Genomic DNA, 57,671 nt, shown 5'->3' on the forward strand with positions numbered 1-57,671 from the left:
TCTGTTCCACTGAAGAAACAACTATCGTTGCTCAAACAGCCACGAATTGGTTTAGCACTGCTCGTGACATTTTTCTGGTTAGGTGGTTATTCCATTGCTTACACGTATATTTCACCTTATCTCGTAACCGTTGCAGGAATGAGCGAAGCACTACTCAGTTCAGCTTTACTCGCATTCGGCATAGCTAGTCTGATTGGTTCAAAAGTAGGAGGATTCAGTGCTGACAGATGGGGTGTCAAACGGACGTTGATCACAGGCATGACACTGCATATCGTGAGTCTGGTCCTGCTGAATATAACGGCAAGCTCTCATCTCACTGTCTTGCTTGTTCTGATTTTGTGGTCTTTTGCCGCATGGTCTTCGGGTCCAACTCAGCAATATAACCTCGTGACAATGGCTCCCGAATCCTCAGGTATTATGCTTAGTCTGAATAGTTCGGTCATGCAATTAGCCATGGCCGCTGGAGCAGGTATTGGTGGCATCGCGGTCAGCAGTGTATCATTGTCATCCATTACCTGGATTGGGGCTGTCGGGGTCGTTGTGGCCATCATCATTGTTATTGGCTCGTATCGTTCATCATCTAATAAAAGTACACAAACTGATGCATCACACAACGTTTCCTGATATGGATTCGCAGTATAAAAGAGGAATCAAAAAGAGAGGCACTGTACACATACAGTGACCTCTCTTTGACCATCTTAACAACTATTTTATTGCCAATAAGCTTAACGCTTATTGGGCTGTAACTGCACCATCGATCGGATATACTGCACCATTGATATATGGTGCTTCATCTCCCAGAAGGAAGGAAACCAGATTCGCGATCTCTTCCGGTCTGCCAAGACGTCCAGATGGAATGCTGTCCACCGTTGCTTTGAACACTTCAGGATTATCTTTACCAAACTGAACAACCATCGGTGTCTCAATCGTGCCTGGCGCAATCGCGTTCACACGAATATTGTCCTTGCCATATTCAATTGCAGCTGTGCGGGTCAAGCCGACCACGCCATGTTTGGTTGCTGCGTAAGGTGCAACCGCGGGTACACCAACAATACCGGCTGTAGATGCTGTATTCAGAATGGAACCCCCACCTGTCTTGAGCATTTCCGTAATCACATACTTCAATCCGTAGAACACACTTCTCAGGTTAACATCAATAATCTGGTCAAACTGCTCGATCGTATGTTCAATCAGCTTGATCCCAGGACCCGCAATCCCTGCATTATTAAAGAACATGTCGATTCGTCCGAACTCTTCGATTGCTTTTTTTACATAATTCTCAACTTCAGGTGCTTTACTCACATCTGCTTGTACAAAAATAGCTTTACTTCCCAGCTTCTCAATCTGCTTAACCGTTTCACGACCTGTCTCTTCGACAAGATCTACAACGACAATGGATGCGCCCTTCTCAGCCAGCTTTAGCGCTGCTGCTTGGCCCAATCCACTTCCTGCTCCAGTGATAATGGCTACTTTTCCTGCGTGACTCATGTTGATCTCCTCCATGTGTGTGTGTCATCTTGTGATTGGATCGACGAATACGATATGAAACGTACGTACGTGCAATGATGCAATATGTAGGTCAAAAATGGCATGAAACCTTCCTGACTTTACCTATTCTAATAGACTTTCGACATAAAAACAAATCATATAATATGTATCCATACTATATGACATGTCACATTTTCATCATTTCATGGAAGGAGCACGCAACTAGAATGTCTTGTTGCATGCTCTCTTTATTACATAAATAACCCTATTAAAATTAGTGGTTCAACACCTTCAAACGTGCATATCCACTTTAACGTAACGCTTATCTCAGCAAATTGGTTTTTGCCAATTCAATGATCTCGTCACCGCGTCCGTTCAGCACGGCTTTCATCATCCATAAGGTGAATCCTTCTGCCTGTTTGAACTCAATTTTCGGAGGTAAGGACAATTCCTGACGATTCACCACGACATCAATCAGTACAGGACCATCATGCTGAAATGCACGCTGTACAGCCCCTTCCAGTTCAGCCGGATCTTCAACGCGAATGCCTTCCATGCCCATCGCCTGGGCAACCATCGCAAAGTTCGGATTGACAAGCTCTGTTCCCGACTCCAGGAATCCGGCAGCCTTCATCTCTAGCTCAACAAAACCAAGTGCTCCATTATTAAACACCACAACCTTGATCGGCAGATTATGCTGTTTCAATGTCAACAGATCACCCATCAGCATCGTAATACCACCATCACCCGACAACGAGATGACTTGTCTGCCGGGATCAGCGACCTGGGCACCAATCGCTTGTGGCAGCGCATTGGCCATCGTACCGTGACTAAATGAACCGAGCAGTCTGCGGTTGCGGCTCATCTCAATATAACGGGCTGCCCATACTGTCGGTGTACCGACATCACATGTGAAGATGGCATTCTCTGCGGCGGCATCACTAATGACCTTGGTCAAGTACTGCGGATGGATGGGCTTTTTACCCGGTTTTCCAACAGCCAGCTCGTCCAGTTCTTTACGTACTTTCACATAACGATCCACACTTTTACGCAAATGTTTGTCACTGTGTTCTTCGGTTAGATATGGAAGCAAAGTTTCAATCGTCGATTTTACATCCCCACACACGCCGTAATTCAGCTTCGTACGACGACCGAGATGGGAAGATTGTATGTCGACCTGAAGTACTTTTGCATCTTCGGGATAGAATTGACGATATGGGAAATCCGTTCCCAGCATCAATAATACATCACAGTCCATCATGGCATGATAACCGGATGAATACCCGATCAGGCCGGTAAGGCCGACGGAATAGGGATTGTCATACTCCAAATATTCCTTGCCTCTTAACGCAATAACCATGGGGGATTTCAACCGATCACAGAGCTGCATCAGGGGTTCCCGAGCGCCCGCGCAGCCTGCACCGCACAACAATGTAATTTTTTTGCCTTGATTCAGATATTCCGCCAATTTCACGAGTTCCGGCTCAGAAGGATGGACCACAGGATGGGTCGCGTGATATACATGCTCTGGCACAGGCAGGTCCGCCGCATCCAGTCCAGCTACATCCCCCGGCAATACAACAACAGATACACCTGAACGTGCAACTGCTGTCTGGATGGCCATCGTAAGGGAGCGAGGCATCTGTTTTGCTGTTGTAATCACTTCACAATAATCACTGCATTCCTGGAACAGATACTCCGGATGAGTCGCCTGAAAATATTCGCTACCAATCTCGTCACTTGGGATATGTGCAGCGATGGCGAGTACAGGCACACGATTGCGATGACAATCGTACAGACCGTTAATCAGATGCATGTTACCAGGACCGCTGCTACCTGCGCAGACAGCGATACTTCCACTGACCTCAGCGTCTGCCCCGGCAGCAAAAGCAGCCACTTCCTCATGCCGCACATGAATCCACTCGATCTTGCCTGAACGACGGATGGAGTCAAGCACCGCATTCAAAGAGTCTCCAACAATGCCATATATTCGTTTGATGCCAGCGTTCAATAAGGATTCAACCAGAACGTCCGCGACTGTTTTTTTCATAAGTGATGGGTCTCCTTTAATAGCTCATTTTGATTATGTTTCCACTCAGGTAATATACCTATTCTTATACCCCAATCTGCTGAAAACCGAACCAAATCATATGTATATCTGGATATATGAATAATTAAGCACCTTATAACGGTTGTTTCATTGTTAGCAAATTTCCAAAAAATTAGGCTTTTCAAAAAGAATACCGCTTCTCTCCAATGACTAACGAACGCTAACGAACCTACCGCACCTTAAAAGGAAGATTATCATCAGTTGCAAGATTTAACGAACCCCAGCAACGCTATATAGTCATAAACGGGCTTCTACACCTAAAAAATCAAGTGAATCGACGAAATAACGTCTCTGTGATTCGTTAGATCTCAGATCTCGGCAAATGGGGGCGAATAACGTGTGTCAGGTTCATTACAACAAAAAAACACAGCAAAGAGGATGCCCCGTCATATTCATGACTTATGGGACACCCTCATTAAGGTTGAACTCTTATTTGTATTTAGATGGCAGGCATCACATTTCCACCAGTTACCGGGATATAGGCACCTGTGATAAATGAGGACAGATCCGAAGCGAGAAAAGCAACTGCATTGGCAATTTCCTGATCTTCACCCCTGCGCTTCAGTGGCACGGTACGCGTGTATGCTTCATCGTGTCCAGGCTCACTGGAGCGATCACGTTCACTGATTGTCCATCCAGGTGCAACCTGGTTTACGGTAATCTGATACTCGCCAACCTCCTTGGCCAGCACGCGATATACGCCATCCATTCCACGCTTACCAGCGGTGTAGGCCGATTGGTGAGCGAAGTTTTGCATCGCACATTCGGTATTAATGCCAATAAAGCGACCTGCTTTGACGTTTTGCATATGTGGAATGAAAGCTTTGGCAAGATACACACTCTGCATAACACAGGACTCGAACTGACTCAAATAATCTTCAGGAGACTGTTCCAACACCGTTGTCCATTCATATTGAATGACCGCATTGGCAACGACGATATCCACTCCGCCGAGGACAGGCTGAATTTCATCACGAATCCGAAATGCCGTATCCTGCTTCGTAATATCTCCCTGTACAATTACAGCCTTACGACCAAGTGCTTCAATCTCACCCTGGAGCTCTCGAGCTTTGGTATCATTGTTGATGTAATGTAAAGCCAGATTGGCGCCACAGTTGGCCAACGTGCGTGCGATGACTCTCCCCAGTTGTCCGGTTGCGCCTGTAACAAGAGCCGTTTTTCCTGTGAGATCCAATTGCATAACAGCGAAAACCTCCTTTAATTTATTTTTATAGAAAACGGTTTCGGGAAGTATTGTACAATGCTGTATATGGTAAGTCAGCTTGCTTCCCTATATGTAGAGAATATTAATGATTATGCTGGATCAGATCAATTTCCTGGAAGCGACTGACTTCCTTTTCCCAACGCTCTTCTACATACTGACGGTGAACCGGGTGATTGTTGTATGCATCATACGCAGCCTGATCCGCGAAGACCATCGAGAAGCTGTAGTCAAACTCATTCTTCTCACTTACCTGTCTCAGAACCCGAAATTGCTCTACCCCAGGAATGGCTGCCAGTGCATCCGAACTTTCCTTCAAAAAGGCTTCTGCCTCCGGTGTATCTTTACCTGCGTATAGTGTAAACGTTACCATATGTGTGATGCTGCTCATCTCTATTTCCTCCTTCATATGTTCTTGCTCTGTTTTCTAGTGTACATCCGAATGTGTTGTAAGCGCAATAATTGGTTGAATTAATTTTTATTAATACACAAAAAAACCTCAGGACGAATCCCGAGGTTTTCTTGTAATGTATGGACAAACTTATTTGTTGATGTTGTATTTACGGTTAAATTTATCAACACGACCACCGATATCCACGTTTCTTTGTTTACCAGTGAAGAACGGGTGGGATGCGGAGCTAGTGTCCACACGGATTACCGGGTAAGAGTTACCATCTTCCCATTCCATAGTTTCGTTAGAGGACTTCGTGGAAGAACTCAGGAATTTGTAATCAGCACTTGCATCGTAAAAAATTACGATTTGTGTCTTTGGATGGATGTCAACTTTTGGCATAATCTATTTACACTCCTTTAATATGGGTACTTCTTTAGAATCAAACTAAATTTTATTATACTCTTTTTTTGGACAAAGTACCAGCAGGATTTGAGGAATAGCCAAAAAAAATATGATATCTGTGATTTTGCACCTAATCAGGTGTTACGCCGTCCCTTTCTCCAGTACATTCAGCATGTACTCCAAAGCCTCCAGTTCATCCCTGCCCCTTGTCTGTAATCTGACAACACTACCATATCGAATGGGTAGTAACGCCATTCCAAGCAGGCTTTTGACATCTACACGATGCTCATGCTCAGACTCCATATACGACAAAATAATATCCGAGGAAAAACGTGACGCTTGAGAAGATACCGACATCAGATCATCCCGATGAAAATCAGCGTGAATCATAAATTCATGTACTCTCACAACTTTCATTTCCTTTCGCTAGGTACTTATTCAAGGTACTTATTCACCATGATGGTGTGTATCCTTTTATATATTAAAATCTTCATGAATTATACCATGTTATGGGAGCTTGTCTATCCCTTAATTTTGTGAAAAAAACAAAAAAAGAGTCCTGAACTGCCGGACTCTCTCAAGTTGTGCCTATCTGCCGTTCGGATATACCATGACCTTCAGACTACCGCTCTTATTGTGTAATGCACGTTCCATCGCCTGCTGTGTCTCTTCGAGTGAATAACGATCTGTAATCAGGGACATTACGTCATGCTGGCCGGAGCTCAGGAACTCGATCCCTGCCGGATACGTGTTGGCATAACGGAATATGCCATAGATATCAACTTCATTGTCCGCAATAAATGGAACATTGAGTGCAATCTCATCCTGTGCAGGCAGACCCACAATCGCAAGTTTACCTCCACGTCGAAGGGAATACAGAGCAGATTGTAGCGCCTTTGGATTGCCCGCTGTTTCCCATGCGGTATCGACACCCACACCACCTGTTAACTCGCGAATCACAGCCAGCGCATCTTCATTCCGCACATTAATGGCATGAGTGGCACCCATGCGGCGTGCCGCTTCTAGCCTAACTTCTTCCAGATCCGTTACAATGATCTTCTCTACACCGAAAGATTTGGCAGCAGCCACAGCCATGAGTCCAACTGGACCCATGCCCATAATCGCCAGGGTTGTACCCGGAGCCAATTTGCTCCGGCGTGCAGCGTGAATCCCAACGGAGAATGGCTCGTTCATTGCTGCTTCTTCATAAGACAGATGATCTGGAATCGGGAATACCATATCTTCACGCATCACCATGTATTGTACAAATGCGCCATCCACGGGAGGGGTCGCCAGAAATTGTACATCCGGACACAGGTTATAGCGACCTTCCTTGCATGCCGTGCAACGTCCGCAAGTCACCCCAGGCTCAATAGCAACCCGATCCCCTGTTTTCAAACGTGATACGTTCGAGCCCACAGCAGCAATGATCCCCGCACACTCATGACCCAGAATAATCGGTTTTTCCACGACAAATCTGCCTATGCGCCCATGTTCGAAATAATGCACATCCGAGCCGCACACCCCGACAGCCATCACCTGGATTAACACCTCATCCGCTTCTGGTTGGGGAACGGGTTGTTCCTCAATAATAATATGTCCTGGCTTTGTCATGACTGCGGCCTTCATGTTCTCGGGCAGTTGATGTTGTCCCATACGTATCTCCTCCTCAGGTATGTCCATGCTGTCTATTCTACATCAAAGAAAACAAGGTATCTTCCCTCTTTACATCACCAATCAATAGATTGTTCGACCTTGTTCATCCGCAATACCGCTCTTGCGATAGAAATACGTATTGATCATGTCCCGCCATTCCTTGGCATGTTCGGCCTGGTTATCCTGTAATGAAGCAACTTTGCTGAAAATAACCGGGTCGATATGGCCCTCAAGCTGTCTCCATGTCTCAGCTAATGCCTCTGCCTGTGCAACACCTTCAAAATGTGTATCATAAATATGCTGAATGACTGTCTTGCCCGAATGCAGAACATGGGTGTATGGCACGTGATGGAAAAATAAGATCAGCTCATCAGGACAGGTGTCCAAGGACTCATAGCGATCCGCATTCTCAGGGTGATACTGTGAGGTGTATCCTGTACCGCTCTTCACGGTTCGATCTACACCAATGCCATGACAATCGGCAAAGTGATACGTCCCCCATTTGGAATACTCGTATCCATCTACATTCGGTCCATAATGATGTTCGGGATTAACCATCCAACCCACACCGAGAGGCGCCGTATAATTCTCATAGATATCTAGTGAAGTCAAAAGCATATCCGTAACCTTCCGCACGACTTCGTCTTCATGTCCAAATGTGAGTCTCACCCACTCATCGGCAATCTCTTCTGCCGACAGCTCCGGATTCCACGCAAGTCTCCCGTATCCATACAGATTCGCCTGAGCGAGTGGGTGTCCTGTCCAACAGGCATCAGCACCAATGTTGGAGACTGCCGCGAAGCCACTGTGAGGTCGTTTATACAGAGAACCATCCGCGATTCTCTTGATCTCTGAACCTTTGCCTTTGGCGTAGGTGTCAAAGTCCAATACTTCTTTCCACTGGGGAACCAGATAACAGAGATGACGCTGTTGCCCGGTATACTCCTGTGTAATCTGGAATTCAATCACCTGATTCGTATGTTCCATGGCTCCGAACAGTGGGGATACCGCCTCCCTCACCTGAAAGTCCATCGGCCCGTTCTTGATCTGCAAAATGACATTTTCGGCAAAACGCCCGTCCAACGGCGTAAAGTGGTCATATGCTGCACGTGCACGGTCAGTGGAACGATCCCGCCAGTCCTGCTTGCAGTTATAGACGAAGCAACGCCAGATCACCAATCCACCGAATGGCCGAAGGGCTTCAGCCAGCATGTTTGCACCATCAGCATGATCACGGTTATACGTGAACGGTCCCGGCCGATTCTCGGAGTCTGCCTTAATCAGGTAACCGCCAAAATCCGGAATGGCTGCGTACACCTTGGCCGTTTGAATGTTCCACCATTCCCGTACCTGCGCATCCAGCGGATCTGCTGTACGTAACCCACCAATCTCGATTGGACTCGCGTAGTTGGCGCTCAGGAACAATCGAATACCATACGCTCTGAATTCAGCAGCAACCTTCACCACATCGCTAAGATAACGTTCCGTCAAAAACAAGCTCTCACGGCGGTGTACATTGACATTATTGATCGATATGGCATTGATGCCTGTCGAAGCGAGTAAACGTGCGTAGTCCCTGATGCGGTCCAAGTCCAGTGTGAATTCCCCGTTATCATAGAAAATGGAGTCTCCTGCGTATCCACGTTCAATGCTGCCGTCCACGTTATCCCACTGGTTAATCATCCGTAGCGCATTGGTAGGCTGCTCTGTAATGAAGCTCCATTTACTCACAGCGCCATCCGCCTCACTTGCACCACCTTGATCCATTGTCAGTTCCCGAAGCAGATGGAATGCACCATACAATAATCCTTGGGGAGTCTCTGAACCAATGACCAGCACACCCTCGCTTTCACGAATGATGTACCCTTCTCCTTGAACAGCAGAACGCTCTGTCTCACTGAACGACGCAGCCACCGAATCGCTCCCTGTCCAAGTACCGATTCGTATGGCGGGATCGGAATCGTGATTGTGCCGCTCACTTTGCTGAGCATCAGACAGCTGACTGACTGTCGGTTTCACGCCATACAGCTTCTCCAGTCCCCGTGAAAGTTCGGTCAGTGCTGTTGTGATTACTCCATGCTTCTCTTCCGCCAGTATCAGCTTGCTCCACGCAGGAGCCTTCTTACGGGCAATTCCATTCGCTTTTGGCAATTCGGAGTGATACCCCAGCCATGCATCATACTGTGGACCTGACAAAGCAGATTGAACGATAGATTGGTTCATTGTACCGCCTCCTTGGTAGCATAGATCTGTGCAAGGTGATTCCCTTTTCCTTCGAGTAGCCATAGAATCGACGTCACACCACGCGGATAGTACTTGCTGCCAACCGCTACGCCAGACAGGATCTGGTCACTCCAGCACCAGTACGATTCCTCCGGATGCAACAGCCAGTTGACATGAGCCGCGTCTGCTGCCTTGCCTGTCTCATTCCATTCCACATCCAGCAGCTCTCTAGCGATGAACTGGGACAGATAGATTTTGCTCAGCCACGAGTTATTGCTTGTTGAGGACAGTTTCCAGCCTCCATCTTCGAACAGGCATGTTCCTGGTACAAGAACCGTCTTCAGATGAGTTTGGAGTGCTTTCAGATAAGGTCCAAAACGACCATTGATATCCAATGCTGCTTCACAGCCTGTAAAGTAAGGGAATACCAGACCTTCAATCGCCGGAATGATTCGGGAATCATTATTTTCTGCAATAACAGCTGGAATGTAGCCGCCATCCGTCAACTGTGCAGCAATACTGGCTGCGCAGCGATCCGCCTGAAGCCCTGCTTGATGTGACAGATCCGCCAACTTCTCCGTTGCGAACAGCTTCTCCAATGCAACATAGACCGCCCAACATTTACCCGCCAGATAGATATTATTGCGCGACTGACCCAGTGACACATCCAGGCTGTCATAAGTTGTAATTTCCGCTCCACCTTGGGTACGGCTGCTATCTAGGCCCATCAGACCGTTACGCTGCTCCGCGATAGGATGGTCACGATTAAGCATACTTTCGAAGCAATTTTGGATAACAGGCAGCATGTTTTTCACAAATGCTTGATCCTGTGTCTGTTCAATGTATACGGTCGCGCAGCAGAGCCAGTTCACCAGTTCCTCGTGGCTCATCTGTGAAAAGCAGTCGTCAATGCCAACCAGTTCATATGCCGAGTGTCCAGGGCGTGAGAACACGTTGGCAACACCCATATCATGGGTAAAGGTAATTCCGCCCGGATGTAACTTTTCTTCCCCCGGGAAACGAACCTGATCGGTATAACTGTATCGTTTGACAAACCACTCCAGCTCATTACGCACCGTCCATGGATTCAAGGCAAGCTCGAAGTACAACTGATCGGCCGTCAGATCAAGTGTGTTCATCATCCGATACTCCCCTTCGTTCACCACCCAGAGTGGCTCGCCATCGGCATCCAGCAATTGAGTACTGGCATAATAACTGTGAATGGAATGAGCAAGCATGAATGATTGATCTTCGGTCAAAGCAGCCGTTCCAAGGCGCTGTTCAACCTCTCCACAGGATGCGGTCAACTCACTGAATCGTTGGAGTGCATACGCTCCTGTTGCCTGAATATCGGAGAAGTAGCGCGTATACCAATACGTTGTGTCCATTCCAGTTGTCACAATGCCCCCGCGATAGAAACATACGGCGAATTGATACGTACGTTTCTCTCCAGCCGGCACCTCCATCAGTAGTGCAGCGGTTGAGCCAAGTCCAAATGCCAGATTATCCCGATGTTTCTCCTGCAAGAGCTTCTCCAGCGTGAATCCGCGTGCTGGCCACAGTCCGTCATCTGCCGACATAATCGCTGTAAGTCGACCTTGTCCCACACCTGTGATGGAGCCGCCCTCAGGTCCCCCAATTAGACGCATTGCAGAGTACGGATCATTGCCCTGATAGCCAAAATAGGCTTTACGTGCTTGTTGACCTTGCGTATTGTCAATCGTCATCTCGACCAATACGGCAGGTACGAGTGCATCCATTAAGGCTTCACGATCTCCACTCGTTGGATCAGGTACTGGACGTACAGGCGAGTAGATGCGAAATGTCAGATCTCCTGCAGTCCATGTATCTGTACCTGAGGTGAATTCACGGGTAATCTCTTCATCACGAAAAGCCGCAATCAGAGGTTGCGGAACTTTGGACGCTGTGGTCAGAGCCGTGTCCCCATTTTCCAACTTCTCTACATCATAACGGCTGCTCTCATCCTCGGAAGCTTCATAAAAAGGAAGCGCCTGATAATTCTCTCCATCGCGAGATTGTAATCCAATATATACATTCTGGTCTGCCGGTTTGCCGAGCTCAAGACCCAGCCCGCCTTTGGCTCCTTTATATCCCAGTGTAAAACTCGCAAAAGCACCAATCGGTGCGTGATGTGCGTTATAAAAGATGGATTTCGATGTGCTCACGAATCATAACCCCTCTCAAAATAGTTTGCATACGTTTTCATTAGCCCCATCCTAACATGTGGTTCCACCTCAGACCATGATCAAATCAATCTGATATTTACCCAAATCAAGCTGATAGACTATAATGGATTAAAGCGGTTACACAAAAGCATTCCATTTGAAATAAGTATGTAATCAAAAGCGCTTTTTTGAACAATCTCTATAAAAGGGGGATCTTCCATGTCGTCAACGTTCTTGCCTCCTGCTTTGGGAGAAAGTGTCCATGAAGTTTTTTATCCAGATGTGCAAACAACGGTCAATCTGTTCGCCATTCATTTACGAAGAGTTGGTACGGACTGGGATTATCCGGCGCATGAGCACCCTCAATATGAACTGAATTATGTTACCGAAGGCGAGCAAAGGATGATGGTGAACGGTACCCTGTATATTCAAAAGGCTGGCGAACTGCTCCTGATTCCACCGGGAAGCATTCATTCCAGTCAGAGCCATAACGGCAAGGGATTCACGTATTTTTGTATGCACTTTGATATTGACGATCAGTTGTTCCTATCGTTGTTGGCACGCATCAAGCAAATACGATTCAGCGCGGATAGTCCGGTTACACAGCAGATTGAGCCGGTTTTACACAAATTGATGTCATCTGCGGATGATGAAACTGCTAATACGATGGTGCAGCGTATGCAGTTGCAATCTGCGGTATTCGAATTATTTGGTCATCTGTGGGAGGCGGTCTCGCAAGAGGCAGCACAATGGTTTACCGACGGACATGAAAAGATCGAACTCGCCCACCAGATTCGCAATCGACTGCAGGGCCTGATGAGTCAGCAATTCAAACAGGGACACGAATCGAGTGGTCACTATGGCATTGATGATATTGCAGCCGAGCTGGGTATCAGTTCTTCTCACTGTAATCGCGTGTTCAAGCAGGTATTTGGTCAGTCTCCCCGTGCTGTATTGTCCCAGTTGGTTTTGCATGAAGCGAAGCTACTTCTGGGCAATCCGAAGCTATCCGTTCAAAATATTGCCGTCATGCTTGGTTACAAGGATATTGCCCATTTCAGTCGTCAATTCAAGCGCTGGTCCGGCATGTCACCATCCCGTTACCGACAGGAAAAGCCTGCTCTGGAATAAGGTCCAGTAGCAGGCTTTCGTCTTTCTTATTTATTTCAACAAACGTTTAATCAGCTTCAGCTTGTTATCATACGGGGGATACAGAATCGGCAGATTCAGTTTGGTGCTTTTTTTCAGTACACTTTTGAGATGGGAGAACGTTTCGAAGCTGTACTTTCCATGATATGAACCAACACCGGAATGACCAACACCGCCAAATGGCAAACGCGGATTCGCAACATGTGTGATGGTATCGTTAATGCAGCCGCCTCCAAAAGAAACTTCACGCAGCACCTTGTCCTGAATCTGTGTGTCGGAAGTAAATAGATACAAGGCGAGTGGTTTCGGCCGCTTTACGATCTCTACAATGGCCTCATCTACGTTACGGTAGCTAATGATCGGCAGAATCGGTCCAAAGATTTCATCTTCCATCGTAGCTGCATCCCAAGATTCAGCATCAATTAATGTAGGTTCAATGAAACGGTCTTCCTCATCCGATGCGCCACCATATATCACTTTATCCTGATCCCGTTCAATCAACGTCGTCAGACGTTTAAAATGACCCTTGTTCACGATTCGTCCATAGTCCTTGTTGTGCTGGATATCCGATCCAAAGAAGGACACGATCGCTGCTTTCATCTCTGTAATTAACGGTTCCTTCACGCGCTCATGCACGAGCAAATAATCGGGTGCGATACAGGTCTGTCCTGTATTGAGCAGTTTGCCCCATATAATGCGTTGCGCAGCTACTTTGATATCCGCCTGTTCATCAACGATGACCGGACTCTTGCCTCCCAGTTCTAACGTAACGGGAACGAGATTTTTGGCAGCTGCCTCCATCACAATCTTGCCTACCGGTACACTGCCTGTAAAAAAAATATAGTCAAATGGCGCATTAATCAGCGCTGTCGTTGTGTCTTTGGCACCTTCAAGCACTTGTACGTATGCCGGTTCGAACACACTCGCAATCATTTCACGTACAACCGCGGACACTGCCGGTGTATTCTCTGACGCTTTGAGCACGGCTGTGTTACCTGCTGCAATCGCCCCTACCAATGGTTCGATTAAGAGTTGAAATGGATAATTGAATGGTCCAATGATCAGAACAGACCCATAGGGTTCAGGTATAATAACACTTTTGGACCCCAAGAGTGCCATTTGCGTTTTCACTTTAACGGGTTTCACCCATTTTTTCACTTTACGAATGGTGTGTGTAATGCTGTCCATCATAAATCCAATCTCGGTCGTGTAGGATTCGAACTCACTTTTACCCAAATCCTGATATAGAGCTTCTGTCAGTCTGGTCTCATACTTTTGAATCGCCTGCTTGAGTTGGGTCAGACGAGCAATTCGAGCTTCTGCTGATCGTGTGGCCCCGGAATGAAAGAATTGTCGTTGCTGCTCCAAAATCAGTTCAACTTCCTGGCTGGTTACTTCCTGTATCGTCGTTGTCATATATACATACTCCTCAGTTTAGTTTTGATTAAGCGTTTAAACTTACGAACCTATTAGGTACATGCAAAAGCATGTTACAGCACTATTCCTCTACAGGCACTCTTCTTCCAAAGCAGCTACCAGTTCCTTCAGCAGTTCCACCGATGCATTCAATGAAGCCGAATAATATCGCTGTGTGCCCTTCTGTTCCACGGATATGAGTCCCTTCTCTAACAAAAGCTTGAGATGATGAGATATGGCTGGCCGGGATAGACTGGATTGCTCAGTAATTTCATTCACGGTCATTCTGCCCTTCTCGGTGAGTGTCAGCAAAATGGCTTGACGGTGATTGTCACTTAACACCTGAAATAACGGGATACAGGTTTGAAAAACGCTGATTGCTTTTTGTCCCATGGTTTCACCTCTATACGATTTCTTTATATTTCTTTATCAATATTCCAACGTGTAATTTCTCCGTTATTTGCGTCTGTTGGTTTAAACATTCGAACCTAATAAACTGAATTGTACTCTGCATTTCCTTGAACTGCAAGTGAATCATCAACTAAATTTAATATAATGCCGATAAAGCGCTTCCATACTACCATACAAGTATGGTAGTATGTCAATGAAGGAGTTGAAGTTGTGGAATATACCCCGAAGTTATCATCCAAAGCCGGTTTGTTACCTGTTGCGAGCAGCATGTCCTCCATGAATAAACAATCTTATTCAACGCGAGATGTCGTTTACTTCACGCTGAAACAACTCATTTTAAGTCTGAAAATGCCTCCAGGAACAGCTATTTCTGAGAAGGAAATTTCAATGGAGTTTCAGGTAAGCCGGACACCTGTTCGAGAGAGTTTTGTAAGACTTGCTCAGGAAGGTCTGCTGGAAGTGTATCCACAGCGTGGCACATACGTCTCTCTGATTCAGGTCGATCTCGTTGAGGAAGCACGGTTCATGCGTGAACAGCTCGAACGAGCCGTAATCAGGCTCGCCTGCGAGAACTTTCCAAACGAACAAATGGTAGCTCTTGAACAGAACCTTGCGTGGCAGCAGGAATGCAGGATCAAACCGGATGATGAACGAATGTTTCAATTGGATGAGGAATTCCATAGCACTCTTTTTGCAGGCTGCAATAAAAGCAACATCTGGACTGTTATCCAGCAGATGAATGTACATTTGAATCGAAGTCGCATGTTACGCCTGTCCTCGGATCATCAGTGGGATCATTTAATTGAACAACACCTGTCGATGGTCAAGGCCATTCAACAGCATGATGCCGACACAGCAGAGCGACTGATGCAGGAACACTTGCATTTAACTGTTACCGATTTGGCTGTCCTGCAGGATACATATCCTTCCTATTTTCAATGACTGCATTTTTCTTACTACTATTCATGATGAGGTGAACGTGATGAGAATGGTTTTTCGCTGGTTCGGCGAAGGCAATGATACGGTAACGCTGGATCATATCCGGCAGATTCCGGGTGTTGAAGGTATTGTGTGGGCACTGCACGATGTTCCTGCTGGCGAGGAATGGCCAATGGACAAGATACTCGCTGTCAAAACGGCAGCGGATAAGGCCGGGTTACATCTGGATGTCGTTGAGAGTGTGAACATCCACGAAGATATCAAGTTGGGTCTGCCATCAAGGGATAAATACATTGCGAACTATATTAAAACGATGGAGAAACTGGCTCAGGTGGGTGTGAAGGTCATCTGTTACAACTTCATGCCGATCTTCGACTGGCTTCGCACGGATATGCACAAGGAAATGGAGGATGGTTCAACTGCCCTCTTCTATGAGCACAGTAAACTCGCAGATATAGAACCTCTAGAACTCGTTCGACGCATTACGGAAAACTCCGCACTCACCATGCCAGGTTGGGAACCGGAACGATTGCAGTATTTAACAGGTCTGTTCGAAGCCTACAAGGATGTAACCGAGGATCATATGTGGGAGCACGCACGTTATTTCCTACAAGAGATTATGCCTACAGCCGAGCGGCTGGGGATTCGAATGGCCATCCATCCTGATGACCCGCCTTGGCCAATCTTTGGATTGCCGAAGATTATTATAAGTCAGGAGAATGTTCGGAAATATTTGAATCTTTATGATAGCCCTTACAACAGCGTGACACTATGCAGTGGCTCTTTGGGAGCAAATGCGGATAATGACATTATCGGCATGATACACGAGTTCAAGGATCGGATTCCATTTGCCCACATTCGTAATGTCAAAATCTACGAAAACGGCGACTTTATCGAAACTTCACATCGCAGTCAGGATGGTAGTGTTGATATTGCGGGGGTTGTTGAGGCTTATCACGATATCGGTTATGAAGGTTATGCAAGACCCGACCACGGTCGTCATCTCTGGGGAGAACAGTGCCGACCTGGCTATGGACTCTATGACCGGGCTTTGGGAATCATGTATCTCTGGGGCGTCTGGGATTCCCTGCAAAGGAGGGCAAAAGCATGAGTGAACACCAATATGAACGCTCAACTCGTCTCGAAGGCAGAACAGTTGTAATCACCGGAGGTGCTGGGGTATTATGCCGCTCCATGGCGGAAGAACTCGCTCGACATGGTGCAAGCGTAGCCATTCTGAACCGTACCGTGTCCAAGGGACAAGAAGTTGTAGCTGCAATTGAAGCTGCGGGTGGCAGAGCGATTGCTGTTGCCTGTGACGTAACCCAGGCAGAGAGCGTACAAGCGGCGGCAGATGCTGTGCTGGAGCAACTTGGACCCTGTGATATTCTTATTAATGGCGCCGGTGGCAATAACGCCAGTGCCAACACCACGAATGAAATTTTCAGATTGGAAGATCTGGCGCAGAATGATGTCACTACGTTTTTCGATGTATCTGTAGAGGGTTTTCGTCAGGTGATGGATCTGAATTTTGTCGGTTCTCTCATCCCCACTCAGATCTTTGCAAAACATATGATAGAGCGCGATGTTCCTGCCACTGTCATTAATATTTCTTCCATGAGCGCCCCATCGCCCATGACGAAAGTTCCAGCGTATAGTGCTGCGAAGGCCGCAATTAACAACTTCACGCAGTGGCTTGCCGTTCATCTGGCCGAATCCGGTATTCGTGTCAATGCTATTGCACCCGGGTTTTTCCTGACCGAGCAGAACCGTAATCTATTACTGCAACCAGATGGCTCACCTACGGAGCGTTCCAGTAAAATTATTGCACATACACCCATGCGCCGCTTTGGCAAACCGGAAGACCTGCTTGGCACATTGATGTGGCTTGCGGATGAAAGACAGTCCGGCTTTGTCACTGGCACAGTCATTCCGGTAGATGGTGGATTTATGGCGTACTCGGGTGTATAACAATAACAGCGAATGCTTCCTTTTCATAGTTTTTTCTTTTATCTTCGTTACAAGTAAATGATTCAGTTCAACTCATATAGGTCATTATTGAAACCGATACTTGGAATACTTATCCATGTGTCGGTTTTTTGCGTTCAAGCATAAGATCACCCAGCCTAGGAAATGCTTGTCATAGAGAATTGGAGAAGTGAAGTAAAGGAAGGTGATACATATATGATGGAAGAAACATGGGTTGTTGCAGTAAGGTCTATTATCGCCTTCCTGACCCTCATCATCTACACAAGGGTGCTGGGCAAACAGCAAATGGGTAACTTAACGTATTTTGATTACATCAACGGCATCACAATTGGTTCCATTGCGGGAACGTTTGCAACTGATCTTTCCTCCAAAGCGTGGATTCATTTTGTGGCCTTGACCATTTTCACAATCATTACGATCATCTTTCAGTATATTACACTGAAGAATCGTACCATCTCCAAACTAATGGACTCTGACCCCACATTGATCATCCAGAACGGTAAAATTCTCGAACAGAACCTGAGCAAAATGCGAGTTAAATTTGACGAGTTGACCATGATGCTTAGGCAAAAAGATGTATTTGATATCACGACGCTAGACTATGCCATTCTTGAACCGGATGGAAGCCTCTCCGTTGTTTTGAAACCTGAGAATCAGCCTGTAACCGCAAAAGACATGCATATGCACCCGCCCAAGAGCAAGCTGATGACAGAAATCATCATTGACGGCCTTCTGATTAAGCAGAATCTGGAGGAACGAAACAAGGATATCAATTGGCTCAGCGAGCAGCTGAAAAAGCAAAAGATCACGATACAGGATATTGCTTTTGCCGCGATATTGCCCAATGACAAATTGTATGTTGATCTGTTCAAGGACAAGATCACCGATAAAATCGATATGGGCGATTATGAGGGGCCTTTCTAAACTCTTTACATCAAGGAGGCGGTTGAATGAAAACGCGTTTCTGGCTGTTATATGTGCTTCCGATCTGCCTCATTCTTGTGTTCGTTGCAATTATGGCTAGCGGAGCCTTTCTTAAAAAGCCATTTGGCACCGATGATCGCTTGCTTGAATCTATACAAACATTAGAGAAACAAGTTGAGGGTAAAAAATGGACTGAAGCCAAGTCTCAAGTTAATTACGCCATGAAGGCCTGGGATAAAATTGTCAACCGCATTCAGTTCAGTGTGGAACGTGAAACCATATATGATATTCTGGGCACCCTTGCGCGGATCAAGGGCGGCGTTGCGGCAGAGGATGATAAGGCGATTATGGAAGAGATTTATTACTTTTATGTGCTATGGGAAAATCTCGGAGATTAAATTCCGTGTAATCTATATCCGATGTAAGTCCAACAGCAAAAGGCACTCTCCCTTCAGGCAGAAAGGAGGTGCCTTCTTTGCTTGGTATATCTTCATATTCGTTACGCTCTTCGTAATCCCCGAGAACGTGATGAACGCGAAGTACTTTCTTTGCGGAAAAAGAGTGTCAGCGCACCTTTGGCGCACCACAGTGCAAATAAAGCAAACAGTGTTCCCCAGAATAACGCCGGAAGGAATGTCTGCTGAGCGAGATTCGCCGCATCGCCTGCCCGAGAAGGTTGAGTCCAGGACATCAGTCCAACGTATACGGCACTAACGACAGACTCTTCCAGTGTAAGAAACGCCAGTAGTAGATAATAGTACTTCACAATCTTGGCACCGAAAATCATAATGACAACGTTAAGTACGATGAACCCGGTCAGCCATAACATGCCGAACTCTCCTCTTACATATAACAGGAGCGACACCAGAGCGACAGCCGTCATAATCCCGAGTCCCCACATATGCAAGCCTTTGCGGTATAAGTAAAACAACAGCCAGGCGAACAAGGATGCACTGATATATCCTGCGAGAGAAACCAATATAGATCTGCCTGGCGTCAGCATGGATGAATACGTTACACCGCTATGATCAGCGTACAATTCAATCCGCAGCACTTTACCCGACAATATTAACGTCATGAGTGCATGGCCGAATTCGTGAATCATCGTATCCAGGTTGCGGAACAGGGACGAGAATGGGATGAATCGTGTGAGAAAGACGGAGCCTAATAGAAAAAGTATCGTTTTGACCCACTTATTCAATCGTGTCATACCTCCTTTACCTTCAAATAAACAAGCCTATCCTTTATACTACGCTTTTTTCACTCGATTCGTTTCGGCTTCCGAACTGTAATGCGCATTGCTCCATCCACCAGCAGAAGCTCCGATTGTGTCCAATGAAAAAAGAAGATAGATCATAGCGGCCTTTTTCGGCCTCTAGCGTAACGAGCAATCGATTCCGCATCCGATGGAGCGCGTAGTGCACGAATTGATCGGCAACTTCACTTTGTACCAGAGTAACATAAGCATAGAGGGAATGATCGACAGGTTCATCAAGCGGACTCACCCCTGCACATGAAAATTCCGTCGTTACCCCCTGTTTCTGAAGGATGGACAATGCGTTCACGAGCTCGGCATCAACTTCAACACCGTTCCACATCTCCGTTTTCTTCGCGGAAACCGTATGTTTGTCGCGTTCCGTCCAGTGCATCAGCTCCAGCTTGCGCCGTCTCCACAGATGGACAGGCTGTTCACTTAGCAGCACTTCATGTTCTTCATTTAAATTCATCCAATGCGTCCTCCTGTTCTCCTTGATCCGGTCACCTCATCAACAAAGAGAGAGCACATCCCTGTGCTCTCTGCTTCGCAAAAAGGCAAAGGAATGACACTCCCATTCCTCAGCATGTTGTATTATTGTACCTTTTTCAGTGAAAGGCATCAAACTGATCTTTAATTATTCGTTCAGTGCCAGTTTCAGAGCCTCCAGATTCTGTCTCATCACACTAATGTAGTCCATTCCCGACGCGATCTCTTTCTCGGTGAGTCCCTCAATCGGGTTCAGTACTGCCGTCTTGGCTCCCACTTCACTTGCAATCGTCTCAGACACTTTGGAGGACACCAGTGTTTCGAAGAAAATCGTTTTCACCTGATGCTCTTTTGCAAAGTCAATGACGGATGCCATCTGCGCTGCCGAAGGTTCTTGTTCCGGAGACAATCCTGCGATGGGCACCTGTTGCAATCCATATTCCTGTGCAAGGTAGCCAAATGCAGCGTGTTGTGTGATGAAATCCTTGCGTTTGCTATCCGCCACAGCCGACTTGAAGTCTTGATCCAGTGACTCCAGCTGAGCAACGTAGGCATCTGCATTCTTCTTGAACTGTTCAGCATGTTCCGGGGCAGCCTGTGCCAATCCCGCTTCAATATTACGTACTTCTTTGACAGCCAGTGCAGGTGACAGCCATACGTGGGGATCCAGTCCACCGTGATCGTGATCATGTCCTTCTTCCGCCTCAGCGTCATGATCATGGTCGTGTTCTTCCGTAGTCACTTCAACCGCATGATCGTGGTCGTGTTCATCTGTAGTCGCTCCATTCGCATGGTCATGATCGTGTTCTGTTGCCTCAGAATCTCCATGATGGTGATCATGTTCTCCACCTTCAAGCAGGTTGATGCCTTTGCTTGCCTCCACCTGAATGAGCGAAGCATTGCTCAAACTTCCAGTGACCTGATCCATCCATGTTTCCATACCCGCACCGTTGTATACAAGTACATCCGCTTTTTCAATGCTGGCAATGTCCTGTGGAGTGGGCTCCCAATCATGAGGCTCCATCCCTGCTGGAACGAGCGTATGCACCTCTGCCAGATCCCCTGCCACATTTTTGGTGAACTCGTACATCGGGTAGAAGCTGACCTGTACGTTTAGTTTGGCAGCTTCACTCTCTGTGGAGATTGCATTATTGGTACCTGTAGAGCTTGCATTCGTATCTGAAGCGGATTTTTGTCCGCATCCTGCAACGATAAGTGTAAGACTGAACAATAATCCGAGCGTAGCTTTTTTACTGAATTTCATGGTGATGTTTTCCTCCTTGAATGGTTGACCCGAATGACGTGCTGTGATTTTGTTTCTCTGCGGTGACGCTTGCGATTGTATCGTGCAATCAGCTTTTGCGCTGATATTCCAGTCAATAGAAAGACCAGCAGGATAAGAGCAATTGTTCCTCCTGGAGGTGTATTTAGATGGTAAGATGTTGTGAGTCCGCTAAAAATACCGATTAATCCTGTAATTACCGCGACAATAATCGCTGCTGTAAAACTTCGAGACACTCTCAGTGCCAAGGCAGCGGGCAGTACTATGAGAGCTGATACCAACAACACACCGACAATGGGCATGGCTGAAGCTACAGTCATTCCTGTCAGAATGGCAAAGGCAAACGATAATCCTTTCACCTGAACACCCCCTATGGAAGCTGTCTCTTCATCAAAGGTAAAGCTGTACAAAGGTCTGCGTAACAGAATGAAAAAAAGTAAACCAAACACACATACACTTGCCATCATCCACAACTGTATATCGCTAACTGCGACAATTGATCCGAATAAGTATGAGCTGAATGCCTTCGACAGATTAGTTTGGAGACTCATTAACACTACAGCAAGGGCCAGCCCCGAAGTCATGATGATCGCTACTGGTACCTCACTGTAGGTTCGGTAACTTCGCCGCAGTTGTTCAACCAATAATGCACCGATCAATGCGACAGCGAATCCACAGATGACCGGGTTAAGATTCATGACTGAACCGAGCGCAACCCCTGCGAGTGAGACGTGGGATAACGTGTCTGCCATTAGTACCTGCCGCCTGAGCATCAGATAGACTCCGAGAATTGGAGCGATGACTCCAATCAGTCCCCCTGCCCAGAAGGCACGTTGCATGAATTCGTACTCAAACACTGCCATTCCTCACTTTCTTGCCGCTCCAGAGTTATCGTTCGGTCCAATCGATCTCCCATTTCTTCCAGCCCGTGAGTAACCATAATAATGGTGATCCCATGTTCATCAGCATAGTGGCGCATCAGATTGTAGAATCCTTCACGACTGTGGCGGTCCATTCCTGTTGTAGGCTCATCCAGTACCAGAACCTGCGGTTGCCCAGCCATCGCTCTCGCGATACAGATCCTCTGCTTCTGTCCACCGGACAGTTCACCAACTCGTGTATTCCGATACTCCCACATGCCAACTTCACGCAAACTGCGTTCAACGATGGCATCCTGCTCTGCTGTGAATCTGCGGAATAGTCCCAGCTTGGTGTAACACCCTGACCGAACCAGTTCAATTACGGTGCTGGGGAATCCACTATTAAACGATGCCACCTGCTGGGGCACATAACCGATATTGGAGTTGTTCCCACGTTTCAACTGTGGATTCATATGTATCGTGCCGCTCCAGGGCTTGAGCAGCCCCAGCAGCAGCTTTAACAGGGTCGTTTTGGCAGAGCCATTGGGACCTGTAATGCCTATGAACTCTCCCACATGGATATCCAGCGACAGTTGATCAATGACTGGCTCTTTGCCATATCCAAATACAACATCACGCATGGAAGATAGGATCATGCCGCTCCCTCTTTTCGTAAATTTTACGATTTAAAAATATCAAAAAAATTTATCTGGTTTCCCGGTGGATCGTCATTTTCTTCAAACGTGGGGAATACTTTTTCATCTCAAGTCTCTCCGGATGGTTACGCTTATTTTTGGTTGTTGTGTAGTTGCGATCGCCGCACTCGGTGCAGGCTAAGGTTACAATGACTCTCATGGTTGTTGCCTCCTCTTATTTAATCGTAATAATTACTATTTAATGATATTAGCCTATGCCTTTTCTTTTGTCAACTCCACGCCGGAAAAGGATCTTTCAATTCACGCCAGTTCAATTGCATCTCCTCCTCCGTAAGAAGAGTCTCATCCAAAGTACGTTCAATCTCCGCCCTGTTCATGTCAATACCGATGAATACCAATTTCGTTACCCGGTCACCCCACTCATCATCCCAATCCGGTATGTTTGGTAATGTATCGCCAAAGTGAAGTTGCCTTTCCTCCTCACTCATCGCACCTACCCATATTCCTGCTGGCGCAAGTTGCTTCGATGTCCCTGCATGACTGAACGAAATCGCCATATGGTTCCTTGTCGCCAGCCACATCAGACCCTTGGATCGCACGATGCTATCTGGATATTTGGCAATCCAACGCAGCAAGCGTTCCGGGTGGAATGGACGTTTACGATGATAGACAAATGAATGTATTCCATATTCTTCGGTCTCGGGTGTATGCTCCTCTTTCATTAATTCGCGGATCCAACCCGCGGACTGGCTTGCTTTTTCAAAATCAAAACGTCCTGTATTCAATATTTCTCTCGGATCAATCTGCCCATGTGTGGTGCGAATCAGCCTGGCTTCCGGTTGCATGGCGTGTAGTGCCTTCTCAAGCTTCGTCAGTTCTTCCTCCGACACCAGATCACATTTATTCAAAATCAGCACATCACAGAATTCCACTTGGTCCGTCAACAGATGAACAATTCCTCGAACATCGTCCTCGCCGGCTTCCTGTCCGCGGTCCTTCAATGTTTCTTTGGAATAAAAATCACGCCAGAACTGGGCAGCATCAACAACCGTAACCATCGTGTCCAGACGAGTGAATTTCGTCAAATCAATGCCGAGTTCCTCATCAATATACGTAAACGTCTGTGCAACAGGCACCGGCTCTCCAATACCCGTGGATTCAATCAATATGTAGTCAAAAGAACCATCCAGCGCCAGCCGCTCAACTTCTTTCAGCAGATCCTCCCGCAACGTGCAGCAGATGCAACCATTCGACATCTCTACCAGCTTTTCATCAATACGTGATAATCCTCCACCATCTCGTATTAAGCCTGCATCGATGTTAACCTCACTAAGATCATTCACGATGACAGCAACCCGCATTCCCTCGCGATTATGAAGCACATGATTGAGCAGTGTCGTTTTGCCTGCACCCAAATATCCACTAAGTACGGTTACTGGAACCCGATGTTGAACCTGTTGATCTGACATTTCTACTTCCTCCACTCTGTTTAAGTTGTAGCCTTAATCGTAATTATTACCATTAATCATGATCAATCCGAACTATACCTCAGTTTTCTTTAGATTGTCAACTCTACTATGATAAAGAATCTTGATTAATCGTAAAAATGTTGATTAGAACACAGAAATGATGTATGTTGCTGCACGTACAAGCATATATTTTAGCAAAGTCCTAGTTGTGGAGGTCTGTTTCATGAAAATGGCAGCCAATCTGAAGCTCCTGTCCTTCCTGATCCCTTGTGCATTTCTTGTTCCCGTGTTGATCACGATGGCTCCAGATCTGAAGGAAGCATGGAACAGTGAAGCTTTGCAAAATATGAAAACCGTATTCATAGGTATTTTCCTTGAAGCCGCACCGTTTCTGCTCATGGGTGTGCTATTATCTTCGCTCATGCAGTGGTTCGTATCCGAAGAAATGGTCCGCAGACTTACGCCTAAGAACCCGATCGGCGGTGTGCTGGTTGCGGGGCTGCTTGGTATTATTTTTCCTATCTGTGAATGTGGCATGATCCCGGTCGTAAGAAGGTTGATGCACAAAGGCATGCCTGCCTATATCGCAGTTACGTTCATCTTGAGTGGGCCTGTAGTGAATCCCATCGTATTTACCGCAACCTTGCTCGCCTTTCCCTCCCATCCTGAGATTACCATTGCCCGCATGGGACTGGCCTTTGCCGTGGCAGCTTCCATAGGTGGATTGGTATATGTGTTCGTTCGTCGAAATCCCCTTCGATTGCCAAAAGTTGCAGTGACAGAGGTCAAGACGCATCCTGGATTTAAAATGGCTCAACCTCATGCTCATGCAAATGCTCATGAACACAACCATGTGAAAAACTGGCGCAGCTTCTTCATTCATGCCGGAGATGAATTTATCGATATGAGCAAATATCTGGTGATCGGTGCCCTGATTACAGCCTGCATCCAGACATTCATTAGCCGCAGCGATCTCATCTCACTTGGCAATGGTCCTGTCGCCTCCTATGTGTTTATGATGGCCTTTGCTTATGTACTGTCTCTCTGCTCCACTTCGGATGCTTTTGTGGCTTCTGCGTTCTCACATACGTTTGCACTGGGGCCGCTGGTATCCTTCCTTGTGTTAGGTCCGATGCTGGATTTCAAAAGCACGCTTATGCTACTCTCGACCTTCCGTACCCGGTTTGTTATCGGTCTAAGTCTGGCGATTATCACACTCGTCTTTGTCGGCTCTTGGTTGATTAACCTGCTGGTATAAACGTTGAGCAACATACTTCATGACCTGAATGGTTAACCCCATGAACTTTCATCCTAACTATGATATAGAAATGAGGTGATGATATGAACCACACTGTTTATACGATAACCAAATCTCCTGTTCCAAGATCACACTTCATCCAATGGCATAACCTGATCCGTGCAGGATGGATCGGCGGGTTAGCAGTATACATTATTCACTTGAATTCGAGTGATTCTCTTCATTATTATTTGGCACCAACGATGCAAAAACTGCTGTTATGCTGCCCTGTTCCCTTTTTATTTATTGCTGTTATCATGGCTTGGCATGGATTATTCGGCAGAAACGAGGTTCATTGCGACTGTGAACATCCACCGCCTTCCGGTTTGCTACGCAGCTCGTTAGTCTATGGTCTGATTGCTATTCCCTTGTTGCTGGGATTTCTGTTACCTGATCGGGCTCTTGGCAGCTCTATGGCCAGTCAGAAAGGCATGTCTCTCACCTATGCTCCTCCGGAGATTCGTCGTAAAGAGCCTTTACCTGAAACAGTAAAATTAAATGTACAGGATCTTGCACAGCAAAAACAGCAACAAACTGCTGTTACATCTACAACGGCCACTACCGTGCAATTTGTACCGCCGGATGAGTACAGCCGTGAATTCGCAGAACTGGCAGAGAAGTTGTATGCCGAACAGGTCATTCGAGTCTATCCTGAAATTTTCTCTGAAACACTCGGCACGATCGATATGTTCCAGCGACAATTTGCAGGCAAAGATATCTCGTTATCCGGGTTTGTTTATCGGGACAAAAGCATGGATCATGAATCACATTTTGCACTCGGACGATTTCTCGTCATGTGCTGTCCTGCTGATGCTGCTCCCTTCGGCGTCATGGTTCACATCCCAGAAGCAAATAATTTCCCTACTGACAGCTGGGTGAAAATCGATGGCACCATCGGCTCTGCACAAGTAGATGGCAAAGATACCATTGAGATTCGTGCAACAAAGGTGACACCTGTATCCGAGCCGTCCACGCCATACATTTATACAAGTGCCGATTCCGTAATGGCGTATGAACAAATTAAGAGCCGATAATCGCTATCATTAACAGCGGGCTCTTCAACGACAAAAAAGCCCCAAAACTATGGATTTCATAGTCTGGGGCTTTCGTGTTCAGTCAGATATTAGATTAGATCTCATCTGCTCTGATTGTATTATTCTGTTACGATATCATGAACCAATACAGGAGCATCGGCATGATCCGCAATCGTAATGTTTTCTTTGATCTTCGCAATGACATCTGCTACATCTTCACGGTTGGCATGGATCGTTACGAGGGACTCACCAGCTTTGACTGTGTCACCGACTTTTTTGTTCAGCATCAGACCAACCGCGAGATCGATTTCAGACTCTTTTGTTGCACGGCCCGCGCCGAGCAGCATTGCAGCCGTTCCGATTTCGTCAGCGACGATTCCGGCAACATATCCGTCTTTGTCTGCTGGTACTTCAATCAGGTACTGTGCTTGTGGCAAACGATCTGGATGATCCACAACCGAAGCGTCTCCGCCTTGGTTTGCCAGGAAATCTTTGAATTTCTCCAGTGCTTTACCGTTCTGGATCACTTCTTTCAATTTCTCCTCAGCATGCTCCAAGGAATCTGCCTTACCAGCAAGGAATACCATCTGACGTCCAAGTGCCAGACACAATTCTTCCAGATCTTTCGGGCCTTTACCTTGCAGGGTAAGGATAGCTTCTTTTACTTCAAGCGCGTTACCGATCGCCAGACCCAGTGGTTGGGACATGTCGGAGATAACCGCCATCGTTTTACGTCCAACATTGTTACCAATGCTAACCATAGCATGTGCCAATTCTTTAGCATCTTCCGTTGTTTTCATAAATGCACCAGCACCCGTTTTAACATCCAATACAATCGCATCTGCACCTGCTGCAATTTTCTTGCTCATGATGGAGCTGGCGATCAGTGGGATGGAGTTAACGGTAGCTGTTACATCACGCAGAGCATAGAGCTTCTTGTCAGCTGGCGTGAGGTTACCACTTTGTCCAATAACAGCAACCTTATGCTCGTTGACGAGACGAATGAACTCTTCTTTTTCAAGCTCTACGTGGAATCCAGCTACGGACTCCAGCTTGTCTGTTGTACCACCTGTGTGACCAAGTCCACGTCCGGACATTTTAGCAACAGGGACATCAAGCGCAGCAACGAGCGGAGCGAGTACCAATGTTGTTGTATCGCCCACTCCTCCTGTGGAGTGCTTGTCTACTTTGATTCCTTCGATAGCAGACAGGTCAATCGTTTCACCGGAATTCACCATCGACATAGTCAAATCCGCGCGTTCCTTGTCTGTCATATCTTTGAAGAATACCGCCATCGCCCATGCGCTGACTTGATAGTCCGGGATCTCTCCTTGTGTATATCCTTGAACAACAAAATCAATCTCAGCTGTTGTCAGTTCTTTACCGTCGCGTTTCTTGGCAATAATGTCTACCATTCTCATGATGATCTCTCCTTGTGTGTGAAATTGATTGTATAGAACACTTTGTAGTTAATCCGTTCCGGCCCCGGATCGTTCTTATGATCGCTGTTGTCTCCAAGTTTTTTTGATCCATTTTACAATGGAGAAAACTCGGAGACAGCGTATCCTTCCGAAGCAGCTTTCTTTCAGAAAGCTTTTAGGCGAACGCTAACGCTTCTTCAGAATCGATTCCGGGTCCTTCACTCCGTGCTTAAAACAAAAGTTTCGATCAAAATCAAATGATGTTTGAATATAATATGCAACAATTACAGTGTGATTGCTGTGTCCAGAGCCACTACCATCATGTCGTTAAACGTTTTTTGACGCTCTTCGGCAGATGTTTCTTCGCCTGTCAGCAAGTGGTCACTTACTGTCAGGATGGTCAGTGCGTTAACACCGAACTTGGCAGCGATGGTGTACAGTGCTGTTGTTTCCATCTCTACGCCGAGTACGCCGTGCTTCATCAATTTCTCAGTGACGGAACGGTCATCACGGTAGAATGAATCGGAGCTGAACACGTTACCGACATGAATCTTCATGCCTTTAGCTGTTGCACGGTCATATGCTTCTTTCAGCAGAGAGAACGTAGCGATTGGCGAGAAGTCATATCCACCAAATACATGTTTGTTCATGCTGGAATCCGTACATGCTGCTTGTGCAAGGATGACGTCACGTACACGTACATGCTCCTGCATACCGCCGCAAGTCCCTACACGAATCAGGTTTTTCACGCCATATTCACTGATTAACTCGTTAGCATAGATTGCAAAAGACGGAATGCCCATCCCTGAACCTTGTACCGAAATCCGGTGTCCTTGATATGTACCTGTGTAACCGAGCATTCCACGAACCTCGTTGTAACATACAACATCTTCGAGGTACGTATCTGCAATATACTTCGCGCGCAAAGGGTCTCCTGGCAATAGGATTGTTTCTGCGATATCTCCGGGTTTTGCTCCAATATGTGTACTCATGAATGAATCTCCTCCAGTTATATATTTAGTCTATTATGATGGCAGGAACCGGAGCAGCCTCAACTACTCCGACATCCCCTATCCAGTTTTAAAACCTATTTCAAATCTTTAAGGAAGCTGGTGCCGTATTCTGGCATTTTCACTCCAAAGTTCTCAGCTACGGTTGCACCAAGGTCAGCAAAAGTGTTGCGCAGATCAAGCTGTTTGCCCTCGCTGAAGCGCGGAGAATAGGCAAGCAGCGGAACATATTCACGTGTATGATCTGTACCACGGTAAGTTGGATCGTTACCATGATCAGCTGTAATCAGCAGCAGGTCATCGTTGGTCATTTTGGCAAAAATCTCTGGCAGTCTTGCATCATAGTCTTCAAGCGCCTGAGCATACCCTTGTGGATCACGACGGTGACCATATAGGGCATCAAAGTCAACCAGGTTCAGGAAGCTGAGTCCAGTGAACTCTTCATCCATCGTTTTAGACAACTTGTCCATGCCATCCATGTTAGAAACGGTACGAACAGCCTTGGTTACACCTTCGCCATCATAAATATCTGCGATTTTACCCAAAGCAATCACATCAAATCCGCTATCTTGCAATTCATTCATAACCGTACGACCAAAAGGTTTGAGCGCGTAGTCATGACGATTCGCAGTACGTTTCCAGTTACCCGCTTCACCGACAAATGGACGTGCGATAATGCGGCCGAGCATATACGGATCTTCAAGTGTTATTTCACGGCAGAACTCACAGATCTCATACAGTTCTTTCAGTGGAACAACATCCTCATGTGCTGCAATTTGCAGTACGGAATCCGCGGAAGTATAGACGATGAGCGCGCCAGTTTCGACATGCTCTGCACCCAGTTCATCGAGAATTTCCGTGCCACTAGCCGGTTTGTTACCGATGACCTTCCGGCCCGTTTTCTCTTCAATACGCTGGATCAACTCATCGGGAAAACCATTCTCGAACACACGGAAAGGTGTATCAATGTAAAGACCCATCAGCTCCCAATGACCTGTCATGGTGTCTTTGCCTCTGGAGGCTTCCTGCATTTTGGTGTAATACGCTTTAGGTGCATCCGCTACAGGGACACCCTCAATTTCTTTGATGTTGGACAGTCCGAGACTGGCCATGTGAGGCATGTTCAGACCTCCGCGTTCACGTGCAATGTGACCAAAGGTATCTACATCAAAATCATCAAATTCTGCTGCATCCGGCGCCTCGCCGATCCCTACAGAATCCATAACAATCAGATGTACTCTTTTAAAAGTTGACATAATCTAAGCACTCCTTCCAATAATCCGGTTTACAAGAACAGTCCAGTAATAATCGCTGACAGCACGCTGACAAGCGATGCACCGTAAAGCAGCTTCAGACCGAAGCGGGCGACCACATTACCTTGCTTCTCATGGAGTCCCTTCACCGCACCAGCAATGATACCGATGGAGGAGAAGTTGGCGAACGACACGAGGAAGACGGATACGATACCCGTTGTTCTGGCAGACATTGCAGTCTCCTTCAAATTAAGCATAGCGACAAATTCGTTGGATACCATTTTGGTTGCCATAATACTTCCTGCCTGAATCGCTTCTTTCCATGGAACACCCATGATGAAGGCAAATGGTGCAAACACATAACCAAGCAGCTCTTGGAACGAAATGCCAAGCACCGAGCTGAAAACTCCGTTAACAAGGGCAATCAAAGCAACAAAACCGATTAACATCGCAGCTACGATGATAGCAACTTTGAATCCATCCAGGATGTACTCGCCGAGCATTTCGAAGAACGATTGTTTCTCTTCATCCTGCACTTCCAATATATCTTCTTCTTCCGTCACCCGATAAGGGTTAACGATCGAAGCAATGATAAAACCGCCAAATAGGTTCAGTACAAGAGCTGTAACCACATATTTCGGCTCGATCATGGTCATATAAGCACCAACGATGGACATCGAGACCGTGGACATCGCCGAAGCACACAAGGTGTACAGCCGATGTTTTGGCAACAACCCAATTTGTTTTTTCACAGAAATGAACACTTCAGATTGCCCCAGTACAGCCGAAGCAACCGCGTTATATGATTCCAGTTTGCCCATTCCGTTGATTTTGCTTAATACCAGACCAATATATTTTATAACAAAAGGCAAGATTCGGATATACTGCAATATCCCAATAAGTGCCGAGATGACAACAATCGGCATCAACACATTCAGGAAGAAGGGCGCCCCCCCGCTCTCTGCACCTACGGTAGTTAAACCCCCAAATACAAATGCGATACCTTCATTCGCATAGTCGAGTAAACTTTTAAATACGGTAGCGAAACCGCCAATTAAAAAAGTACCCACTCCTGTATTCAACAGAGCATAAGCTAGTATAACTTGCAAAACAATCATGATAGCCAGCGGCCGGTAACGTATCTGTTTTTTACCGTTGCTTGCGATATAAGCCAGTCCAAAAACAACGAGTAAGCCGATAATGGCAATTAGAAATTTCATTTGATCTCTCCTTTGAAGGTAGTTAAGCCGGATGTGAAATTCAGCTCAAAGGGTGCTTAAAGCATTTTTAACAGTAATCTTTCAGAAAACTTATGAAGCGCTTACAATAAGTTCCGTTAATTAAAATATAAGTGTAAATTGTATTCCCTGTACCTGAGACGAACGCTCAAGTACAGAGAACATAACATTACTTTTGTTGGATAAGCTTGTGCTTGTTCAACCTTTTGCTTAATAAGAAGATGTAGATTGACCGCCCTGCATAATCTTCACGCCAGAGCTTGCACCGATCCGAGTCGCACCCGCTTCAATCATTTTCTGCATATCTTCCAGGCTACGTACACCACCGGAAGCTTTAACGCCAACATCAGGACCTACAGTACGACGCATCAAAGCGATATCTTCTGGCGTTGCTCCACCTGTAGAGAAACCTGTAGAGGTTTTAACAAAATCAGCTCCAGCTCGTACAGCTGCCTGACAAGCACGTACTTTCTCATCATCCGTCAACAGACAAGTTTCAATAATAACTTTCACCAAAGCTTTACCCGCAGCCGCTTCAACGACAGCACGAATATCTTGTTCAACATAATCATCCTTGCCATCTTTCAAAGCACTGATGTTGATGACCATATCGACTTCAGTTGCACCTTTAGCAATCGCATCCTTGGTTTCGAAAGCTTTTGTTTCCGTTGTGGATGCTCCCAGAGGGAAACCAATAACGGTGCAGATGTCTACGCCAGTACCCTGCAACTGCTCAGCAGCATAAGCAACCCAACCTGGGTTAACACATACAGAAGCAAATTGATATTGCTTCGCTTCTTCGGTTAACTTGGCCATTTCACTTTGCGTTGCGTCCGCACGAAGCAACGTATGGTCGATCATTTTAGCTAATTGTGGTGTAGTCAATTGAATCTCTCCCTTATCTGAACTAGTTATTTTCTATACCCTTACACTAACATGAACATATGTAAAAATCAACTTGAACTTTTGTTCACACCTTGACTTACCGTTCTTGCTTCATTATATTTTCTGCCTAACAAAGCAAAACATCCGCCCTTTTTACGTGGCAGATGTTGTCATCCATATCCATTTGAAATTAGAACCGCAGTAATGCTTGGGCTGTGTACTGATCCGTAACCAAAATATTCGCATAATGACCTTTAAGCGCGGCGTGAATCGCTTCAATTTTTCGTTGACCTCCGGCGACCAGGATTGATTTTTCCTTATTTCTCAATTCAGCCAAGTCAATACCGACGGTTCTACTGTTAATCTCTTCACTGATCAACTGACCTTCCGCATCGAAAAAGCGTGAACAAATGTCACCTGCACCAGAGTTCATTAATAATTGTTGCTCTTCTTCATTGAAGTAACCGAGCCTGAACAGTAATGCATCTTCTTTCACAGTACCCACGGTGAACAAAGCGATGTTGGCCTGTCTGCCAAGTTCTACAATTCTGCCGATATGCCGATCGGCCTCCACCATGTTCTTCACTTCAATGTTGTCGAAAATAACGGGCAGTGGCAAATACCTTGGTACCGTGTGGAAAGCTTCAGCGAATAAATGTACAATCTCAGCGGCATACGTATTGACATGGGAGTGGCTTACTCCCCCCTTCAATTGTACAACTTCGACACCTTTAACCTGCTTGGGACGGAGCTGACGTGCTACGGCATGCATGGTTGTTCCCCAAGTCACCCCGATAATATCCGCATCCTGAACCGTCTCCTGAAGGTAGTCTGCTGCTCGTTTGCTGATATGCTTCTGTATTTCCTCATCACTCTTCAACGGGGCAAAACACACAAGTGCCGTATCCAGATCATATTTCGACTTGAGTTCTCCGGCAATGATATCGATATCCTCCAGCGGGTCCATTATTTCAATCCGGACGTATCCCCGATCTTTCGCATACTGAAGTAACCTTGATACGGTTGGACGCGACACGCCCAATCTTGCAGCAATATCCTGCTGGCTGTAATCGGACTGATAATACAATTTCGCTGCTTCAATGCTTAATCGTTGCTTCTCCAGGTCCATTCCCATGTGCGCTCATCTCACTCATCCCTATTATCGTTGGAACACAAATACTCGTCCTGTATATTATACATGGATTTAGTATCTGGTTACTATATAGCATTCAATTCAGTATCGGCTCCATCCATTCAATTCCTTTCTGACGTATAAAACGAGGAAAACGATGCATACTACTGCGGTCGCTTCATTATTGCCAAGATTGGTTCAACCATTAATCGCACAGAGAGGAAGAACAACATTGTCTACCTTATTGTATATTACTGCCCATCCTCATGATCATGAAACCTCCTTCAGCATGGCTACGGGCAAAGCATTTATTGATGCGTATCGTGAAAGTCACCCTTCCGATGAGATTGTTCACCTCGATCTGTATCGTTCCGATATTCCGCATATCGATGCGGATGTCTTCAGTGGCTGGGGCAAACTGCAATCGGGCAGTGACCTGACTTCGGAAGAGCAGGCGAAAGTAAGCCGTTTGAATGAACTGTCGGATCAATTTGCCTCAGCAGATAAATATGTTTTTGTAACCCCGATGTGGAACTTCTCATTTCCTCCCATTCTGAAGGCATATGTGGACTCTATCTGTGTGGCCGGCAAAACATTCCGGTATACAGAACAAGGTCCTGTTGGACTGTTGTCTGACAAAAAAGCGCTGCATATTCAAGCACGCGGTGGCATTTATTCCGAAGGCCCAGCGGCTCAGATGGAATCCGGTCATCGTTATCTAAGCATTATCATGTCATTTCTCGGTGTGCCGAAGCTTGATGGCATCTTTGTAGAGGGACATAATCAATATAAAGATCGTACAGATGAGATCAAGCAACAAGCCATTGAACAGGCGCGTACTTTCGCAAAACAGTTTTAGAGAGGTAGTTTCATCCCATCTTCTCGGTACTGAAAACCGAACTTTTTGAACACTCACTTAGAGTGTATTAAACAAAACTAAACCAAAAACAAAACCCGCGTGCGACCTAGGGATATTCCCAGGAAACACGCGGGTTTTCAATGTATAATCAACCTGGAGCTTATTGACGTCCAGCGCTGGCACGGCTCATCGTTTCAAGTTTACGTGTAATCGCATGACGGTCCACTTTCAATCCCCATATCATCTCGATAATCTGCTCTTTCTCTTCCGGATTGTCCGCATGCTTCAGTTGCATTAACAGCTCATGCATCTGTTCATTAATGCCTTCAAATTGGTTCCATAGATCCTGTCTTACCTCTGTTGAATCCAGATGATGATTCGCATCGACTTCTTCCTTCAATGCTTGCAGAATGGCATCTTTCCATTCGTCATCACCTAGCTGTTTCGCAATGTTCAGGAGATCCAGATAATCGTCAACAAGAAGTGAGTTCAATTCAGCATGTGTTTTCATCGTTTATTGCATCCCCTTTTCGTCTATTTACCAAGTATTATACTCGGTATTTCAGCATATGCAATAGCTGTCGGAAAAAGTTGCTTTATGTAGCCTGTGCCTATCCATTCAGATAGCTGCATAACAGTCCGCGTTCTGTTCCGCTTACGCCTGAACCAAGGCAGTAGAAAACCAACTACAACGCATTGTTCGGATTTGTGCTGATAGCCACGAATCCAACCTTCGATGCTTTCTAATTCAACAATAAAAAAGAGCATTTTACATCCTTTAGTCCAACGTTTAGCTGGAGGATGCAAACTGCCCTCATGGAAGTAATATTTTGAATCATGAACACACTCACGAAGGAACAAATAAGGTCTCAGGACTCGAGTTGTTGCAGCAACTGCACACGGTATGCTTCACTCTCAAGGGATTGAATTTCCTTGTATTCTTCGGCAGTAAGCACTTTGGGTTCCCCCGCTGCCTTGGCGATCATATACACCTTCGCACTTTCTTCCACGACCTGGGTGCGGTAATAGGCTTCACGGAGGTTTTTACCCGTTGTGACCAATCCGTGATTGACTAGAATGAGTGCCGTATGTTCCTCTACCTTTGCTGAGACTGCATCCGCGAGAAGTTTGGTCGTTGGCAGAACGTAAGGCACGAATCCGATATCACCCACCAATGCGGATTGATCCGGAAACAAGTGTGGCAATTCATTGAAAACGAGACTGAGTGCGATTGTATATGCCGGATGTGTATGTACAATGGCTTGAATATCCGGATTCACACGATAGCTGTACAGATGCATCAAGACTTCAGAGGAAGGGCGTGTTGCTCCGGCACGAGTCTCCCCTGTCTCGATATCAATTGCAATCCATTCTTCAGGCTCCAGATCTTCAAGCGCGTAACCACTCGGAGACAACAGCATCGTTCCCCCAGAGCGGGCACTCAGATTGCCGCCGGGTCCTACCACCAACCCTTGTGCAACTGCTCTGCGGGCATATTTCGTCAACTCTTCCCTTATTTGCTGTTCAGACATGTTCCTCACCACTCCTCGAACTTTTCTTTTTTAGCATTTTGCGTCCATGCTCATTACTTTGAATCTGTTCATTACCTTTTTATGTGATTCAGACTTTGGTAGTTTTCATAAGCTTCTTGCCACACCTCTGTATCCTCAGGTTCATAGGTCTCGGGGGAAAAGGAAGCAGCCATGACCTCCCGAACCTCGGCCAAGCTACTCACTTCTCCATGGGCAAGGAATTGCAACATGCAATTCCCGGCTGAAGTCGCCTCTGCGGGGCCTGCCACCACCGGTACACCGGCTACATTGGCTGTAAACTGGCACAATAGTCCATTGTGCACACCGCCACCAACCATATGAATGACACAAGGTCTTGTACCTGTAATCAACTGCAGTTCATCCAGCGTCTGTCTGAATTCCAGAGCAAGACTTTCCAGAATGCAGCGTACAACCGCTCCAGTCGTTTCAGGTACAGTCTGTCCGCTGGCGCATTGTTGCCGTATTCGCTCAACCATATTCCCTGGCGCCAAATATACGCTATCTCCCGGCGATACGTAACTTTGATGCGGCGTTGCCAAGGCAGCCAGCTGAACCAGTTCTTCATGTGTGAAACGTTGATTCTCCTGTTCCCATTGCCGTTTGCATTCCTGTAGCAGCCACAGACCTGAACGATTTTTCAGGGTACGCACTTTACCACTTACGGTGCCTTCATTGGTGAATCCCAATGCACGGCTTCGGTCATCCAATACAGGTGTATCACGCTCCACACCCATAAGAGACCAGGTTCCACAGCTGATAAAAGCGAAATTCGAATCCATCGCAGGGATGGCTGCCAAGGCAGATGCGGTATCATGTGAGCCCACAGAGACCACCTGCATCGGTCCAGTCCGTAATTCGGCGCACAACTCAGGTGTTAAATTGCCCAGTATGGTACCAGGCTGAACGAGTTTTGGAAATAATGTTTCCGGTAGACCGAGACGCCCGAACAGGTGCTTATTCCATCGCGCCTCACCTGCATGCAACAGCCCGCTGGTACTTGCAATCGTATATTCACAAACCTGCTGACCGGATAGATAATAGTGAAACAAATCCGGCATAAATAACATGCGTACATCCGGATGCAAACCTTCGACATGCTCTCGCACACTACCTAACAGTTGAAATACGGTGTTGATCTGCTGCGGCAGAACGCCAGACATGGCGTACAGTTCTTCTTCTTTCACAAGGTGCAGAACTTCTTCCATCCACTGCGCATTGCGTGCTTCCCTATAGTGACGTGGGTTCGAGCACAATCTTCCCGCACCATCCACCAATCCATAGTCCACTCCCCACGTATCCACAGCTATTGAACGGACCGATGGAGAGATGCCTTGCGTCCCTTTCACAATGCCTTGTTTTAATTCATGAAAAAGTCGCAGGAAATCCCAATACAATCCGCCCCCCAGCTGCACGGGTTCATTGTTGAATCGATGTACTTCTTGTAACGAGAGTTTGCTTCCATCAAAAGAACCCCGGACTACACGTCCACTACCAGCACCGTAATCGGCAGCAAGCACATGTGTTGCTTGATCGCCCAATCTACCAAGCCTCCTTAACGCTACGCGATGAGCCGTATTCAAGTTCTGAACACAGCTTTCAAGAGAACGCCATGGTACCTTCATTTCACAAGGAACATGGCGTTTGACAGGAATGGAACTTTATTTTAACGATACAACGGGCCAAACACACTGCAAGCACGGTAGTCTGCACTCTCGGGTTCACTGGTGCCGAATAATCCCCATGCACGCGGGCGGAAAATCTCCGATTCTGGTACATTATGCATATTTACCGGAATGCGAAGCATGGAAGCGAGCGTAATCAGATCAGCACCGATGTGTCCATACGAGATGGAGCCATGGTTCGCACCCCACTGATTCATGACCTCGTATACGGAAGTAAACGCTCCTGCCCCGGTTAGAACAGGTGCAAACCAGGTGGATGGCCAGGTTGGATCTGTCCGTTGATCCAGCGTATCATGCACGGCTTCAGGCAGATCGACCGTGTAACCCTGAGCGATCTGCAGCACTGGTCCCAGTCCTTTGACAAGATTGAGACGTGTCATCGTTACGGGCATACCACCTTTGGTCAGGAAATCCGCAGAATAGCCGCCTCCGCGGAAATATTCAACGGATGCCGGTCTCCACGATGTTGCTTTCAGACAGTCCTGAACTTCCTCATCTGAAATTTCCCAGAAAGGCTTAAGGACAGGCTTCCCGTCTCTGGACTGTTGTCCTGTGCCATCCAAAGCTGCGGAACCGGAGTTAATCAGATGCAAAATGCCATCCTTCGCGTTTCCTTCCAACTGATGCCCCGTCACACGCTGTACCGAATCCGGACTCCAATACGTACGTACATCAGCGAAGATCTGAGCCGTATGTGTGAGCAACGAACCGAACAACATCGATACGCCATTTAAGCTATCATTCTCTGTTGCAACCAGATAAGGTGCGCGCTTGCCATTCCAGTCAAAGGAAGAGTTTAATATCGACTCCAGAAAATCTCCGTTCGGAGAATGATCCGTCCACTGCCGTTGTCCCTGGAAGCCGGATACAATCGCGTGGTGGCCCATCGATTCCTCTGTAAACCCAAGCTCTGCCAATCTCGGGTTGCCCGCCATCAAGTCACGCACGATTTGGGTCATTTTCACAACCGTTTCCCATTCGTACTCTTTGCGTTTACGATCCGTTTGCAGATGGGCAGCGTTGTTATCCGGACCTTCGCTACAATTCTCCTTCACCCATGCCAGCGCGAGCTTATACTCCTCGGGGTCGTAGATTTCTTCTTCGATACGGCGAGTAAGTTCGCTCATATCCACGTATTCATTGCGCATACCCAAATACTCCTGGAAAAATGAATCATTCACAATCGAACCCGCAATTCCCATGGATACCGATCCAATGGACAGATACGCTTGCCCTTTCAAGGTAGCGGCTGCAAGACCCGCACGGCTGAACCGGAGCAATTTCTCACGCACATCATCAGGAATCGTTGTATCCCCGCCGTCTTGCACATCCTCTCCATAGATCCCAAAGGCCGGAATCCCCTTCTGTGCGTGGGCAGAGAGTACCGCTGCCAGATATACTGCACCCGGACGTTCAGTCCCGTTAAAACCCCAGATGGCAGTAGGGATGGATGGCGACATATCCATGGTTTCCGTACCATAACACCAGCATGGTGTCACGGTGATCGTTACGCCCACATTGGAACGACTGAACAGTTCAGATGCTGCGGCCGCCTCGGCCACACCGCCAATACAAGTCTCAGCGACAACACATTCCACCGCGGAACCGTCCGGGTAACGCAGTTCGGCTGCAAGCAGCTCGGCAACGGATGTCGCCATCCGCATCGTCTGCTCTTCCAGTGACTCACGGACCCCTTTGCGTCTTCCATCAATCGTTGGACGAATACCAATCTTGGGGAAAGCCTGCTTATAACGATAATCCTGATGTGTCATACTAAAGTGTCCTCCTTCAATCGTTTCATAGAATTTGGGTTGAATTGAGAAATCTTTTGTCTGATCCAGGTGTATTGAATGGCATGAGATAGTGACGGTATTACAACCGATACCCGGGTGGCACACAAGAACTGCATATACAGATTATCAAGAGCTTTCTCGAATATTGAATGCGTTTACATGTTTGAAAAAATACAATAAACCATTTCATTAATCAGCTATATATGTAGTTCCTCTATTCTAGAAAATGGAACGTGCATGAGCGAATTTAACAAAATGGTTTATGTAGTAATGACGTTCAGAACCCTTAGGGTTATCGGTAACCCTAACATAGCATGAGCCTATCTTGCTGTCAATTGGCATTATCCTATAGAATGGTAAGACTATGTTGCGGAAAGGTTAGATCTCTTATGATTACCATTTACGATATTGCCAAAAAAGCCAACGTCTCCGCCATGACGGTCTCCAAGGTGATTAACCATACAGGCCGCATAAGTTCCGCTACACGTGAACGTGTGCAGCAGGTAATCGACGAACTTGGCTACATCCCGAACTCGAATGCGCGCAGCCTTGTGCTTCAGCGAACCCAGATGCTCTCGCTGCTTATTACGGATATTACCAACCCTTTTTATACAACACTCGCCCGTGGTGCAGAGGATGCAGCCCATCTTCAAGGGTACCGTCTTTTATTTGGCAACAGTGATGAGGATTACAATAAGGAAAAGGACTACATGGATGCGATTCTGTCAACTCGCGTCGATGGTGTACTCTTTGCCCCGGCTGGAGATCGTTCTCTCCCTCATCTGAAACAGTTGCAGGAACGTCACATTCCGTTTGTCTTTCTGGACCGGACCGTCCCTGGCATTACGTCCGATATCATTGCTGGAGATAGCCGGGAAGGCGCAATTGAGCTAATCCGCTATCTGGTGCAATTGGGGCACCGGCGCATTGCTCTGGTTAATGGCTCTTCCGAGGTTTCTACCGCCAGACTGCGGGAGGAAGGTTATATAGAGGGTATACGTGAGGCCGGAGCTGAGATCGATCCCGAGCTTGTGCTTCGAACAGGGTACCGGAATTTCACCGATGAAGAGGGACTGGATCGACTACTCTCACAACCGGAGCAACCAACCGCTATTTTTGCAGCCAACAACATGCTGGCGATTGGGGTCATCCGACTTTTGCGCAAACGTGGACTACGTGTACCAGAAGACATATCTGTCGTGTGCTTCGACGATCTGGATCTGGCTTCTGCCTTTGATCCTTTTCTGACCGTAGCGGCACAGCCTGCATATGACTTCGGGTTTCAGGGGGTGCAGATGCTGATTGACAGGATTGAGGGAAAAGCCCCTTCCAAGCCCCAAACCATCATTTTACCGTCAGAAATGCGCATAAGGGCTTCTGCCTCTGCCCCACGAGAGCCATAATAGAGTTAAGCACGTGAGTTGACTAAATAAGTGAACTAAAAATTATTTACACTGACACTACGATAACAGAACAACCTTCCAATCGCTGTTATCCCCAGATTTTTCCATTCCCTTTTAAAGGGGAAATCCGGAGATAAAGGCGAACGCTTCGCTTTTTCAGTTTTTTCTGTCCTCTCCGTTATTGTGTAAATGATTAGTCCCACTTATCTGGATTAGGTCACGTTCAAATTCTGAAAAAAAGTACAACATAAAGAGGGTGCACCAGAGATTACGCTCTGGTTGCACCCTCTTTATGTTCATTCCGTGGTATTTCAGTTCCATCCAAGGCGGTATTTCTAACGCTCTGACTGTAATGCGAGAGCGACCTCACGAACGAGTCCTGGGAACCAGTCCATCAGAGGTTCAAACGTATATCCAGCTTGTTCTGCCTTCGTTGTCTCCATCGTCCATGATTGCTCAACGCCGAAGGGAGACATATCTTCTTTCACCGTTTCCGTGAGGATCTGGGACTGCATGCCCGTGACCGTCTCGATCAGATGTATCATGGCTGACAACGTAATCGCACCCTTGGAGGCTGCATTCACCGGCCCGGTAATGGACGAATGTCCAAGCCAGGCAAGGAATCTTGCCGCTTCGGTGGAATTGATAAATCCAATCTCTGCATCCGGATTTGGCATGCCAATCGGTTTTCCTTTTTGCACATGTTCAATATGAAAATGGAGTCTTCTCGTATAATCATCAATCCCGAGTACAATTGGAATACGCATCGCTACGACCGGGAAATCCGCTTCCTGAAAAAAGACAGCCTCTGCAAGCCGTTTACCTTCTCCGTACGAAAAATCCTCCGCACTCCCATACTGTAATGGATATGTATACGGGTCAAAATCCGTTTCCTTAAATCCAGGTCTGGGATCACCGTACACCGAGAGTGTGGATGTCAAAACGTATCTTTTGGTTCGCCCAGCGAATGCCTCGCATGCCGATTTTGCCGCATCTGGTGTATAACAGATATTGTCGTACACGACATCCCACATGTCTGTCTGCGCAACCTCTGCCAGAGATTCCGGGTCTTCACGATCCATCTTGATCCGGTTCACTTCGGGTCCGAAGTCGACATCCGTTTTACCACGAGTGGCGACTGTGATCTGCGACTTCCCTTCCCACAGTAAGTGATCCACGAGACGTTTGCCAAAAAAGCGTGTACCCCCAAGTATAAGGACTTTATTCATCCGAAAAACCTCCTATCTTGTTCAATTCTATTTAACAATGTGAAGCATGGTGTGAGCATTCCGTTGAAACTCATATGACGTTGGTTCTTCGGAAACGGCGTATCCACGCTGTTCGAGTATTAATTTTAATTCATCCATGTGCTTGTAACGTTCGCCAGACAGATCCACTGTTGGGAAAATGCGAACCTCTCGTTTGCTCACACGCAGCAGCTCCATTACGGTTGCAACATGAAAATCAACATGCAATCGATCCGCATACGTAAACAGGAAATGAGCGGATAACGTCAGATCGAATTGTTCATCGGCAAAAGGAAGATCCGGGAGCGCAGACGCCACATAACGGTCAGGGAACATTCTCATATCTGCGATGCAATCTGTGATGGCACGAGTTCGCTCTTCCTTTAACCCCTGGATTGATCCAAATTGATCCCACACATATATGTTTTGCACGGGTTCCATCTGTTTCATCGTATGCTCAATATCCTGATATCCCTTTACTTCAAGCTCGTCGATCCCGTATTCGTAGGCAATATCTATCGCTATGGGGTCTGCACCCAACTTGCGCGCCTGACTGCTGAACGAACATGCTCCGCCGGGACAATCCAGAATCGACTTGCCAGTAATCTCCTCTACCGTTAAGTTGAACATTTTCATATATTCCTCGAAGGTTCTTCCTATAAAGACAATCTGTGACAATTCCAAACCACCAGAATCATTGGAGAGTTTGTTGCTCTGCTCATCTCTGCTCATCTCGTCTCAGCTACCTTTCCTGTTTTGGAATCAATCGTTAGGGAACACAAGCCCAATCTGCTTCCGAATCTGATCCATGACCTGCATCGTAACATAAGAGCGTTCATACGTGTTCATACTGGACTCCATCTGGCCTTCCTGAACCAGATTCACGAACTCCTCCACTTCATAATACATCGCCGGATGGTTTTGTTCGACTGTGAGTTGCTCCACCGTACCGTCATTGTATCGTATCTCTGCATGTTCTGGTGAACCAATCTTGTCAATGATGATGCTTCCCAGTTCCCCCATGATTTCGCTTGGTACATGAGAGTTGGAGATTTTGGAATAGGTAACGACCGCATCCATCCCATTATAATCCAGAAGCACACTCCCTTGTCCATCCACGCCAGATTCCAGCATCATCGCTTGGGACTGGACACGGTTAGGTGCACCAAACAATGTAATCAACGGATAGAGACAATATACACCGAGATCCATTAACGCACCATTGGCGAGTTCAGGCTTGAACGCGTTCAGGACAATCCCTTCTTTGTACTTGTCGTAACGCGAAGAATACTGAGAGTATCCTGCTACGTATTTGCGGACAGGACCGATTCTATGCAGGTTTTCCTGCACCATTTTGAACTGGGGAACAAGAGTAGATTTCATCGCTTCCATAAGCAGAACCTGATGTTCTTGTGCTGTATCGATCATACTCCGAACTTCGGCGCTATTTGCAGCCAGAGGTTTCTCGCACAATACATGTTTGCCATTTCTCAGAAAAAGTTCAGCCTGCTCTGCATGAACCGTATTCGGTGTTGCAATGTAGACTGCATCGATCACATCACTTGCCGCCAACTCTTCCAGATCGGTGAAGCGATGCTCAACATTATATTTATCTGCAAATGCATTAGCCTTATCTTCAGTTCTTGAATACACGGCGGTTAATTTGAATCCCTCAACCTGTGCTGCGGCTTCCAGAAGCCTTTCTGTAATCCAGTTGGTACCCACTACGCCAAAACGAACCATGCCTACCTACCTCTTTCATCTATAAATTTCATTTGAGTTCTATATGAATCCAACTAAAGTATCTACACTTACCACTCCGATGACAGAATAACCTTCCGATCGCTGTTATCCCCAGATTTTTTTTAATTCCCTTCTTCAAAGGGAAAATCCGGGGATAAAGGCGAACGCTTCGCTTCTTCACGTTATTTCCGTCCTCTCCGTTCTCGTGTAGAAAGTTTAGTTGAACCTATATAACCTTTTATACCATCTTGTATATTGTAGCTCATATTTCATTCAGATTGAAGAAAGGTACGGTATCCCGGTATTGATATCTTGCTTTTTAAGCTGAAACTTCGTCAATCCCTTGGAATCAGGGGTATAATTAGAGATGAGGTGATCACCATGGAAAGTCCGGATCAAGATCGCATACTGCCCAAATCGATAGATGAAAAATACTGGCGTGCCATCATCCACAACGATAATTCTTATGATGGAACGTTCTTTTACGGTGTGCAGACAACAGGCATTTTCTGCCGCCCTTCCTGTAAGTCCAGAGCACCCAAAGCTGAAAATGTGCTGATATTTCAACGTGTTGAAGAAGCGTTGGCACGAAAGTTCAGGCCCTGCAAACGTTGTAAACCTACAGGGGAGCGGGTACCTGATCAGGAGTGGATATATGGGATCACCGATTACATTGAACATCATTACGCCGAACCGCTAACCCTGGATGTCCTTGCCACCGTGAGTCATGGCAGCCCTTATCATCTGCATCGTGTATTCAAGCGGATTACAGGCCGCACACCGGTTCAATATATTCAGGATAAACGAGTGACCGAAGCCCGGAAGTTGCTTGAACATACCAGACTAACCGTCACGGATATTGGACGCCAGGTCGGTATACCTAACTCGGCTTATTTCATTACTGTATTTCGCAAACACACAGGTCTTACACCTGCACATTACCGCGAAAGGTATGACAACTCATGAAAACCAACCTTTCTTACAAAGTACCTAAAACGTTACTGAACAAAGGAACAGGTTTCCTTAATGGATATACACATACGTTGAATCCTTACACAGGCTGCGCCTTCGGTTGTTCCTATTGTTATGTCAGACAGATGCCAGTCTCTCTATTTCGCAAAGAGGATTGGGGGAGCTGGGTTGATGTGAAACAGGAGGCCTCCCGAGTGTTCGCCAAAGAATTGCAGCGTGCCCTGGCGAAAGGGAAAGTCACGCTGTTCATGTCATCCAGTACAGACCCGTATCAACCCGCTGAGTACAAGGAGTGTATCACGCGTTCATTGCTTGAAACGATGGTACAGTATCCGCCCGATTTTGTATTGGTCCAAACCCGCAGTCCCCTGGTTACCCGGGATATAGATCTCTTACTACAGTTAGGAGACCGGGTTCGGGTCAGTATGACTGTCGAGACGGATTTGGACGATATGCGCAAACATTTCAGTCCTTCTGCTCCACCGATTGCAGGCCGATTACGTGCATTGGAACAGTTGCGGGATGCCGGAATACCCACACAGGTTGCGATTGCTCCCGTATTACCCAGCAGTGAGGATTTTGCAGCCATCTTGAGACCTCTCGTTCAGCGTGTATGCATTGACGATTATTTCATGGGCGATGGCAGTGAGGGCAAGCGCACCCGGCGACTCGGCATGGAGTCGCTCTACCAGCAAGTGGGGATGGCGGACTGGTATCATCCAGATGCGTATCAGATCGTCGTTGAGCGGATGAAAGACTATTTTGCCGAGGATGAAATCTGGATCAGTCAGGCTGGATTCGAGCCGTAAATGACTATATAAGTTGTACCAAAGAATATTTACACTGGACACTCCGATGACAGAACAACCTTCCGATCGCAGTTATCCCCAGATTTCTTGGATTTAATAAAAAATAGCCCCTTTCCTGATTTGCAGGAAAAGGGGCTATTCGTTATGACATAAACAATAATGGCTATCTTACTTATCCAATGTATACAATGGCAGATCCGCTGGCAATGCAGCCGGGCGCTGACACGAGCTTTTCATCTGGTAGAAAGTCTGTTCGTCGGATGAATCGTGGAATGCCCACATGGCCTCAAGAACATGGTATGCCAGTTCCCCGCTCGCCCGATGTGCACGTCCGCTATGAGCTGCATAGGCCATATCTGCCACACCAATGCCTCGAGTATTTTCCTGATACCCTGGTAGAAGCGGAACTTCTGTCCATTCCTGTTCACCCAGCAAGCGGTAACGAACAGGACCGCCGAAGGTGTTGGGATCAGGTACCTGCAGAGTACCGTGCGTGCCATATATCTCAATCGGTGGCAGTGCACTTCCGCCAAATACGTCAAAGCTCGTAATCAGCGTGCCAATGGCACCCTGCTCAAACTGCAACAGACCCGTGACGTGAGTTGGAATTTCGACGGGAACCACTTGGCCTCTCTTTTTCTCACTCGTAATCGTGCGCTCTTCCATGGCTTTACCTGTCATACCCGCAATGGACTTGATCGGCCCCATCAGTTGAACCAATGCCGTGAGGTAGTACGGACCCATGTCGAACATTGGCCCACCGCCTGACGCGTAATAAAACTCCGGATCTGGGTGCCAGTGCTCATGACCACGGCTCATCATAAATGCGGTCGCCGCCACTGGCTTGCCGATCACTCCTTCCTCCACCAATTGAAGTGAAGTCTGGATGCCTGATCCAAAGAACGTCTCTGGTGCGCAACCCACGAGTAGTCCTTTACGCTTCGCTGTTTCTAGCACAGCCTGACCTTCCTCACGGGTAACTGCGAGCGGTTTCTCCACATAGACATGTTTGCCTGATTCGAGTGCCCGCAAGCATACATCCGCATGAACGGAAGGAATCGTCAGGTTGATGATCAGCTCAATCTCGGGATCAGCCAAGATTTCATCCACGCTGTATACGTTTGGCACGTTATAGGCTGCAGCCTGCTCCTCTGCACGTTTACGATCAATATCCGCAACAGCAACAAGTTCCAGCACCTCGAACCGGTGACAGTTTTCCATATATATACCGCTGATTTTACCGCAGCCAATAATGCCTACTTTCATTGTTTTCATGCCTGGGGCTCCCTTCGCCGTGGATCAGAAATGGTTTATCCTTTGAAGATGAATGGTTGACACTGAAGTTATGTTTACTTTCAAACTACAATCTCATTAGTTCTGGTTGTCCGCCATGCCTGTGTACACTTCAGTTGCGGCACTTACTCGACTCTTGGCAAGTTCCTTGCCTGCTGCTGTCCATTTGAAACCACTGCGCATCATTTCAGTCACTGGTTTCATGTCTACAATGTCTGCATGGTGTCCCAGTGAGTTGTAAAATACCCGTCCTGCTCCCCATCGTTTCGTCCAGACAACAGGCATATCTACGGGTCCATTCGCTGCATGCGGACCACTTACCACTGGAAAACGAGTTGTGGCCAACACTTCCACGGCCGGGTCAACGTGCAGGTAATACTGTTCACTTTTCACCTGAAAATCTTCAATATGATCCAATAACGGGCTGGAGCCACGCTTCATGTTCACCATGTATTCCACACCATCGTTACCTGGATGGGCAACCCATTGTCCACCCGTCATAAACTGCCAGTCCACGTTATTTCGGAAGGCATCACACATCCCGCCATGAAGACCAGCCAAGCCCACACCGCTCTGAACAGCCGCTGATACGTTATTGACCAGTTCCTGCTCAATCTGCCCCATCGTCCACAATGGCACGATCAGATCCAGACCCATCAGCTTCTCTGCATCTGCATAAGACTCCAACGTATTTGAGACTTCAACCTCGAACTGCTCTTCCTTCAAAATGCGCTCAAAAATCGCTGCTACTTGCTCCGGTTCATGACCATCCCAGCCGCCCCATACAATCAGTGCTTTACTCATCGTTTTATCACTCGCTTTCGGATATATTAGTTGTGTTCTATTCTAATCCTGATGTCTCTGTCTCGCTATCCATCTTTGCTTACATTTCTTCAAGCGTCACCCAGCGCCGCTCCGTCACCGAACGTTCCACCGCTTCCAGTACAGCCTGACAAGCGACCCCATCGTGGAAACTCGGTGATGGTTGTCGTCCTTCAGAGATCGCAGTTACCAACTCCAGCATCTCATGGGTGAACGTGTGCTCGAATCCAATCGTATGTCCGGCAGGCCACCAGGCCTCAGCATACTTATGTGCAGGATCGGTTGCCAGTACACGGCGGAATCCCTGTACGTCCTCTTCATCCTTTGTAAAATATACTTCCAGTTCATTCATACGCTCAAAATCAAAGCGTACACTGCCGAGACTGCCATTAATCTCAAATGAGTTCGTACTGCGATGTCCCGCTGCAAAGCGTGTTGCTTCAAAGCTGCCCAGCGCACCTCCTGCGAATCGTGCCAGGAACAGCGTCGCGTCGTCAACGGTCACTTCTCCTTTCGGTGCATCCGCATTCGAACTGCCCTTAGCGCTCAGTCCTGTCATCTCGGCTGCGAGCGGTCGTTCTTTGATGAATGTTTCGCTCATACCGATAACTTCCTGGAATTCACCAACGAGGAAACGAGCCAGATCGATTAAGTGCGCGCCCAGATCCCCATGGGAACCGGAGCCAGCCACTTCTTTTTGCAAACGCCATACCAGCGGGAACGAAGGGTCCATGATCCAGTCCTGCAAGAAAAAAGCACGGAAATGATAGATCTTACCCAGTCTTCCGCTCTCCACCAGATCCTTCGCTAATTGCACCGCTGGTGAGAAACGGTAGTTGAACCCGACCATATGTGCGACTCCAGCATCCTCTGCGGCCTGAAGCATCTCACGCGAATCCGCGAGGGACAGAGCCAGTGGTTTCTCACAAAAAAGGTGCTTGCCCTGACGGGCTGCTTCCAACGCAATTTCCTTATGGGCATCACTTGGCGCGTTAATATCAATCAGATCGATATCATCCCGCTTCACCAGTTCGCGCCAATCCGTTACACTTTCGGACCAGCCGAACTGATTCGCTGCCTCCTGCACTCCCTGCTCGTTACGTCCACAGATCACAGACATCTCAGGCTGCAGCGGAGCAGACGGGAAAAACATCGGCAGACTGCGATAGGCATTACTGTGGGCCTTCCCCATAAATTTGTATCCAACCATTCCGACACGAAGACGATTTGACATGGTCATTTCCTCCTTTGGAATATTAAAAAGTCTTTCAATATGTGTACCAATAAACTATTGACGGATAGAAGAAGCACGGATGATCAGTTCGGTAGGCAACAACGCTCTCGCTGATTCGGTTACCGTTGAAACAGGGTTATTCGCTTGATGCGTCTCACCCACAGACCCATGCATAACCTTCGATGCTGCAAGTTCACCCATCTCAAAAAATGGAACCCTGACGCTGCTCAGCGGCGGAACCGCCATCTCGGCGGCATCGGAGTCGTCATAACCCACAAATGCCGGAAAATCCGCAGGCCCTATTCCCCGCTCACGCAAACCATGCATGACACCAATGGCCATCCGGTCATTGGCCGCAAATACAGCATCAATCTCATGCAGCCGATCTGCTACAATCGCTGCCGCCTCAATGCCGCTTCGTCTGCTATAATTTCCCTCAAGCAACAGACTCGGGTCCAGTTCCATACCTGCTTCTTGCAGACCAAGACGGACACCTTCCATTCGTTCCTGGCTGTTGGAATAGCTGTCTGGACCATTGAGAAAAGCGATTTTGCGATACCCCTGATCCGTAAGATGTCGTATGGCAAGCCTGCTGCCTTCCACATGATCCGCATCCACTTCCGTAAACGATTGGCCCGCAAAATGCTGATTCATGACACAGAACGGGTGTCCTTCCTGGTGAAGTTGCTGCATGGCTGCCAGTTCTTCATGTTCATCTCTGGCACCAAGGATAATGCAAGCGTCCACTTTCTGACGCCGGAACAGATCCGTATAATTCATCACTTCACCGGGGGTCCGGAACATAACCAGCAGATCCATGCCATGGTCTCTGGCTTTGCTTCCAATCCCACTCAGCATTTCCGAGAAAAAATACGCCGAGAACAGATGCGCCTTCGGAACATAAGGCAATACTACGCCAAGGTTCCCGCTTTTACTTCTGGCAAAACTGCGAGCAAGAGCGCTGGGCACATAGCCTAACTGTTCGGAAGCTTCAAGAACCTTGCGGCGAGTCTCTTCCTTAATAGGACCTACCCCATTATGCACCCGGGAGACCGTTGCCTCGGAAACACCCGCAAGATCAGCCACTTCTTTACGAGATGCCATGGATTTCACCCCCTTTTATATAAGTTGAACTAACGATTATTTACACTGACACTACGATGACAGAATAACCTTCCAATCGCTGTTATCCCCAGATTTTTTTGATTCCCTTTTATAAAGGGAAAATCCGGGGATAAAGGCGAACGCTTCGCTTTTCCAGTTTTTTTCTGTCCTCTCCGTTATCGTGTAAATGATTAGTTCAACTTATATAACTCATCATACAATGGTTAAAAATCGATATTTATGTACGCGCGTACATTTTCTCATGCCATGTAACCGTTGTCAATGCTTTTAACACAAAAAATAATGAGGGCTGTGGATTGATCCAAGCCCTCATTATTATCTTACCAGAGAGGGTACTTTCAATGATTCAAGCACCTGTAATCTTAGGAGTTCAAGTTACTTATCAACACTCAATACAACGATTTCAGTTGATCCTATTTGTTCAATTATGGAGAGTCCAGCTCACAACGTGGTTGTAACGCCATGTTCAACGGAGGATTGACTAAACTCAGCCTGTTCCATCGTTTTCACAAGATTCGGAATGCGGTCCGATGGTTCTGGCGTGGATTGGAGCTGTCTTACCTTGTGCAGCACTTCTTTGTTAGGTAAGAAGTGTTGGGAACGAATAAAACGAATGGTTTTGGTTTTGGCACGCATGACAATCGAATCCGTCTCGGCGCGATCATCTGCAAGATACCGTACCCCTCCCAGAATCTCACCTGGCGTCACTCCCGTTGCGGCAAAAATGACGTCCTCCGTACCGATCATATCCTGCATCGTTAACACTTTGTATGGATTATCAATCCCCATCTGCAGGCAGCGCTGGAATTCGTCGGCGTTGGCAGGCATCAGGCGACCTTGAATCTCGCCCCCAAGGCAAGATAACGCTGCGGCTGCCAGCACTCCTTCTGGCGCTCCTCCAGAACCGACATACAGATCAATGCCTGCCTCCGGGAAGGCCGGTGCCATTGCACCCGCCACATCGCCGTCACTGAGGAACTTGATCCGCACGCCTACCTTGCGCAGGGTTTTAATTGTGCTCTCATGGCGCACACGATCCAGAATCATCACCGTTAGATCCGAGATGTTTTTGTTCAATGCGGTAGCGGCTTTCTCCAGTGTGACTTCAACCGGATCTTCAATGCTGACCTTGCCTACAAGTGCAGGTCCTACCGCCAATTTCTCCATATACATGTCCGGTGCGTGGAGCAGGTTACCTTTTCCCGCCACTGCAATAACCGATAGAGCGTTGTTTAGTCCTTTGGCCACGATTTCTGTACCTTCGAGCGGGTCTACAGCCACGTCAACCTCAGGCCCCTCAGCGTTGCCCACTTCCTCGCCGATGTACAACATGGGTGCTTCATCCATTTCTCCTTCACCGATTACCACCGTGCCGCGAATAGACACGGAATCGAACATGGCGCGCATGGCCAAAGTAGCCGCTTCATCTGCACTGTTCTTGTCACCTCGTCCCATCCAGGGTGCTGAAGCTAACGCAGCCAATTCTGTTACTCTGACAATTTCCAACGCCAGTTCGCGTTCCATTTTTCCCACTTCCTTTCCAATTTCCAAAAGCATATCGTGAAAGCGCCACTAAATCCATCGCAAATCTATATGAAATTGATCTGTAATCGGCGCAGCAGCGCCTTTCGAACGATTTATCCCTTATTTATCCAATTAATATTTTGATTGATTTCAGTCCTTTTTTTGGCTCGTTTCAAGAGCCTTATTCGCCTGATTTCCACTTAAAATATTAATTTTATTTTCCATTTTCCGCGTCTAAAACCAAATAGTTTAACATGATGAATTAGCACGCCCTTTTCATGCGCCAAAAGTTCTTTTAACATAGTGTATGTACAACTAATATAGTGATTATTAAGAACGTAACACGATCTATTAGACGACAAACGAAAACGATTTTCAACTGGCTGTCCAAACGCAGAAATAAACTAATACATTGTAATAACATACCTTGAGACCAGCCTGCTCCCTTGAGGGATATTGAGCTAAACAATACTGCCAATTATGTATTAATCAGGACTTTAACTTTTACTAATGCCATAGATGCAGCTTATAATGGTCATCGAAAATAATAAGTTTACATAATATTTATTATGAAATGTTTCTCGTCCATTTCTACATTTTATTATTCAACGGTTCTGGCAAAACATAAAAAAGCCCGAAAGAATTCTGCTTAATTAGCATTTTTTCTCCCAAGCTTTCCCCTCAATGAACCAGTTACAGTATCGTTTTGGTCATTATCAAATCAATTTGTTCATCATCTCCCATGTAAAAAGCATGAGCTCCAGTCTGTACAAACCCCATCTTTTCATAAAAGGCGATGGCATTTTCGTTTTTCTCCCACACCCCTAACCAGATACTCGTTTTGTGATGTTCTGTTGCCATCTCTATGGCTTTATGGAGCAATACTTTACCAAGGCCATGCTTTTGGAACTCTTTTCTGATATATACCCGCTCAATCTCAAGGGATTCAACGCCCATCTTCTCAGATTGCGCATCATTGATATTTACTTTCATATACCCTGCAAGTTCATGGTTGACATAAATAAAAAGAAATTGCGAATCCGCCATGGACAGTTCCGTTTCTAATTGTTCCCGATTAAACGCCTTTTCCAGATAAGCATTTATATTTTCGGATGAATTTTGCGCTTCAAACGTTTCATTAAACGTCTCATAACTAATCTCCTGCAGTTCACATACATGTTCAATGGTACATATGTCTATACGAATCGTCATTTAGGTTCACATTCCTTTAACAAGTTAATCATGAATCATTTGTTGCAAATGCAATAAAAAAGGATTACATTGAATTTATCTTATTTTTGTTGTATTTGCAACAAAAAAATCTCAAAAAGAGGTTGAATGAATTGAAATATGTCATTTTTGTCGCAGGTATTCTCATCTTGACACTTGGCATTTCCCTTACCATCCAATCTGAACTGGGCACATCACCGTTTGATGCACTTCTGGTGGGGCTTTCCCAACATGTAGGGCTAAGTGTAGGAAGCTGGGAGGTCATCATTGCGTTCCTATTAATTGGATGCAATTCGCTTTTGAAGCAGCAAAAACCCGAGTTTCTGGGGCTCGTCACCGCATTCATTACTGGTGTGGGGATTGATCTATGGCTATATGTATCTGAATCTTTAATCACGCCCGAAGTTTGGTACAGCAAACTGATGACTTTTGTCATTGGATTAGTGATCATAAGTATCGGCACGGCCATCTATTTACAGACCAATTTCGCACCCATTCCAATTGACCGCTTAACCTTAATTCTGCACGAAATCACGCGAACGCCCTTATTTGTATCGAGAACATTGATTTACTTTGTATTTTTGATGCTGGCATTCCTTTTTGGCGGACCGATCGGGCTTGGTACGTTATTAACTGTATGTTGCGCAGGTCTGCTTCTTCAGTTCATCATGGGCCATACGAATAAGATCATAGATCGCATATGAACAGATAGGTATACATTGTCACGTACTGAGCTTTAAAAAGAACATTCCTTCTAACGAATGTACACCGTCTACATCATAAAAGGCTGGATCAGAGGTTAACTCCCTGATCCAGCCCCTCAATGTTCTCCCTACCTTACGGTTCAATTCCCCATACCAGCTGACCATTCACATACCCGGTAACCTTATCATGGTTTGCAAACTGACTGTCAGATGCCTTGAACGAGTAATCATTAGTCTGGGTGTAATTCGTCCAATTGTTTTTGGAGAAGCGAGCTTGAACCTCTGCGCTCTGCCCTGCATTCAATGTTCCCGCTGCACTTGTAAAGCCCACTTCAAGATAATGATCTGCCCCTGCAACTGGAGTGGCCAATTTAACGAATTGACTGGTTACATTTGCACTTCCCATACTGGCCCAGTCCGACCAGAACGTCTGAGTTTCTTCCCCGTCAATCGTATAGTAATACCTAAGTTTGACATCACTCAACGGAATGGCCGAATCACCAGAGTTGATCAATTTGAATTTGGGTGATATTCCGTTGGTAGATGCACTTGTATTGCCGTTAAACGCTTGAATCGTCATATCTCCGGCAGGCACAGTAACTGTACTGTCTACTACGTTCACTGTTAATACAGCGTTATTTCCTCCATTGAAGTGAAAGGTCAATACGTTTTGGCCCAGCGGCAGCGTGGCAAGATAGGATTTGTTCAACACAACAGCAGCGCCGGATGCCGTATAATCCTGACCCGCTACAAGCGTCACATTCCCCTTCGCGATGCTTGTAAGCTGACGGCCATTCAAGGTGAGAGACACATTCATATCTTGCGCGTAATTCGTCGCTTTATCGAATGTTGCATTCACAGGTGAAATCACAGCATCGGTACTCGGTGTTGAATCCACGATTTTGACTTTTAACACAGGGTCCTGGCCTTGATTAAAATCCAGAATAATCGAATGCTCGCCAACGGGTAGTGTCGCCAGATAAGCTTTTTTCAGCAGCAGCGTACTTCCGCTCAGGGTATAGTCCGTATTTACGGTCAACACATGGTTGCCTGCCCGAAGAGCGGTCAGCGTATGACCATTTGCATTTACCGTTACGGCTTTGTCAGCTTGATTGGGTGCATATTTATCAAATTCGACGTTTGCAGGTGTAATGGATGCGCTTGGGTTGGGATTGTTAACCTTTAAACTCGGCAGCTCATCCAACGTAATGACATAATCACTTTGATAAAGCGTTTTCAGTGTTGCCGGGTAATTAAATGCAGAACTCATCAGATGCTCGCCATACCAAGGACAGAAGTACAGCCATCCTGATTTCTCCTCTGTCAGATTTTTCACGCTTGGAATCGTGTCATTCTCCGTCATCGCTACCATTTTCGTACCACCTGTCAACTCAACAAGTTTATAGAAAATCGAGGTAATCGCATCCTCATTGGGCACGCCCGACAAACCGTCATCACGGTTGTAGATCGTATTGTATTTGTCGTATCCGACGAGATCCACCTGATCATCACCCGGATACCAGGCCGGAGAAGTACTATATACATAGCTGTTGTAGGTCCAGATCAGATTGTGCAAGCCATACGTCTCCGTAAGTTCGGTATAGAGCATATCCCACAACTCTTTGTACACGTCTGCGCCTGCTGAAGCCCACCAGAACCAGGCTCCTTCTCCGTTCAGTCCTCCGTTGCCCTCTGCTTCATGATACGGACGGAACAGAACCGGCACGTTGTTGTCCTGCAAAATCAGCAGTTGTTCTGCCAGATCCTCAATGGTCATCATCACGTATTGATACTCTTTGGTACCGGGAATGACCGCATTCGCTGTATTAAAATTCGTCTCGGTTGGCTTATACGTAGCTTCTTTCCAATCAACAAAGTCCCCGAGCTCATACGTATTGAAATTTCGAGGCACATTGATATGCCAGGAAGCTGTTGCAATCCCTTCACGGTTATTGACCCAATTAATCATGCGATCGGTTGTACCATCCTCCCAACCATACAGCGGATTGTAATTCATCATATCAAAGCCGCGAATAGCCGGATACTTTCCGGTCAGATCATGAATCCATTCGAATTCAAGCTCTGAATCTCCGTCATTCCCTCCTCCGTAGATTTCTTGTTGACCAGAAATGATGTTGTTTCCGTATACCTCCGTTAAATAATTCATCAAAATTTGTGTTTCCGGTGTCGCCTCAGGATCACTTAGAATTGGCTGTACATTCAGAGGGTCCAGTTCCGCATAATCCACGGTAAAAGTATCAAAATACGCGAAGCCCCAGCCAGCCTTCAGCTCAATGGTATTGCTACCCTGATTCAGCTTGTGAAAGCCAAAATCGAAGTCTGACCATGTTGTCGTGTAAGGCAGCATGTACGCACCTTTTGTAACACCATTTACGATTAGATTTTGAGACCTTCCATCCGCACTGAGCTCCTGCATATATCGTGTGGAGATTGCGTACATGCCAGTTTCCGGAACAGTAACGGTGAACGTTATTGTGCCAGAGTTCTGCATCCAGACAAATCCGGCCCCTGAGAATCCAGGCTTGGGTTGTCCATAGATCGAAGTGACCACTTGAAGATCCGGGGTGAGCTGCGCATCTTCGCTTTCGATGGTGAACAGTGGGGTGTCTGCATGAACGGGCGCTGTCATTAATCCAAGAAGCAGAGCCAATGCCAGCATCATTGCGGTTGCCTTTTTGAGCAAATTTTTCATCCATTCCATCTTCCTTCCCATGTAAAATATAATAATGAAATGTCAATGAACCCATTCATGATGGCGCTTTCATTTTAAACATATCACGCCCGTCAATATTTGTAAATATATGGTTAAAGTAAACATTTGAAATTCCTTTGTACCAGTACTTTGAATGCCATATTCCTATTATTTCACCAATATTGATGATAATCGAAAACGGTTCATTATCTAACCAGAATCGGCCGTAAACCTCATCTCCCATTATATGATTGTACTTGGCAGAACACCTAAAAAAACAAAACAAAAAAAGCATTCCTGGATCGAATGCTTTTCTAAAGAATGATTCTTCAATTCTCCTTGTTTTTGTTTTTATGCCTACGCATACGTACCGGCACCCATTCAACTAACGGTTTCTTCGGCAGACGTTTCCTTTATCGCACAGCGTTCCCCTGCCTTGCGTACCGCCCGAATAATGCCACCATAGCCGGTACAACGACACAGATTCCCGCACAACCCAGACTCAATCTGTTCTTGAGATGGCTCTGGATGTGCATCCAGTAATGCCTTGGTTGAGATCACCATGCCCGGAGTACAGTAGCCGCACTGGAAGCCTCCTTCCTCCACAAAAGCTTGTTGAATCGGATGCAGGGTACCTTTCTCCTCGCCATGCAGACCTTCAATGGTCACAATGTCACTGCCTTCACATTGATAAGCCATGACAAGACAGGAATTCACAGGCTCTCCATCCATCAGAACCATACATGAGCCGCAGCGACCAACTTCGCAAGATACTTTGGTACCCATCAGTTGCAAATGAGTCCGAAGCACATCGACAAGTCGGGTCGTTTGAGCAATCTCCAGATGTTTATGTTCACCATTCACAATGGCTGTCCAGTGATTCTCAAGTGGCTTATTCATGATGGGCTCACTCCTTCCTGCAAAGGTACATTTAAAGGTCTGACCAGTTGTTCCCTCGGTACAGGAAGACGGTTAACCCATACACCTGTCGCCTGATGTATTGCGGCAGTAATGGCTGGCGCAAGCGCTACGGAACCAATCTCACCGATCCCCCTCGGTCCAAACGCATCACCTTCGGGTAAGTCTTCAATAGCTTCAACCTCCAGTTGGGTATGAATATCCTGAATGGTTGGGATCATATACGTGTCAAGGTTCGTGGTTACATAACGGCTGTC

At 46.7% G+C, this 57,671-nt stretch carries 54 protein-coding genes (2 of these 54 running past the window's edge); 14 read left to right on the plus strand and 40 right to left on the minus strand.

From position 1 onward, the window contains the following. Positions 1-624, plus strand: the 3' portion of a protein-coding gene (locus MKY85_RS16465; RefSeq protein ID WP_342570158.1) for an MFS transporter. The gene continues 561 nt to the left of window position 1, outside the view; only the last 624 of its 1,185 coding nucleotides appear in the window; its start codon lies off the left edge, out of view; the stop codon is at positions 622-624. Between the two features lie 108 nt (positions 625-732). On the opposite strand, the gene MKY85_RS16470 is transcribed toward MKY85_RS16465, so the two are convergent. The 9 genes from MKY85_RS16470 to MKY85_RS16510 all read right to left on the minus strand — a co-directional run bounded on the left by MKY85_RS16470 (position 733) and on the right by MKY85_RS16510 (position 11,681). Continuing rightward, a complete protein-coding gene (locus MKY85_RS16470) occupies positions 733-1,488 on the minus strand; it encodes an SDR family NAD(P)-dependent oxidoreductase (protein ID WP_342570160.1) in 756 nt (251 codons plus the stop codon). Positions 1,489-1,810: 322 nt separating this feature from the next. Continuing rightward, positions 1,811-3,538, minus strand: a complete 1,728-nt coding sequence (poxB, locus tag MKY85_RS16475; RefSeq protein WP_342570162.1) for a ubiquinone-dependent pyruvate dehydrogenase — start codon at positions 3,536-3,538, stop codon at positions 1,811-1,813. Positions 3,539-4,037: 499 nt separating this feature from the next. Continuing rightward, the gene (locus MKY85_RS16480; RefSeq protein WP_342570164.1) at positions 4,038-4,799 is read right to left on the minus strand and encodes an SDR family oxidoreductase; all 762 of its coding nucleotides are present in this window, start codon (positions 4,797-4,799) and stop codon (positions 4,038-4,040) included. Between the two features lie 106 nt (positions 4,800-4,905). Beyond that, positions 4,906-5,211, minus strand: a complete 306-nt coding sequence (locus tag MKY85_RS16485; protein ID WP_339234203.1) for a Dabb family protein — start codon at positions 5,209-5,211, stop codon at positions 4,906-4,908. A 150-nt stretch (positions 5,212-5,361) separates the two neighbouring features. Then, on the minus strand, positions 5,362-5,613 hold the full coding sequence (locus MKY85_RS16490; protein WP_278294759.1) for a type B 50S ribosomal protein L31: 252 nt from the start codon (positions 5,611-5,613) through the stop codon (positions 5,362-5,364). A 144-nt stretch (positions 5,614-5,757) separates the two neighbouring features. Then, positions 5,758-6,033, minus strand: coding sequence for an HPr family phosphocarrier protein (locus MKY85_RS16495; RefSeq protein ID WP_339234207.1), 276 nt, complete (start codon positions 6,031-6,033; stop codon positions 5,758-5,760). 171 nt (positions 6,034-6,204) lie between these two features. Continuing rightward, positions 6,205-7,272 (minus strand): NAD(P)-dependent alcohol dehydrogenase, encoded by a 1,068-nt coding sequence (locus MKY85_RS16500; RefSeq protein WP_339234209.1) that lies wholly within the window; start codon positions 7,270-7,272, stop codon positions 6,205-6,207. An 81-nt stretch (positions 7,273-7,353) separates the two neighbouring features. Continuing rightward, entirely contained in the window at positions 7,354-9,495 is a 2,142-nt protein-coding gene (locus MKY85_RS16505) for an alpha-glucuronidase family glycosyl hydrolase (protein WP_342570170.1), read from the minus strand. Next, positions 9,492-11,681: a glycoside hydrolase family 52 protein gene (locus MKY85_RS16510; RefSeq protein ID WP_342570172.1), complete on the minus strand. Its 2,190-nt coding sequence runs from the start codon at positions 11,679-11,681 to the stop codon at positions 9,492-9,494. Before MKY85_RS16510 ends, MKY85_RS16505 begins: the two co-directional genes overlap by 4 nt. Before the next feature lie 219 nt (positions 11,682-11,900). Between MKY85_RS16510 and MKY85_RS16515 the strand changes: the two genes are divergently transcribed. After that, on the plus strand, positions 11,901-12,812 hold the full coding sequence (locus tag MKY85_RS16515; RefSeq protein WP_339234216.1) for an AraC family transcriptional regulator: 912 nt from the start codon (positions 11,901-11,903) through the stop codon (positions 12,810-12,812). Positions 12,813-12,842: 30 nt separating this feature from the next. On the opposite strand, the gene MKY85_RS16520 is transcribed toward MKY85_RS16515, so the two are convergent. Beyond that, positions 12,843-14,246, minus strand: a complete 1,404-nt coding sequence (locus tag MKY85_RS16520) for an aldehyde dehydrogenase (RefSeq protein ID WP_342570174.1) — start codon at positions 14,244-14,246, stop codon at positions 12,843-12,845. 90 nt (positions 14,247-14,336) lie between these two features. Then, complete coding sequence (locus MKY85_RS16525) at positions 14,337-14,639, minus strand: metalloregulator ArsR/SmtB family transcription factor (protein ID WP_076331658.1); 303 nt, start codon at positions 14,637-14,639, stop codon at positions 14,337-14,339. 285 nt (positions 14,640-14,924) lie between these two features. Between MKY85_RS16525 and MKY85_RS16530 the strand changes: the two genes are divergently transcribed. The 5 genes from MKY85_RS16530 to MKY85_RS16550 all read left to right on the plus strand — a co-directional run bounded on the left by MKY85_RS16530 (position 14,925) and on the right by MKY85_RS16550 (position 18,907). Beyond that, entirely contained in the window at positions 14,925-15,599 is a 675-nt protein-coding gene (locus MKY85_RS16530) for a GntR family transcriptional regulator (RefSeq protein ID WP_339243107.1), read from the plus strand. Positions 15,600-15,639: 40 nt separating this feature from the next. Further along, a complete protein-coding gene (uxuA, locus tag MKY85_RS16535; protein WP_339234221.1) occupies positions 15,640-16,707 on the plus strand; it encodes a mannonate dehydratase in 1,068 nt (355 codons plus the stop codon). Continuing rightward, complete coding sequence (locus MKY85_RS16540) at positions 16,704-17,567, plus strand: SDR family oxidoreductase (protein ID WP_342570177.1); 864 nt, start codon at positions 16,704-16,706, stop codon at positions 17,565-17,567. Before uxuA ends, MKY85_RS16540 begins: the two co-directional genes overlap by 4 nt. Positions 17,568-17,780: 213 nt before the next feature. Beyond that, positions 17,781-18,509 carry a DUF421 domain-containing protein gene (locus MKY85_RS16545; RefSeq protein WP_339234224.1) on the plus strand — a complete coding sequence of 243 codons (729 nt, stop codon included), beginning with the start codon at positions 17,781-17,783 and terminating at the stop codon, positions 18,507-18,509. 26 nt (positions 18,510-18,535) lie between these two features. Then, on the plus strand, positions 18,536-18,907 hold the full coding sequence (locus tag MKY85_RS16550; RefSeq protein ID WP_339234225.1) for a DUF4363 family protein: 372 nt from the start codon (positions 18,536-18,538) through the stop codon (positions 18,905-18,907). 101 nt (positions 18,908-19,008) lie between these two features. Here MKY85_RS16550 and MKY85_RS16555 read toward each other — a convergent pair whose 3' ends face one another. From MKY85_RS16555 to MKY85_RS16585, 7 genes are all read right to left on the minus strand, one after another. After that, entirely contained in the window at positions 19,009-19,710 is a 702-nt protein-coding gene (locus MKY85_RS16555) for a M50 family metallopeptidase (protein WP_339234226.1), read from the minus strand. 43 nt (positions 19,711-19,753) lie between these two features. After that, entirely contained in the window at positions 19,754-20,236 is a 483-nt protein-coding gene (locus MKY85_RS16560) for a hypothetical protein (RefSeq protein ID WP_342570180.1), read from the minus strand. 165 nt (positions 20,237-20,401) lie between these two features. Further along, the gene (locus MKY85_RS16565; RefSeq protein ID WP_342570182.1) at positions 20,402-21,517 is read right to left on the minus strand and encodes a zinc ABC transporter substrate-binding protein; all 1,116 of its coding nucleotides are present in this window, start codon (positions 21,515-21,517) and stop codon (positions 20,402-20,404) included. Then, positions 21,514-22,398, minus strand: a complete 885-nt coding sequence (locus MKY85_RS16570; RefSeq protein WP_342570184.1) for a metal ABC transporter permease — start codon at positions 22,396-22,398, stop codon at positions 21,514-21,516. Before MKY85_RS16570 ends, MKY85_RS16565 begins: the two co-directional genes overlap by 4 nt. Further along, a complete protein-coding gene (locus MKY85_RS16575; RefSeq protein ID WP_342570186.1) occupies positions 22,344-23,051 on the minus strand; it encodes a metal ABC transporter ATP-binding protein in 708 nt (235 codons plus the stop codon). The genes MKY85_RS16570 and MKY85_RS16575 overlap by 55 nt, the downstream gene beginning before the upstream one ends. Before the next feature lie 49 nt (positions 23,052-23,100). After that, entirely contained in the window at positions 23,101-23,250 is a 150-nt protein-coding gene (gene rpmG / locus MKY85_RS16580) for a 50S ribosomal protein L33 (RefSeq protein ID WP_036613813.1), read from the minus strand. A 70-nt stretch (positions 23,251-23,320) separates the two neighbouring features. Beyond that, on the minus strand, positions 23,321-24,520 hold the full coding sequence (locus MKY85_RS16585) for a GTP-binding protein (RefSeq protein WP_342570201.1): 1,200 nt from the start codon (positions 24,518-24,520) through the stop codon (positions 23,321-23,323). Between the two features lie 223 nt (positions 24,521-24,743). Here MKY85_RS16585 and MKY85_RS16590 point away from each other — a divergent pair, with 223 nt between their 5' ends. Both MKY85_RS16590 and MKY85_RS16595 read left to right on the plus strand, forming a co-directional pair. Further along, positions 24,744-25,778: a permease gene (locus MKY85_RS16590; protein WP_342570202.1), complete on the plus strand. Its 1,035-nt coding sequence runs from the start codon at positions 24,744-24,746 to the stop codon at positions 25,776-25,778. 83 nt (positions 25,779-25,861) lie between these two features. Continuing rightward, complete coding sequence (locus MKY85_RS16595) at positions 25,862-26,851, plus strand: TIGR03943 family protein (RefSeq protein ID WP_342570204.1); 990 nt, start codon at positions 25,862-25,864, stop codon at positions 26,849-26,851. A 119-nt stretch (positions 26,852-26,970) separates the two neighbouring features. Here the strand turns inward: MKY85_RS16595 and MKY85_RS16600 are convergent, their stop codons facing one another. The 6 genes from MKY85_RS16600 to MKY85_RS16625 form a co-directional block, all read right to left on the minus strand. Then, complete coding sequence (locus MKY85_RS16600) at positions 26,971-28,272, minus strand: pyrimidine-nucleoside phosphorylase (protein WP_342570205.1); 1,302 nt, start codon at positions 28,270-28,272, stop codon at positions 26,971-26,973. A 284-nt stretch (positions 28,273-28,556) separates the two neighbouring features. Next, entirely contained in the window at positions 28,557-29,264 is a 708-nt protein-coding gene (gene deoD, locus MKY85_RS16605) for a purine-nucleoside phosphorylase (RefSeq protein ID WP_017688193.1), read from the minus strand. Positions 29,265-29,359: 95 nt separating this feature from the next. Further along, on the minus strand, positions 29,360-30,538 hold the full coding sequence (gene deoB, locus MKY85_RS16610) for a phosphopentomutase (RefSeq protein ID WP_342570206.1): 1,179 nt from the start codon (positions 30,536-30,538) through the stop codon (positions 29,360-29,362). Positions 30,539-30,567: 29 nt separating this feature from the next. Next, positions 30,568-31,755 (minus strand): NupC/NupG family nucleoside CNT transporter, encoded by a 1,188-nt coding sequence (locus MKY85_RS16615; RefSeq protein ID WP_339234246.1) that lies wholly within the window; start codon positions 31,753-31,755, stop codon positions 30,568-30,570. Between the two features lie 228 nt (positions 31,756-31,983). Continuing rightward, positions 31,984-32,634: a deoxyribose-phosphate aldolase gene (gene deoC / locus MKY85_RS16620; protein WP_339243108.1), complete on the minus strand. Its 651-nt coding sequence runs from the start codon at positions 32,632-32,634 to the stop codon at positions 31,984-31,986. Between the two features lie 214 nt (positions 32,635-32,848). Next, positions 32,849-33,787 (minus strand): sugar-binding transcriptional regulator, encoded by a 939-nt coding sequence (locus tag MKY85_RS16625; RefSeq protein WP_062836066.1) that lies wholly within the window; start codon positions 33,785-33,787, stop codon positions 32,849-32,851. A gap of 235 nt (positions 33,788-34,022) precedes the next feature. Here MKY85_RS16625 and MKY85_RS16630 point away from each other — a divergent pair, with 235 nt between their 5' ends. Then, complete coding sequence (locus tag MKY85_RS16630; protein ID WP_342573405.1) at positions 34,023-34,649, plus strand: FMN-dependent NADH-azoreductase; 627 nt, start codon at positions 34,023-34,025, stop codon at positions 34,647-34,649. Between the two features lie 160 nt (positions 34,650-34,809). Here MKY85_RS16630 and MKY85_RS16635 read toward each other — a convergent pair whose 3' ends face one another. From MKY85_RS16635 to MKY85_RS16650, 4 genes are all read right to left on the minus strand, one after another. Continuing rightward, positions 34,810-35,160 carry a hypothetical protein gene (locus MKY85_RS16635; RefSeq protein ID WP_339255693.1) on the minus strand — a complete coding sequence of 117 codons (351 nt, stop codon included), beginning with the start codon at positions 35,158-35,160 and terminating at the stop codon, positions 34,810-34,812. A 358-nt stretch (positions 35,161-35,518) separates the two neighbouring features. After that, positions 35,519-36,181: a class II aldolase/adducin family protein gene (locus tag MKY85_RS16640; RefSeq protein WP_339234253.1), complete on the minus strand. Its 663-nt coding sequence runs from the start codon at positions 36,179-36,181 to the stop codon at positions 35,519-35,521. 71 nt (positions 36,182-36,252) lie between these two features. Next, on the minus strand, positions 36,253-37,740 hold the full coding sequence (locus tag MKY85_RS16645) for a rhamnulokinase family protein (protein WP_342570207.1): 1,488 nt from the start codon (positions 37,738-37,740) through the stop codon (positions 36,253-36,255). A gap of 125 nt (positions 37,741-37,865) precedes the next feature. Then, positions 37,866-39,656: an L-fucose isomerase gene (locus MKY85_RS16650; RefSeq protein ID WP_342570208.1), complete on the minus strand. Its 1,791-nt coding sequence runs from the start codon at positions 39,654-39,656 to the stop codon at positions 37,866-37,868. A gap of 410 nt (positions 39,657-40,066) precedes the next feature. Here MKY85_RS16650 and MKY85_RS16655 point away from each other — a divergent pair, with 410 nt between their 5' ends. Beyond that, positions 40,067-41,080 carry a LacI family DNA-binding transcriptional regulator gene (locus MKY85_RS16655; RefSeq protein WP_342570209.1) on the plus strand — a complete coding sequence of 338 codons (1,014 nt, stop codon included), beginning with the start codon at positions 40,067-40,069 and terminating at the stop codon, positions 41,078-41,080. Positions 41,081-41,415: 335 nt separating this feature from the next. On the opposite strand, the gene MKY85_RS16660 is transcribed toward MKY85_RS16655, so the two are convergent. The 3 genes from MKY85_RS16660 to MKY85_RS16670 are packed head-to-tail and all read right to left on the minus strand — an operon-like array spanning position 41,416 to position 44,070. Continuing rightward, positions 41,416-42,309: an NAD-dependent epimerase/dehydratase family protein gene (locus tag MKY85_RS16660; RefSeq protein WP_342570210.1), complete on the minus strand. Its 894-nt coding sequence runs from the start codon at positions 42,307-42,309 to the stop codon at positions 41,416-41,418. A gap of 27 nt (positions 42,310-42,336) precedes the next feature. Continuing rightward, complete coding sequence (locus tag MKY85_RS16665; protein WP_342570211.1) at positions 42,337-43,059, minus strand: SAM-dependent methyltransferase; 723 nt, start codon at positions 43,057-43,059, stop codon at positions 42,337-42,339. A gap of 30 nt (positions 43,060-43,089) precedes the next feature. Next, positions 43,090-44,070: a Gfo/Idh/MocA family oxidoreductase gene (locus tag MKY85_RS16670; RefSeq protein WP_342570212.1), complete on the minus strand. Its 981-nt coding sequence runs from the start codon at positions 44,068-44,070 to the stop codon at positions 43,090-43,092. A gap of 381 nt (positions 44,071-44,451) precedes the next feature. On the opposite strand from MKY85_RS16670, the gene MKY85_RS16675 reads away from it, so the two are divergent. Both MKY85_RS16675 and MKY85_RS16680 read left to right on the plus strand, forming a co-directional pair. Then, positions 44,452-45,036 (plus strand): bifunctional transcriptional activator/DNA repair enzyme AdaA, encoded by a 585-nt coding sequence (locus MKY85_RS16675; protein ID WP_339255707.1) that lies wholly within the window; start codon positions 44,452-44,454, stop codon positions 45,034-45,036. Then, the gene (locus MKY85_RS16680; RefSeq protein ID WP_339234271.1) at positions 45,033-45,851 is read left to right on the plus strand and encodes a radical SAM protein; all 819 of its coding nucleotides are present in this window, start codon (positions 45,033-45,035) and stop codon (positions 45,849-45,851) included. Before MKY85_RS16675 ends, MKY85_RS16680 begins: the two co-directional genes overlap by 4 nt. A 168-nt stretch (positions 45,852-46,019) precedes the next feature. Here MKY85_RS16680 and MKY85_RS16685 read toward each other — a convergent pair whose 3' ends face one another. The 6 genes from MKY85_RS16685 to MKY85_RS16710 all read right to left on the minus strand — a co-directional run bounded on the left by MKY85_RS16685 (position 46,020) and on the right by MKY85_RS16710 (position 53,061). Continuing rightward, positions 46,020-47,126 (minus strand): Gfo/Idh/MocA family oxidoreductase, encoded by a 1,107-nt coding sequence (locus MKY85_RS16685; protein WP_339255710.1) that lies wholly within the window; start codon positions 47,124-47,126, stop codon positions 46,020-46,022. 96 nt (positions 47,127-47,222) lie between these two features. Then, positions 47,223-47,948 (minus strand): ThuA domain-containing protein, encoded by a 726-nt coding sequence (locus MKY85_RS16690; RefSeq protein ID WP_215077644.1) that lies wholly within the window; start codon positions 47,946-47,948, stop codon positions 47,223-47,225. 79 nt (positions 47,949-48,027) lie between these two features. Beyond that, positions 48,028-49,200: a Gfo/Idh/MocA family oxidoreductase gene (locus MKY85_RS16695; protein ID WP_036613779.1), complete on the minus strand. Its 1,173-nt coding sequence runs from the start codon at positions 49,198-49,200 to the stop codon at positions 48,028-48,030. Between the two features lie 54 nt (positions 49,201-49,254). Beyond that, on the minus strand, positions 49,255-50,304 hold the full coding sequence (locus MKY85_RS16700) for a LacI family DNA-binding transcriptional regulator (RefSeq protein ID WP_342570216.1): 1,050 nt from the start codon (positions 50,302-50,304) through the stop codon (positions 49,255-49,257). A gap of 462 nt (positions 50,305-50,766) precedes the next feature. Then, positions 50,767-51,849 carry a class II fructose-bisphosphatase gene (glpX, locus tag MKY85_RS16705; RefSeq protein ID WP_342570218.1) on the minus strand — a complete coding sequence of 361 codons (1,083 nt, stop codon included), beginning with the start codon at positions 51,847-51,849 and terminating at the stop codon, positions 50,767-50,769. A gap of 693 nt (positions 51,850-52,542) precedes the next feature. Next, the gene (locus MKY85_RS16710) at positions 52,543-53,061 is read right to left on the minus strand and encodes a GNAT family N-acetyltransferase (protein ID WP_342570219.1); all 519 of its coding nucleotides are present in this window, start codon (positions 53,059-53,061) and stop codon (positions 52,543-52,545) included. Between the two features lie 131 nt (positions 53,062-53,192). Between MKY85_RS16710 and MKY85_RS16715 the strand changes: the two genes are divergently transcribed. Beyond that, the gene (locus MKY85_RS16715) at positions 53,193-53,783 is read left to right on the plus strand and encodes a YitT family protein (protein ID WP_339255719.1); all 591 of its coding nucleotides are present in this window, start codon (positions 53,193-53,195) and stop codon (positions 53,781-53,783) included. A gap of 133 nt (positions 53,784-53,916) precedes the next feature. Here the strand turns inward: MKY85_RS16715 and MKY85_RS16720 are convergent, their stop codons facing one another. The 3 genes from MKY85_RS16720 to MKY85_RS16730 all read right to left on the minus strand — a co-directional run. Beyond that, positions 53,917-56,496, minus strand: coding sequence for a X2-like carbohydrate binding domain-containing protein (locus MKY85_RS16720; RefSeq protein WP_342570220.1), 2,580 nt, complete (start codon positions 56,494-56,496; stop codon positions 53,917-53,919). Positions 56,497-56,877: 381 nt separating this feature from the next. After that, entirely contained in the window at positions 56,878-57,396 is a 519-nt protein-coding gene (locus tag MKY85_RS16725; RefSeq protein WP_342570221.1) for a (2Fe-2S)-binding protein, read from the minus strand. After that, positions 57,393-57,671, minus strand: the 3' portion of a protein-coding gene (locus tag MKY85_RS16730; RefSeq protein WP_342570222.1) for a molybdopterin cofactor-binding domain-containing protein. 2,178 nt of this gene lie beyond the right edge of the window; the window shows 279 of its 2,457 coding nt (coding positions 2,179-2,457); its start codon lies beyond the right edge, outside the window; the stop codon is at positions 57,393-57,395. The genes MKY85_RS16725 and MKY85_RS16730 overlap by 4 nt, the downstream gene beginning before the upstream one ends.

The organism is Paenibacillus sp. FSL R5-0749, from assembly GCF_038595085.1.
GTDB lineage: Bacteria > Bacillota > Bacilli > Paenibacillales > Paenibacillaceae > Paenibacillus.

Bases quoted from the DNA above. Each gene is read 5' to 3' on its own strand.
- MKY85_RS16550 (WP_339234225.1), top strand. From the start codon at position 18,536: ATGAAAACGCGTTTCTGGCTGTTATATGTGCTTCCGATCTGCCTCATT.
- uxuA (WP_339234221.1), top strand. From the start codon at position 15,640: ATGAGAATGGTTTTTCGCTGGTTCGGCGAAGGCAATGATACGGTAACG.
- MKY85_RS16565 (WP_342570182.1), bottom strand. From the start codon at position 21,517: ATGAAATTCAGTAAAAAAGCTACGCTCGGATTATTGTTCAGTCTTACA.
- MKY85_RS16700 (WP_342570216.1), bottom strand. From the start codon at position 50,304: ATGGCATCTCGTAAAGAAGTGGCTGATCTTGCGGGTGTTTCCGAGGCA.
- MKY85_RS16480 (WP_342570164.1), bottom strand. From the start codon at position 4,799: ATGCAATTGGATCTCACAGGAAAAACGGCTCTTGTTACAGGCGCAACC.
- MKY85_RS16660 (WP_342570210.1), bottom strand. From the start codon at position 42,309: ATGAATAAAGTCCTTATACTTGGGGGTACACGCTTTTTTGGCAAACGT.
- glpX (WP_342570218.1), bottom strand. From the start codon at position 51,849: ATGGAACGCGAACTGGCGTTGGAAATTGTCAGAGTAACAGAATTGGCT.
- MKY85_RS16625 (WP_062836066.1), bottom strand. From the start codon at position 33,787: ATGGACCTGGAGAAGCAACGATTAAGCATTGAAGCAGCGAAATTGTAT.
- MKY85_RS16680 (WP_339234271.1), top strand. From the start codon at position 45,033: ATGAAAACCAACCTTTCTTACAAAGTACCTAAAACGTTACTGAACAAA.
- MKY85_RS16585 (WP_342570201.1), bottom strand. From the start codon at position 24,520: ATGTCAGATCAACAGGTTCAACATCGGGTTCCAGTAACCGTACTTAGT.
- MKY85_RS16470 (WP_342570160.1), bottom strand. From the start codon at position 1,488: ATGAGTCACGCAGGAAAAGTAGCCATTATCACTGGAGCAGGAAGTGGA.
- MKY85_RS16665 (WP_342570211.1), bottom strand. From the start codon at position 43,059: ATGAGCAGAGATGAGCAGAGCAACAAACTCTCCAATGATTCTGGTGGT.
- MKY85_RS16690 (WP_215077644.1), bottom strand. From the start codon at position 47,948: ATGAGTAAAGCACTGATTGTATGGGGCGGCTGGGATGGTCATGAACCG.
- deoD (WP_017688193.1), bottom strand. From the start codon at position 29,264: ATGAGTACACATATTGGAGCAAAACCCGGAGATATCGCAGAAACAATC.
- deoC (WP_339243108.1), bottom strand. From the start codon at position 32,634: ATGATCGACCATACGTTGCTTCGTGCGGACGCAACGCAAAGTGAAATG.
- poxB (WP_342570162.1), bottom strand. From the start codon at position 3,538: ATGAAAAAAACAGTCGCGGACGTTCTGGTTGAATCCTTATTGAACGCT.
- MKY85_RS16545 (WP_339234224.1), top strand. From the start codon at position 17,781: ATGATGGAAGAAACATGGGTTGTTGCAGTAAGGTCTATTATCGCCTTC.
- MKY85_RS16495 (WP_339234207.1), bottom strand. From the start codon at position 6,033: ATGAAAGTTGTGAGAGTACATGAATTTATGATTCACGCTGATTTTCAT.
- MKY85_RS16575 (WP_342570186.1), bottom strand. From the start codon at position 23,051: ATGATCCTATCTTCCATGCGTGATGTTGTATTTGGATATGGCAAAGAG.
- MKY85_RS16650 (WP_342570208.1), bottom strand. From the start codon at position 39,656: ATGACACATCAGGATTATCGTTATAAGCAGGCTTTCCCCAAGATTGGT.
- MKY85_RS16485 (WP_339234203.1), bottom strand. From the start codon at position 5,211: ATGAGCAGCATCACACATATGGTAACGTTTACACTATACGCAGGTAAA.
- MKY85_RS16595 (WP_342570204.1), top strand. From the start codon at position 25,862: ATGAACCACACTGTTTATACGATAACCAAATCTCCTGTTCCAAGATCA.
- MKY85_RS16490 (WP_278294759.1), bottom strand. From the start codon at position 5,613: ATGCCAAAAGTTGACATCCATCCAAAGACACAAATCGTAATTTTTTAC.
- MKY85_RS16635 (WP_339255693.1), bottom strand. From the start codon at position 35,160: ATGAAAACACATGCTGAATTGAACTCACTTCTTGTTGACGATTATCTG.
- MKY85_RS16600 (WP_342570205.1), bottom strand. From the start codon at position 28,272: ATGAGAATGGTAGACATTATTGCCAAGAAACGCGACGGTAAAGAACTG.
- MKY85_RS16505 (WP_342570170.1), bottom strand. From the start codon at position 9,495: ATGAACCAATCTATCGTTCAATCTGCTTTGTCAGGTCCACAGTATGAT.
- MKY85_RS16695 (WP_036613779.1), bottom strand. From the start codon at position 49,200: ATGTCAAATCGTCTTCGTGTCGGAATGGTTGGATACAAATTTATGGGG.
- MKY85_RS16675 (WP_339255707.1), top strand. From the start codon at position 44,452: ATGGAAAGTCCGGATCAAGATCGCATACTGCCCAAATCGATAGATGAA.
- MKY85_RS16500 (WP_339234209.1), bottom strand. From the start codon at position 7,272: ATGGGACAACATCAACTGCCCGAGAACATGAAGGCCGCAGTCATGACA.
- MKY85_RS16720 (WP_342570220.1), bottom strand. From the start codon at position 56,496: ATGAAAAATTTGCTCAAAAAGGCAACCGCAATGATGCTGGCATTGGCT.
- MKY85_RS16655 (WP_342570209.1), top strand. From the start codon at position 40,067: ATGATTACCATTTACGATATTGCCAAAAAAGCCAACGTCTCCGCCATG.
- MKY85_RS16710 (WP_342570219.1), bottom strand. From the start codon at position 53,061: ATGACGATTCGTATAGACATATGTACCATTGAACATGTATGTGAACTG.
- MKY85_RS16525 (WP_076331658.1), bottom strand. From the start codon at position 14,639: ATGGGACAAAAAGCAATCAGCGTTTTTCAAACCTGTATCCCGTTATTT.
- MKY85_RS16520 (WP_342570174.1), bottom strand. From the start codon at position 14,246: ATGACAACGACGATACAGGAAGTAACCAGCCAGGAAGTTGAACTGATT.
- rpmG (WP_036613813.1), bottom strand. From the start codon at position 23,250: ATGAGAGTCATTGTAACCTTAGCCTGCACCGAGTGCGGCGATCGCAAC.
- MKY85_RS16685 (WP_339255710.1), bottom strand. From the start codon at position 47,126: ATGAAAACAATGAAAGTAGGCATTATTGGCTGCGGTAAAATCAGCGGT.
- MKY85_RS16560 (WP_342570180.1), bottom strand. From the start codon at position 20,236: ATGAATTTAAATGAAGAACATGAAGTGCTGCTAAGTGAACAGCCTGTC.
- MKY85_RS16540 (WP_342570177.1), top strand. From the start codon at position 16,704: ATGAGTGAACACCAATATGAACGCTCAACTCGTCTCGAAGGCAGAACA.
- MKY85_RS16530 (WP_339243107.1), top strand. From the start codon at position 14,925: ATGTCCTCCATGAATAAACAATCTTATTCAACGCGAGATGTCGTTTAC.
- MKY85_RS16725 (WP_342570221.1), bottom strand. From the start codon at position 57,396: ATGAATAAGCCACTTGAGAATCACTGGACAGCCATTGTGAATGGTGAA.
- MKY85_RS16670 (WP_342570212.1), bottom strand. From the start codon at position 44,070: ATGGTTCGTTTTGGCGTAGTGGGTACCAACTGGATTACAGAAAGGCTT.
- MKY85_RS16515 (WP_339234216.1), top strand. From the start codon at position 11,901: ATGTCGTCAACGTTCTTGCCTCCTGCTTTGGGAGAAAGTGTCCATGAA.
- MKY85_RS16615 (WP_339234246.1), bottom strand. From the start codon at position 31,755: ATGAAATTTCTAATTGCCATTATCGGCTTACTCGTTGTTTTTGGACTG.
- MKY85_RS16590 (WP_342570202.1), top strand. From the start codon at position 24,744: ATGAAAATGGCAGCCAATCTGAAGCTCCTGTCCTTCCTGATCCCTTGT.
- deoB (WP_342570206.1), bottom strand. From the start codon at position 30,538: ATGTCAACTTTTAAAAGAGTACATCTGATTGTTATGGATTCTGTAGGG.
- MKY85_RS16640 (WP_339234253.1), bottom strand. From the start codon at position 36,181: ATGTCTGAACAGCAAATAAGGGAAGAGTTGACGAAATATGCCCGCAGA.
- MKY85_RS16570 (WP_342570184.1), bottom strand. From the start codon at position 22,398: ATGGCAGTGTTTGAGTACGAATTCATGCAACGTGCCTTCTGGGCAGGG.